At 70.8% G+C, this 57,671-nt stretch carries 45 protein-coding genes and 1 CRISPR repeat array (2 of these 46 cut by a window edge); of the genes, 26 read left to right on the forward strand and 19 right to left on the reverse strand.

Annotated features, from left to right (window positions below; all coding sequences use genetic code 11):
• Positions 1–39: the 3' portion of a hypothetical protein gene (locus ACFYT4_RS09610; RefSeq protein WP_389266967.1), read on the forward strand. Its footprint begins 639 nt before the window's first position; only the last 39 of its 678 coding nucleotides appear in the window; its start codon lies beyond the left edge, outside the window; it ends in the stop codon at positions 37–39.
• 283 nt (positions 40–322) lie between these two features.
• On the opposite strand, the gene ACFYT4_RS09615 is transcribed toward ACFYT4_RS09610, so the two are convergent.
• A complete protein-coding gene (locus ACFYT4_RS09615; protein ID WP_389266968.1) occupies positions 323–718 on the reverse strand; it encodes a MerR family transcriptional regulator in 396 nt (131 codons plus the stop codon).
• A gap of 59 nt (positions 719–777) precedes the next feature.
• Here ACFYT4_RS09615 and ACFYT4_RS09620 point away from each other — a divergent pair, with 59 nt between their 5' ends.
• Positions 778–1,686: an NAD(P)-dependent oxidoreductase gene (locus ACFYT4_RS09620; protein ID WP_389266969.1), complete on the forward strand. Its 909-nt coding sequence runs from the start codon at positions 778–780 to the stop codon at positions 1,684–1,686.
• 131 nt (positions 1,687–1,817) lie between these two features.
• Here ACFYT4_RS09620 and ACFYT4_RS09625 read toward each other — a convergent pair whose 3' ends face one another.
• A complete protein-coding gene (locus ACFYT4_RS09625) occupies positions 1,818–2,261 on the reverse strand; it encodes a hypothetical protein (RefSeq protein ID WP_389266970.1) in 444 nt (147 codons plus the stop codon).
• Between the two features lie 259 nt (positions 2,262–2,520).
• Here ACFYT4_RS09625 and ACFYT4_RS09630 point away from each other — a divergent pair, with 259 nt between their 5' ends.
• The 7 genes from ACFYT4_RS09630 (at position 2,521) to ACFYT4_RS09660 (ending at position 18,181) form a co-directional block, all read left to right on the forward strand.
• Positions 2,521–3,192: a DUF2867 domain-containing protein gene (locus ACFYT4_RS09630; RefSeq protein WP_389266971.1), complete on the forward strand. Its 672-nt coding sequence runs from the start codon at positions 2,521–2,523 to the stop codon at positions 3,190–3,192.
• Between the two features lie 497 nt (positions 3,193–3,689).
• The gene (locus ACFYT4_RS09635; RefSeq protein ID WP_389267114.1) at positions 3,690–5,180 is read left to right on the forward strand and encodes a VCBS repeat-containing protein; all 1,491 of its coding nucleotides are present in this window, start codon (positions 3,690–3,692) and stop codon (positions 5,178–5,180) included.
• A 60-nt stretch (positions 5,181–5,240) separates the two neighbouring features.
• Positions 5,241–8,921 (forward strand): LamG domain-containing protein, encoded by a 3,681-nt coding sequence (locus ACFYT4_RS09640; RefSeq protein ID WP_389266972.1) that lies wholly within the window; start codon positions 5,241–5,243, stop codon positions 8,919–8,921.
• A gap of 82 nt (positions 8,922–9,003) precedes the next feature.
• Positions 9,004–16,038 (forward strand): polymorphic toxin-type HINT domain-containing protein, encoded by a 7,035-nt coding sequence (locus tag ACFYT4_RS09645; protein ID WP_389266973.1) that lies wholly within the window; start codon positions 9,004–9,006, stop codon positions 16,036–16,038.
• Positions 16,038–16,544 (forward strand): SUKH-3 domain-containing protein, encoded by a 507-nt coding sequence (locus ACFYT4_RS09650; RefSeq protein ID WP_389266974.1) that lies wholly within the window; start codon positions 16,038–16,040, stop codon positions 16,542–16,544. The genes ACFYT4_RS09645 and ACFYT4_RS09650 overlap by 1 nt, the downstream gene beginning before the upstream one ends.
• Before the next feature lie 206 nt (positions 16,545–16,750).
• On the forward strand, positions 16,751–17,062 hold the full coding sequence (locus tag ACFYT4_RS09655; protein WP_389266975.1) for a hypothetical protein: 312 nt from the start codon (positions 16,751–16,753) through the stop codon (positions 17,060–17,062).
• Positions 17,063–17,554: 492 nt separating this feature from the next.
• Positions 17,555–18,181, forward strand: coding sequence for an alpha-ketoglutarate-dependent dioxygenase AlkB (locus ACFYT4_RS09660; RefSeq protein WP_389266976.1), 627 nt, complete (start codon positions 17,555–17,557; stop codon positions 18,179–18,181).
• Between the two features lie 41 nt (positions 18,182–18,222).
• Here ACFYT4_RS09660 and ACFYT4_RS09665 read toward each other — a convergent pair whose 3' ends face one another.
• The 3 genes from ACFYT4_RS09665 to ACFYT4_RS09675 all read right to left on the reverse strand — a co-directional run bounded on the left by ACFYT4_RS09665 (position 18,223) and on the right by ACFYT4_RS09675 (position 20,729).
• Entirely contained in the window at positions 18,223–19,356 is a 1,134-nt protein-coding gene (locus tag ACFYT4_RS09665) for a methyltransferase domain-containing protein (protein ID WP_389266977.1), read from the reverse strand.
• Between the two features lie 288 nt (positions 19,357–19,644).
• Positions 19,645–19,863 (reverse strand): DUF397 domain-containing protein, encoded by a 219-nt coding sequence (locus ACFYT4_RS09670; RefSeq protein WP_389266978.1) that lies wholly within the window; start codon positions 19,861–19,863, stop codon positions 19,645–19,647.
• A 2-nt stretch (positions 19,864–19,865) separates the two neighbouring features.
• The gene (locus tag ACFYT4_RS09675) at positions 19,866–20,729 is read right to left on the reverse strand and encodes a helix-turn-helix domain-containing protein (protein ID WP_389266979.1); all 864 of its coding nucleotides are present in this window, start codon (positions 20,727–20,729) and stop codon (positions 19,866–19,868) included.
• A gap of 263 nt (positions 20,730–20,992) precedes the next feature.
• On the opposite strand from ACFYT4_RS09675, the gene ACFYT4_RS09680 reads away from it, so the two are divergent.
• The 3 genes from ACFYT4_RS09680 (at position 20,993) to ACFYT4_RS09690 (ending at position 22,675) form a co-directional block, all read left to right on the forward strand.
• On the forward strand, positions 20,993–21,427 hold the full coding sequence (locus ACFYT4_RS09680) for an ATP-binding protein (protein WP_389266980.1): 435 nt from the start codon (positions 20,993–20,995) through the stop codon (positions 21,425–21,427).
• Positions 21,427–21,933, forward strand: a complete 507-nt coding sequence (locus ACFYT4_RS09685) for a hypothetical protein (protein ID WP_389266981.1) — start codon at positions 21,427–21,429, stop codon at positions 21,931–21,933. The genes ACFYT4_RS09680 and ACFYT4_RS09685 overlap by 1 nt, the downstream gene beginning before the upstream one ends.
• 133 nt (positions 21,934–22,066) lie before the next feature.
• Complete coding sequence (locus ACFYT4_RS09690; protein ID WP_389266982.1) at positions 22,067–22,675, forward strand: hypothetical protein; 609 nt, start codon at positions 22,067–22,069, stop codon at positions 22,673–22,675.
• A 93-nt stretch (positions 22,676–22,768) separates the two neighbouring features.
• On the opposite strand, the gene ACFYT4_RS09695 is transcribed toward ACFYT4_RS09690, so the two are convergent.
• Together ACFYT4_RS09695 and ACFYT4_RS09700 are read right to left on the reverse strand one after the other, a co-directional pair.
• Positions 22,769–23,617: an ABC transporter permease gene (locus tag ACFYT4_RS09695; RefSeq protein WP_389266983.1), complete on the reverse strand. Its 849-nt coding sequence runs from the start codon at positions 23,615–23,617 to the stop codon at positions 22,769–22,771.
• Positions 23,614–24,531 carry an ABC transporter ATP-binding protein gene (locus ACFYT4_RS09700; protein ID WP_389266984.1) on the reverse strand — a complete coding sequence of 306 codons (918 nt, stop codon included), beginning with the start codon at positions 24,529–24,531 and terminating at the stop codon, positions 23,614–23,616. Before ACFYT4_RS09700 ends, ACFYT4_RS09695 begins: the two co-directional genes overlap by 4 nt.
• 306 nt (positions 24,532–24,837) lie before the next feature.
• Between ACFYT4_RS09700 and ACFYT4_RS09705 the strand changes: the two genes are divergently transcribed.
• From ACFYT4_RS09705 to ACFYT4_RS09720, 4 genes are all read left to right on the forward strand, one after another.
• Positions 24,838–25,806 (forward strand): MarR family transcriptional regulator, encoded by a 969-nt coding sequence (locus ACFYT4_RS09705; RefSeq protein WP_389266985.1) that lies wholly within the window; start codon positions 24,838–24,840, stop codon positions 25,804–25,806.
• Between the two features lie 52 nt (positions 25,807–25,858).
• The gene (locus tag ACFYT4_RS09710) at positions 25,859–26,620 is read left to right on the forward strand and encodes a DUF6086 family protein (RefSeq protein WP_389266986.1); all 762 of its coding nucleotides are present in this window, start codon (positions 25,859–25,861) and stop codon (positions 26,618–26,620) included.
• 95 nt (positions 26,621–26,715) lie between these two features.
• On the forward strand, positions 26,716–28,056 hold the full coding sequence (locus ACFYT4_RS09715; protein ID WP_389266987.1) for a DUF1775 domain-containing protein: 1,341 nt from the start codon (positions 26,716–26,718) through the stop codon (positions 28,054–28,056).
• 290 nt (positions 28,057–28,346) lie between these two features.
• Positions 28,347–31,367, forward strand: coding sequence for a WD40 repeat domain-containing protein (locus tag ACFYT4_RS09720; RefSeq protein ID WP_389266989.1), 3,021 nt, complete (start codon positions 28,347–28,349; stop codon positions 31,365–31,367).
• 219 nt (positions 31,368–31,586) lie between these two features.
• On the opposite strand, the gene ACFYT4_RS09725 is transcribed toward ACFYT4_RS09720, so the two are convergent.
• Complete coding sequence (locus ACFYT4_RS09725) at positions 31,587–34,277, reverse strand: SpoIIE family protein phosphatase (RefSeq protein ID WP_389266991.1); 2,691 nt, start codon at positions 34,275–34,277, stop codon at positions 31,587–31,589.
• A gap of 187 nt (positions 34,278–34,464) precedes the next feature.
• Complete coding sequence (locus tag ACFYT4_RS09730) at positions 34,465–36,339, reverse strand: FAD-dependent oxidoreductase (protein WP_389266992.1); 1,875 nt, start codon at positions 36,337–36,339, stop codon at positions 34,465–34,467.
• Between the two features lie 242 nt (positions 36,340–36,581).
• On the opposite strand from ACFYT4_RS09730, the gene ACFYT4_RS09735 reads away from it, so the two are divergent.
• From ACFYT4_RS09735 to ACFYT4_RS09765, 7 genes are read left to right on the forward strand one after another with little or no spacing between them, the layout of a single operon-like run.
• Positions 36,582–37,718 (forward strand): SchA/CurD-like domain-containing protein, encoded by a 1,137-nt coding sequence (locus ACFYT4_RS09735; protein WP_389266993.1) that lies wholly within the window; start codon positions 36,582–36,584, stop codon positions 37,716–37,718.
• 58 nt (positions 37,719–37,776) lie between these two features.
• Entirely contained in the window at positions 37,777–38,205 is a 429-nt protein-coding gene (locus ACFYT4_RS09740) for a cupin domain-containing protein (RefSeq protein ID WP_389266994.1), read from the forward strand.
• On the forward strand, positions 38,202–39,467 hold the full coding sequence (locus ACFYT4_RS09745; RefSeq protein WP_389266995.1) for a beta-ketoacyl-[acyl-carrier-protein] synthase family protein: 1,266 nt from the start codon (positions 38,202–38,204) through the stop codon (positions 39,465–39,467). Before ACFYT4_RS09740 ends, ACFYT4_RS09745 begins: the two co-directional genes overlap by 4 nt.
• Positions 39,467–41,005 carry a beta-ketoacyl synthase N-terminal-like domain-containing protein gene (locus tag ACFYT4_RS09750; protein WP_389266997.1) on the forward strand — a complete coding sequence of 513 codons (1,539 nt, stop codon included), beginning with the start codon at positions 39,467–39,469 and terminating at the stop codon, positions 41,003–41,005. The genes ACFYT4_RS09745 and ACFYT4_RS09750 overlap by 1 nt, the downstream gene beginning before the upstream one ends.
• 47 nt (positions 41,006–41,052) lie before the next feature.
• Positions 41,053–41,313 carry an acyl carrier protein gene (locus ACFYT4_RS09755; protein WP_389266998.1) on the forward strand — a complete coding sequence of 87 codons (261 nt, stop codon included), beginning with the start codon at positions 41,053–41,055 and terminating at the stop codon, positions 41,311–41,313.
• Position 41,314: 1 nt separating this feature from the next.
• Complete coding sequence (locus tag ACFYT4_RS09760; RefSeq protein WP_389267000.1) at positions 41,315–41,773, forward strand: SRPBCC family protein; 459 nt, start codon at positions 41,315–41,317, stop codon at positions 41,771–41,773.
• Positions 41,770–42,132, forward strand: coding sequence for a TcmI family type II polyketide cyclase (locus ACFYT4_RS09765; protein ID WP_389267001.1), 363 nt, complete (start codon positions 41,770–41,772; stop codon positions 42,130–42,132). Before ACFYT4_RS09760 ends, ACFYT4_RS09765 begins: the two co-directional genes overlap by 4 nt.
• A gap of 133 nt (positions 42,133–42,265) precedes the next feature.
• Here ACFYT4_RS09765 and ACFYT4_RS09770 read toward each other — a convergent pair whose 3' ends face one another.
• Positions 42,266–43,324 (reverse strand): methyltransferase, encoded by a 1,059-nt coding sequence (locus ACFYT4_RS09770; RefSeq protein WP_389267002.1) that lies wholly within the window; start codon positions 43,322–43,324, stop codon positions 42,266–42,268.
• A complete protein-coding gene (locus ACFYT4_RS09775; RefSeq protein WP_389267003.1) occupies positions 43,325–44,566 on the reverse strand; it encodes a nitrous oxide reductase family maturation protein NosD in 1,242 nt (413 codons plus the stop codon).
• A gap of 229 nt (positions 44,567–44,795) precedes the next feature.
• On the opposite strand from ACFYT4_RS09775, the gene ACFYT4_RS09780 reads away from it, so the two are divergent.
• The gene (locus ACFYT4_RS09780; RefSeq protein ID WP_389267004.1) at positions 44,796–45,344 is read left to right on the forward strand and encodes a TetR/AcrR family transcriptional regulator; all 549 of its coding nucleotides are present in this window, start codon (positions 44,796–44,798) and stop codon (positions 45,342–45,344) included.
• A gap of 213 nt (positions 45,345–45,557) precedes the next feature.
• The gene (locus ACFYT4_RS09785; RefSeq protein WP_389267005.1) at positions 45,558–45,914 is read left to right on the forward strand and encodes a hypothetical protein; all 357 of its coding nucleotides are present in this window, start codon (positions 45,558–45,560) and stop codon (positions 45,912–45,914) included.
• Between the two features lie 30 nt (positions 45,915–45,944).
• On the opposite strand, the gene ACFYT4_RS09790 is transcribed toward ACFYT4_RS09785, so the two are convergent.
• The 7 genes from ACFYT4_RS09790 to ACFYT4_RS09820 form a co-directional block, all read right to left on the reverse strand.
• Positions 45,945–46,664, reverse strand: a complete 720-nt coding sequence (locus ACFYT4_RS09790; protein WP_389267006.1) for a 3-keto-5-aminohexanoate cleavage protein — start codon at positions 46,662–46,664, stop codon at positions 45,945–45,947.
• Between the two features lie 50 nt (positions 46,665–46,714).
• Entirely contained in the window at positions 46,715–47,380 is a 666-nt protein-coding gene (locus ACFYT4_RS09795; RefSeq protein WP_389267007.1) for an RraA family protein, read from the reverse strand.
• Positions 47,381–47,388: 8 nt separating this feature from the next.
• Positions 47,389–48,180, reverse strand: coding sequence for a carbon-nitrogen hydrolase family protein (locus ACFYT4_RS09800; RefSeq protein WP_389267008.1), 792 nt, complete (start codon positions 48,178–48,180; stop codon positions 47,389–47,391).
• A 277-nt stretch (positions 48,181–48,457) separates the two neighbouring features.
• A complete protein-coding gene (locus ACFYT4_RS09805; protein ID WP_389267009.1) occupies positions 48,458–49,561 on the reverse strand; it encodes an ABC transporter ATP-binding protein in 1,104 nt (367 codons plus the stop codon).
• The gene (locus ACFYT4_RS09810) at positions 49,561–50,634 is read right to left on the reverse strand and encodes a PotD/PotF family extracellular solute-binding protein (protein ID WP_389267010.1); all 1,074 of its coding nucleotides are present in this window, start codon (positions 50,632–50,634) and stop codon (positions 49,561–49,563) included. Before ACFYT4_RS09810 ends, ACFYT4_RS09805 begins: the two co-directional genes overlap by 1 nt.
• 92 nt (positions 50,635–50,726) lie before the next feature.
• Positions 50,727–51,524, reverse strand: a complete 798-nt coding sequence (locus ACFYT4_RS09815) for an ABC transporter permease (RefSeq protein ID WP_389267011.1) — start codon at positions 51,522–51,524, stop codon at positions 50,727–50,729.
• Complete coding sequence (locus ACFYT4_RS09820; RefSeq protein WP_389267012.1) at positions 51,521–52,444, reverse strand: ABC transporter permease; 924 nt, start codon at positions 52,442–52,444, stop codon at positions 51,521–51,523. The genes ACFYT4_RS09815 and ACFYT4_RS09820 overlap by 4 nt, the downstream gene beginning before the upstream one ends.
• A gap of 255 nt (positions 52,445–52,699) precedes the next feature.
• On the opposite strand from ACFYT4_RS09820, the gene ACFYT4_RS09825 reads away from it, so the two are divergent.
• The gene (locus tag ACFYT4_RS09825) at positions 52,700–53,185 is read left to right on the forward strand and encodes an Lrp/AsnC family transcriptional regulator (protein WP_389267013.1); all 486 of its coding nucleotides are present in this window, start codon (positions 52,700–52,702) and stop codon (positions 53,183–53,185) included.
• Between the two features lie 43 nt (positions 53,186–53,228).
• Here the strand turns inward: ACFYT4_RS09825 and ACFYT4_RS09830 are convergent, their stop codons facing one another.
• Positions 53,229–53,699 (reverse strand): Lrp/AsnC family transcriptional regulator, encoded by a 471-nt coding sequence (locus ACFYT4_RS09830; protein WP_389267014.1) that lies wholly within the window; start codon positions 53,697–53,699, stop codon positions 53,229–53,231.
• Between the two features lie 159 nt (positions 53,700–53,858).
• Positions 53,859–57,671: direct repeats of the CRISPR family, unit length 28 nt; unit sequence GTGCTCCCCGCGCGAGCGGGGGTGGACC (it continues 371 nt past the right edge of the window).

A 57,671-nucleotide genomic window follows, 5' to 3' on the forward strand; every position in this document is an offset into this window, starting at 1 on the left:
ACCCTTCAGGCAATGCGGGAGCTCGGCCTCGCCGAGTGACCCCGGCGGCGGGAGGCGGCCCCGGGCAGTGGTGGCTTCGGTCTCGGCCCGGGCCGGGCCGGGTGACGATACGGACCGGGTGGAAGCAACGGCCGCAACGGGTGCCCGAGCCGCCCGGCCGGTCGTCCCCCGGGACCGTACCCGGGCCGAGCCGCTGCCTGGATCCGTACGGAAGCAGGCAGCGGCACCGAAGGCCGGGCCACCCCTCTTGGGACCGCTGAATAGAACGTTCATTCCAGCGAGCGCCGCAGGCAAGCGGCGATGGCCGGTCATGAGGCCGGCCCTAGCCTGCCTTGGAGTAGTCCGCGTCCGGGCAGTCGGCGCCGGTCGGTGCCGTGGCGGTGATGATGGCGTCGAGTGCGTCGCGGGCGGAGAGCAGGTCGGCCACGGCCTCGTCGAGGCGTGCGCGTTCACGGTGCAGGTCGGGCAGCATGCCCGGACAGCCCGGTGCCAGCATCTGGCCGTCGTCGACCATGCAGGGCAGCAGTTCCGCGATGGTGGCGGTGTTGAGGCCGGCGCCGAGCAGCATGCGGATGCCCCGGACGGTCGCGATGTCCTCCTCCGCGAAGTTGCGGTACCCGCTCGGCTTCCGTTCCGGCTGGAGCAGGCCCTGCTCCTCGTAGTAGCGGAGCAGACGCTGACTGACCCCGGTCCGCCGGGAGAACTCCCCCATGCGCATGTGACGACCACCACGTTCAGTTGACTCTCACATCGATGTGAGACCTCAGTCTAATTCGTATGACGAAGCAGCAAGCAGCAGGTCAGCAGCACACACCCGTCACGGTCATCGGCCTTGGACCCATGGGCCTCGCCCTCGCCGAGACGCTGGTGGATCACGGCCACCCCACGACCGTCTGGAACCGCACCACGGAGAAGGCCGACGCTCTTGTCGCCAAGGGCGCGCGGCGGGCGGGGACCGTCGCCGATGCGGTGTCCGCGAGCCCCGTCGCGATCGTGTGTCTCAAGGACTACGAGACCATGTACGGGGTCTTCGGCTCCGCTGGGGACGCCTTGCAGGGCCGCGTCGTGGTGAACCTCAACTCCGGCACCCCGACGGAGGCGAACGCGGCGCTCGGCTGGGCGGCCGAGCGTGGTGTCGCATACCTCGACGGCGCGATCATGGTGCCGCCGCCGCTTGTCGGACACCCGGAATCCGTCTTCCTGTACAGCGGTTCGCAAGAGGTCTTCGACGAGCATCGGGCGACGCTGGCGAGCATGGGCGACCCCCGGTATCTCGGCTCCGACCCCGGCCTGGCGGTGCTGTACAACACGGCACTGCTCCAGATGATGTACGCGACCATGAACGGCTTCCTGCACGCCACCGCGCTGGTGGGCTCGGCGAACGTCTCAGCGGTCCCGTTCGCCGACCTCGCGCTCAACTGGTTCATGCCCACCGTCGTGGACGCGACCCTCGTCGCACAGGCGCCCAACCTCGACAAGGGCCACTACCCCGGCGACATGGGCACCATGGAGATGAACCTGAACGCGCTGGAGCACATCACCCGCACCAGTGCGGAGCAGGGCGTTCACTCCGACCAGCCGCGGCTCATGAAGGAGATCGCCGAGCGGGCGATCGCCGAGGGTTACGGCGGCCAGAACTACCTGGCCGTGTTCGAGATCTTCAAGAAGGCGACACCGGCCGTGTGACCCCTGCCGATCGTCGTGCACAGGCCCTTCCCCCGGCTCGGTCCGCAACCGCTCGATCTCGGCGGGGACTTCCCGGGGGCACCGGTAACCATCATGGCCGGTACCGGTCCGGCCGTGAACGTCACACCTGGTCAGTAGGCATAGAGCGAGCCCGGTTCGGCCGTGATTTCACCGCGCAGCAGGCTGAGGAACAGGTCCGCGAACCTCAGCAGCGACTTCGTGTCCAGGTCGTCGTTGAAGGACTCCTGCTCACCGCCGGTTCCGAACGCGTTCACGACACTCTTGGGGATCGCGGGAGCCCACCGCGTCAGCCGCTGTCGAACCAGTTCCGACAGGGCGAGAACGGTGGCGACACGGTCGGGATCGAGTCCCAGGTGTTCGTCCAGGCGAGGAGAGATGCACCCCATGAACCCGGCGGTTGCCTGAATCTCCCAGTCGTCCCGGGCTTCATCGAGCCATGCGGGGCGGTCGACGACATCGGCCGCTTCCTTGGACAGCAGGTAGATCCACACCTCCGCCTGGAAGTCACGCGACCAGAACCCGGACTCGCGGTACTCCATATAGGAACCACCCATGGGGCCAATAGACCACCTGTGTCACGAGCCCCGGGAGTCTTCGGGAGATATGGCCGAAGCCTTTCTTGGAACAGCCGAAACCAGAATCAACTGACCACGTTCGCTTGGGATACCGCTTCTCAAAGAGCAGCCCGCCCGGCACTGGCGACGGATGGCGGACTCCGCCGCGCCGCGCCGGGTCCGGAGCCCGTCTATACGGTGCCGTATAGACGGGTGTCGGCCTTGATCTATACGGCATCGTATAGATAGGGGCCTGACCGTGAGACTCCCCCTGACCGCGCACACCTCCCGCCCCTGGCGGATCCACGAGATCGCCGGCGACTTCCGGGTCGAGGACGTGTGGGAGATACCGACACCAGGTGGTCCCGACGACCTCGTCCACCTGGCGAACCAGTTCGCGAACGGCAACAACACCCATGTCTCCTCCCCGGTCTCGCGATTCCTCTTCGCGGTCCGCTGGAAGCTCGGGGAGCTGCTCGGCTGGGACAAGCCGGACGCCGGGCTCGGGTCCCGGGTGCCTTCGCTGCGGGACCGGCTGCCCGCGGACCTCCGCGAGAGGCTCCGGGGGCCGGACCTCCTCACGGTTCCGTTCGCCTCCGTCTATCTGACGCGTGACGAGTGGGTCGCGGAGAGCGCCAACCGCATCGTGCAGGCGGCCATGCGCATCGGCTGGGTTCCCGACGGAGCCGGCGGCTACCGTGGCCAGATGGCCGTCCTGGTCAAGCCCAACGGGACGCTCGGCTCCGTGTGCATGGCAGGCATCAAGCCCTTCCGGTATCTGGGGGTGTACCCGGCGCTGCTCCGGTCGATTGGCCGCGAATGGCAGGCAGACGCCGACAAGCGGGCCGCTGACAAGAAGGCCGCCGACGAGGGGTCTGTCGACAAGGGGTCCGCAGGTGGAAGAGCCGTCGGCGAAGGCACCGCCGGTTGACCGGACCGGGCGGGACGAATCGCCGGAGTGGCCGGTGGAAGCCGTAGACGTGACCCCGTCGGTGTCCCGCCTGCTCCCGTCCCGCCTGACTGTTGTTCCTCCCCGTCCGCCCAGGCCGCGTCAGCCGAGAGGCGTGGGAGCCCAGACCCCCGACCGGACGGACTCCGGTGTCCAGGCGGCGGAGCTTCGCGGAGGCGGAGCCTCGTCGCCGAGGCGTTCTCGGACATGGTGGGTCTCCGCTCCACTCATCGCCGGAGGGTGCGTTCCGAGGTCGGTTCGGGGCGGCGGCAGCCCCGGACCGCGCACGGCTGACGGACGATCAATCAGTTGTGAACGAAACGTAGGCGCGTGACGCCTGATCCGAAAGTATGTCCGAATTTCAGTCTTGCTGGGTGGTCACCCAAACCCTTAGATGATCCGTACATCGGTCCATATCGGGGGGCGACATCATGTCGAGACCGGCGAGTTGGCGTCGCGAAGCCACACGCTTGACCGCAGTGGTCGTGCTGGCGGCGGCCATGGGCCTATCCGGCGCCGTGTCGGCAGCGGCTGCCGGATGTCTGGGCGGAGTTGATGCGGACTTCAACGGTGATGGACTGCGTGACACGGCCATAGCCGACCCCGAGGCGACAGTCTCGGGCCAGCAGCGTGCGGGACTGATCCGTGTGGTGCTCGGCGGTGGCAAAGGTGTGGTCGAAGTCTCGCAGGACATGCCGAATGTGTCGGACGGCGCCGAGGCGGGCGACAGGTTCGGGTTCTCCTTCGCGGTCTACGACGCCGATCTGGATGGCTGCAGTGACCTGGCCGTGGGCATCCCTTACGAGGATGTGGACACCGGTGAGGACGCGGGCCTGGTGCACCTCGTCTACGGTTCGACCCTCGGCATCGGAGTGGGGAAGAAGGACGTGGGGTTCGGGCAGGGCGCTTCCCGCCTTCTGCATGAGGTTCCTGAGAATGGCGACCTCGTGGGCTACTCGGTGGCTACTACGGTCTCGGCCACCGGGCACCCGTACCTGATCATCGGCACACCTGGCGAGGATCTGCCGTCCGGGCCCGACACCGGGTTGGTGAACGCCGTTCAGTCGGCCGCGCTCGACGTCGCGACGATCACCCAGGACAGCCCCGGGGTCTGGGAGAGCGCCGAAGCCCACGACCGGTTCGGCTTCTCGGTTGCCGCAGCCGGCAACTGGTTCACCGTCGGCGTACCGGGTGAGTCGATCGGCCTGGCGAGGGGCGCGGGAGCCATCTCGGTCTTCAAGACCTCGATCGACATCAGCGGAATCCCCGCCCCGGCCTGGGGTTCGGGACAGGCCCGCAACGGCGTCGGGGACAGCTTTGCCGAGGCGGGAGACGGCTACGGCACATCCGTGGCAATGGCCGCACACCGTACGACGACAACGACACCACCTGGGGATGCGCTGATCGCGGTCGGCGTGCCCGGTGAGGATCTCGGCGCGCTCGCCGACGCGGGAGGCATCCAGATCGGGCAGGTGACCTGGGACAGCCGCGCGGTGTGGCACTCCTGGATCACCCAGGACTCGGCGGACATGGAGGCTGTCGCGGAGACAGGTGACCGCTTCGGCCAGAGCGTCGTCGCGGTGAACACCTCCCCGACGGTGGTCGGCACCGCGGCGACGATGCGCGTCGCGGCGGGCGCTCCGGGAGAGGACTCCGGCACGGGCGTGACGGATGTCGGCGGTGTGGGCCTGCTGCCCCTGCTGGGCGCACCCGGGGCAAGTGACGTCTGGCTGGAGGCGGGTGACGGCATCCCCGCGGAACCGGCAGATCATCTGCTGGCGGGACTGAATCTCGGAACCACCGGCAGTTCGGCTCTGCTGGTGGGGCTCCCGTATGCGAAGACCGGCGACCGCGCGGTTCATTCCTACGCGTGGACGACCGGTAGCGGCGGAAGCCCGACACAGACCTGGAAGCCCGGCCAAGGCGGCATCCCGGCGGACAACGTCGCCTTCGGCACCGCGATCCGGTAGCTCGTCCCCGAGGGGACCCGGCGGACGAACCCACACACCAACAGGGCGGGGAACACAGCAGTGTCGAAGGGGACGAGGCACCGTCGCGCCTGGACGGCGACAAGTGTCATCGGCGCGGTCATCGCGCTCCTGGTCACAGGGGCGCACTACGGCGACGGCGACGGCGATGGCGGGGAGCGGGTTCGGAGCCCGCGGATCGCGGAGGCCGCACAGGCCCGTCTGAAGGCGGCGGTCGCCAACGGGCTGCTGACCGAGGCCGCGGCCCAGGCCGCAGCGTCGGAGGCCGGCCAGCCGGTGGAGGTCACCGGCCTGCGCGAGGAACGTCGCACCGTGGTGGCGAACGGCGACGGTACCTTCACCGCGAAGGAGTTCCTCGAACCCGTCCGCTCCTTCCGCAACGCCGAGTGGAAGCCGATCGACACCAACCTGGCCAAGTCCCCGGACGGGAAGTGGCGGCCCCTGGCCACCGCGGTGAATCTGGAGGTGTCGGGCGGGGGGACGGGTCCCTTCGCCGCAGTGGAGAGGGCCGGCCGCGAGTTCGCCCTGACCTGGCCGGGCGGTCCGCTTCCCGTTCCTGCCGTGAGCGGTGACACGGCGACGTATGCCGACGTCATGCCGGGTGTGGACCTGGTGGTACGCGCCGAGGCGGAAGGTTTCGGGCACTTCATCGTCATCAAGACGTCGGACGCCGCCGCAAACCCCGAGGTGGCCCGCATCGAACTGGGACTGCGTACGGACGCGCTCGCCGTGCAGGAAACACCCTCGGGGGATCTGCAGGCAGTCGACACCCAGTCCCGGGGCGTGGTCTTCGAGGCCGCGGAGCCCGTCATGTGGGACACACCCGCAGCCTTACCACCGCGAGTCCGGCCCGAGGCCGCCGCGCCCGGCGGCTCCCTGCTGTCGCCCGACCCCGCCGCCGCCGTCGCCCCGGTCGGGATGACGGTCGGCACCGACAGCCTCACGCTCACTCCCGATCCGCGACTCCTGGCAGCCCCCGCAGCGTTCCCTATCGTCATCGACCCGACGGTGACGAGCCCCAGCTCGGCCTGGACCTCGGTCATCAAGGGCATGCCGACCGAACAGAACTGGAAGTTCACCACTCCGGCGGGCATGGGCAAGTGCCCCACCGACTACAGCGCCGCGTCCTGCCAGGGCATCGACACCCGCCGGTTGATGTACACGATCCCTCTGACGGCCTACCGGACGAACATGACGATCCTGGAGGCCACGTTTTCGACCCGAGTGGCCCATATCTACAGCGCCACGCCCACTGCCGAGCCCGTGCGGCTGTTCCGGGTCGGGGGCAAGGACTTCGGCGTCACCTCCGCCAGCAACTGGAGCAATACCAGCGCGCTGTGGGACACGCCCCTGTCGACCGTCGACAAGGCGATCTCACCCACATCGTGCAGCAGCCCGGCGAACCTCCATTTCGAGTCGGCGGCGGCCGGGGCGCTGGCCCAGGACGTGCAGGCCGCGGTCAGGGCCGGCTGGTCGCGGATGACGTTCGGGCTGCGCGCGGCCGACGAGAGCCGGTTCGCCGAGTGGAAGCGCATGTGTGGCAACGCGTACCTCTCGGTGACGTACAACCGCCCACCGGCCACGCTGACGGCGGCCAAGCTGTCGAGCAACCCCGGCGGCGCGTGCAACACCACTGCCGCGGGGGTGCGGGTCAACCGGCTGCCCAAACTGTATGCCCAGCCCACCGACCCGGATCACAGTACTCGCGAGGCCGAGCCGGTGAAGGTCGAGTACAAGATCTTCTGGAACGACGGGGGCGGCATCGCCCAGACGTACTCGTACACCACGGGGATGCGCTCGCCGGGTGCGACGTTCCAGCATCAGGTGACGGCGCCCAGGGGGAAGGCCATCCAGGAGAACGCCGTGGTCGGCTGGGCTGCTCGGGTCAGTGACGGGGTGGTGTGGAGCGCCTGGAGTCCGACCTGCCGTTTCGTGGTCGACAAGAACGTCCCGGGCGCTCCCTTGGTGAACTCCCCGCAGTTCCCCTCCGAGAAGGACGGGGCCGGAGTGGGCAGCACGGGCGACTTCACCTTCTCGCCGAACACCGAGGACGGATTCGACGACGCCGTCGTCAAGTACGTGTACGACTTCGACACCGACGACCAGCCGGCCGCCACCGTGCAACCGGTACGCGCGGGAGACCCGGTGACCGTCCGCTGGACGCCGCAGCTCCGCGTCGGGCACAAGCTGTTCGTCACGGCCTACGACAGCGCCAACAACCCCAGTACTCCGGTCACCTATCTGTTCACCGCCGTCGAAGGACAGCCGGCCGCAGGCCAGTGGAGCCTGTCCGACGGAGCCCAGGCAGCCGTGGCCCGCGACGAGTCCGGGAACCATCCGGCGCGGATCGGGCCCGCGATCCGGCGCGACACCGCGGGGAACGGGACGGAGGCCGACCGGGTGATGGATCTGAACGGGACCCCGGACTCCTACCTGGAAACGGACGCGCCGGTCGTCGGTACGGACAGCGGCTTCTCGGTCAGCGCATGGGTCAAGCCGGATGTGCTGGACCGGGACATGACCGTCGTCAGCCAGAACGGAACCGGTGAGCCCGGCTTCCGGCTCGGCTATCGAGCGAGCGGGAAGACCTGGGAGTTCGCACTGGCGACGGCCGATGTCCAGGCGATGGGCGAGACCACGCTCGTCGCGACCGGGACCCGCACCTGCCCGGGTGTCACGGCCCCGCAGGTGGTCTGCGCAGGCGAATGGCGTCATATAGCGGGGGTCTACGACCCGGGCGCCACCAAGCCGCTCAGGCTCTACATCGACGGCGAACTCCAGGCCGAGGCCGCCCAGCCCTCCCCGTGGCACGCGCACGGCACGTTTCAGATGGGACGGGTCCGGGCCAAGACCGGCTACCACGGTCACTGGGACGGGCAACTCGCCGACGTCCGTGCCTACAACCGGGTGACGCCCGCCGACGAGGTCTCCAAGATGGTGGTCGGCAAGCTGAGTCGCCTCGGGTACTGGCCGCTCGACACGGTCGGCGGCACCTCCTTCCCCGCACTCGGCGGTGGGCAGGCCCTGGTCATGGGAGGTGGCGCCGAGTACTACCGGGAGACAGATCTGGACGTGCTCGTCGGGAACTTCCTGATGATCACTCAGAACGCGGCGGGCCAGCAGATCGGCGGCGGGCGCATGCTGCTGAAGGACAGCGGCTACGCGGCCACCGCGACCGCTCCGCTGCCCGGGACCGGGAGCTTCTCCGTCACCGCACGGGTCCGGCTCTCCAGCGATACGGCCACCACCCGCCAAGCCGTACTCGCCCTCCCCGGGGACACCACCAACCGCTTCGTGGTGCGCTTCACCGCCTCCGAAGGAGGGCTGCCCGGCCACTGGGAACTGGTCGTCCCCAGGGAAGCCGGCTCGGAGACCCCGGCCGCGGTGGCCCGCGCCTACGCGGACGGCAGCCCGCACGAGGGACACGGACAGTTCGTCACCGTGACCTATGACGCGCTGACACAGCGGCTGAGCCTCTACGTGGACGGGGCCGCGGCCGAACCCCGACCCGGCGCCTCCCCACCGGTGTCCGGGCATGTCGACGGGGTCGCGATGACCTGGCCGGCGACAGGCGGCCTCCAGGTCGGCAGGGCCCGCACGGGAGCGGGCAGCTGGGGGGACTACCTCTCAGGTGACGTGGACGACGTCCGGATCTACAACGGCGTCCTCGACAGGAGCACGATCGAGCGGCTTCGGGACAACCACGCCAAGCCCGCGCTCTAGCAGCATCACCCGGCCGCCGCCCCCGGCGGCCGGGACCCCAGGGATGTTCCCCGTCCTCACTTCGCTTCCTCCGGGAGTCTCCATGTCTGCCCGAACCACCCGTCCGGGTCTCTTACGCGGCCGCAGAGCGTTCGCCGTGGTCGCTCTGACACTGTCGACCGTCCTCATGGCGACGACCGTGCAGGCGGCGGCCGTCCCGGAAGCGGCGAAGCCGTTCTCGGCCGACAAGCCCACGTTCGACGCCCCCGCGAAGGGCCGGCCGTCAGCGGCGAAGCCCCGGCCCGTCGACACCACGAAGAAGGCGGCGGTTGCCGCCCTCGATCCGGCGCGCTGGCCGGGAGCGGGCAGCGCGACCGCCGAGGTGACGGCCAAGGGCGGGAAGGCCGAACCGGGCGGACTCCCCGTCACCCTGGCCGCACCCGCCGCTGAGGCTCGTGCTGCCCTGAAGACAAAGAAGGCCCCCGCCGCCAAGCAGGCCCCCGCGGCGACGAAGGTGCGCGTCGAGGTCATGGACCGCGACCGCGCGTTCGCCCTCGGTACGACCGCGCTCCTGAAAGTCAGCCACGCCGACGCCACGGCCGGGACGGCCCGGACCCGGCTCAGCGTCGACTACACGAGCTTCGCCGAGGGCCACGGCGGCGACTTCGGCGCCCGGCTGACCCTCTACCGGCTGCCCGCCTGTGCCCTGACCGCCACACCCGGATCCAGGGCATGCCCGCAGCGGCCCGTCCGACTCCCGTCGGTGAACAACACCGAGACCAAGACCCTCTCCGCCGATGTTCCGGTCACGCGCGCGGCCTCGGCTCCGCTCCTGGCCGTGGCGTCCACGGCCACCTCGTCCCAGGGCAGCTACAGCGCCACCCCGCTCGCTCCCTCGGCCTCCTGGAACGTCTCACCGTCCTCTGGCGGCTTCTCCTGGTCGTATCCCATGCGGCTGGTACCCACCCCCGGCGGCCAGGTGCCGTCGGTCGGGCTCTCCTACTCGTCGCAGAGTGCCGACGGCAAGACCGCCATCACCAACAACCAGGGCTCCTGGGTGGGTGAGTCGTTCTCGTACGAACCCGGCTTCATCGAGCGCCAGTACAAGCCGTGCGCCGACGACGGGCACCCGAACTCGGGCGAGATGTGCTGGGCCCACGACAATGCCACGATCATGCTCAACGGTTCGTCCGGGCAGCTGATCAAGGACAACACCACCGGTGCCTGGCACATGACCGGCGACAACGGATGGAAGATCGAGAAGCTCACCGGCGCGGTCAACGGCGATGACAACGGAGAGCACTGGAAGGTCACCGCCGACGGCAGCGAGTACTACTTCGGCCTCAACCGCCGTCCCGGCTGGCGAGCCGACAACCCCGACACCACCGCGAAGACCGACCCGGACCCGGAGACCCGCTCCGCCTGGACCGTCCCCGTCACCGGCGACGACAGCGGGGACGCGTGCTACAAACCGGTGTTCGCGGACGCCTGGTGTCAGCAGGCCTGGCGGTGGAACCTGGACTACGTCAAGGACGTCCACAGCAACACCATCTCCTACCTCTATGGCAAGGAACTCAACGCCTACGCCCGCGGCGGCAGGACCGATGTGGCCGGCACCACCTACACCCGCGGTGGCTACCTCCAGCGCATCGAGTACGGGCAGAAGCACAACGCGGTGTTCACCGAGGCCGCTCCGGCGCGCGTCCTGTTCACCACGGACGAACGGTGCGAGGTCACCGCGGTCTTCGACTGCGCCCCGTCGAAATGGACCTCCGCCAACACCGCGCGCTGGCCCGACACCCCCTTCGACCGCTACTGCGCGGTCGGAGCCAGGTGCACGCTGACCCAGGCGTCACCGTCCTTCTTCACCCGCAAGAAGCTGACCGCCGTCACCACGCAGATGCGCACCGGTCCGACCACGACCACCCCGACCGGCACCAGCACCCCGTACGCCGATGTCGACGCCTGGCACCTCAAGCACCTGTTCACCGACAACGGCGACGACTCCAAGACACTGTGGCTGTCCGAGATCCAGCACGAGGGCAAGGGCAACGGCGGCAGCATCAGACTGCCCTCCGTACAGCTGATCGGCCGGACGCTGGCCAACCGAGTCGACGCGATCGGCAACAATCTCTCGCCGATCAAGCGGTTCCGGCTGTACACGGTGCTCAGTGAGTCCGGCGCGCAGCTGGATGTCTCGTACCAGCCGGCCGACTGCGCCGCCGGATTACTTCCGAGCCCCGGCAATTCGGTCAAACGCTGCTATCCAGTGGTCTGGGCCCCGCCAGGACACCTGGACCCCATCACGGACTGGTTCCACAAATACGTGGTCGCCTCGGTGCAGCAGTCCGACCGCACCGGTCTGAGCGACCCGATGGTCACCCGGTACGAGTACCTCGGCGACGCCGCCTGGCGGAAGGCCAAGCCCGACGGAATCACCCAGCCGAGGTTCCTGACCTGGAGCCAGTGGCAGGGCTACGGCAAGGCCAGGGTCACCTCCGGCGACGGCCAGAACCAGCCCTCACGGGTCGACTACACCTATCTCCAGGGCATGCACGGCGACCCCAAACCCGGCGGCGGAGTCCGCACGGAGTCCGTCGTCGACTCCAGCGGCGTCAGCCACACCGGTCTGGAGGAGTACGCCGGCTTCGAACTGGAGACGGCCGCGTACAGCGGCGGCGCCATCGTCTCGAAGACGATCTCCACCCCCTGGCAACGGACCACCGCCACCCAGACCCGCACCTGGGACGGCACCCAGGTCGTCAACAAGGCGACCGTCGTACGCACCGAGACGACCCGCGGCTTCACGGCCCTGTCCAACGGCACCTGGCGCGAGTCCAGGACGATCACCGGATTCGCCACCGCCCCCGGCGTCGTCGGGCGCACCGAACTGGTCAACGACCTGGGCGACGTCTCCACCACGGACGACGACCGGTGCACCCGCACCTGGTACGCCGACAATCCGGCCCTCAATCTGCTCAGTCTGTCCGAGCGGAGTGAGACCGTCTCCGTGGCGTGCGGTGTCACCCCCGACAGGAAGACCCAGGTCCTGACCGACCAGCGCACCAGTTACGACGGCCATGCCCTGGGGGTCGCGCCCACCCGGGGGCTCGCCACCAGGACGGAGCGGCTGAAGGCCCACGACGGCACCACGGCCACGTACCAGATCACCGGCACCACCACGTACGACGGCTACGGGCGGCCCCTCGCCCAGACGGACACCCCGGCGGGGGCGACCACCACCCTCGCCTACACCGAGTCCAACGGACTGATCTCCAAGGTCACGTCCAGGAACCAGCTCACCCACCTGACCACCACCGAGTACGAGCCCGCGTGGGGCCAGGCCAAAGCGCAGATCGACCCCAACAGCCGCCGCACCGACCTGGAGTTCGACGCGCTGGGCCGGCTCACCTCCGTCTGGCTGCCCGACCGGCACAAGGGCGCGGTCAGCCCGAGCCTGAAGTACGGCTACTTCATCCGGCAGGACGACGTCTCCGCCATCAAGACGGAGAAGATCGGGAGTACTGGTATCTACGGCGTAGCCGAGTACCAGCTCTTCGACGCACTGCTGCGCCCGCGCCAGCACCAGACCGAAGGCCCCCACGGCACGCGGATGGTGGCGGACACCTGGTACAACGGCCTCGGCAAGGTCGCCAAGACGAACGCCACCTACAACGCGCTCGGCGCGCCGTCGGACAAGCTCATGGCCGTGTCGGACGGTGACGTCGGCGCGCAGACCCGGAATCTCCACGACGGCCTGGGGCGTCCCACCGCCGAGATCTTCGCCATCTCCGGACATGAGCAGTGGCGCACCACCACCTCGTACGACTCGACGAGCGAGGGCGACCGGGTCCACACCGACCCGCCCCAGGGCGGCGTCCCGACCACCGCCATCAGCAACCCGGCCGGCCGGCTGACCGAGCTGCGCCACTTCGACGGACCTTCACCGGTCACGACCGGACCGCTCGGCGAGCACACCGCGACCAAGTACACCTACCGGCCCGCCGGTGAGGTGGCGACGGTCAAGGACGCGCAGAACAACGTCTGGTCGTACGAGTACGACCAGCTCGGCCGCAGGACCAAGACCGTCGACCCCGACGCGGGCACGTCCACCACCACCTACGACGACGCCGACCGCCCGGTCACCGAGACCGACGGCCGCGGCGACAAGATCACCACGACCTACGACGTGCTCAGCCGCCCCCAGGCCACCTACTCCGGTGAGGGCACCACCGGCACCAAGCTCACCGAGACGCTCTACGACAAGGCCGGAGTGCTGGGACACCCGTACGCGTCCCTCCGCTACGTCAACGCCACGGAGTACTTCGGCTCGTTCATCACGCAGATCGATATGCTCTACCGCCCCACTGTGACGGCGATCTCCGTGCCCGCCTCGGAGGGGCCGGGCCTCAAGGGCCTGTACGCCTTCACCACCAACTACAACAGGGACGGCACCGTCGCCTCCCAGGGCATGCCGGGTGTCGGCGGCCTGCCGACCGAGGCTTTGATCACCCATTACGACGAGTTGCAGCGCCCCGTCAGCATGTCCGGCGACACATCCAACTACGTCACCAACACGGTCTGGACACCCACGAGCCAGCTGTCCACCCTCACACTGAACGGTGGCGCCAAGCAGTCCGAGCAGCACTTCTTCTACGAGAAGGGCACGGACCGCGTCACCCGTCAGCTCGTCACCGTCGACGGCCTGGGCAGGGCCGCGAAGGACGTCAAGACCTCGTACGACCAGGCCGGTAACGTCCTCTCGATCGCCGACACGGCGGACACCGCTTCCACGGCCGTCACGGACGTGCAGTGCTTCGCCTACGACGGACAGAAGCGGCTGTCCGAGGTCTGGACCCCGGCGGCCACCGCGGCCACGGCGGCCGGGTCCGGCACGGTCGGCATGGCGACGCCCGAGTACAACGGCAGCAAACCCAGCGCCTGCGCCGCCGCACCCGGCGCGAGCCCCCTCGGCGGACCGGCTCCGTACTGGACGTCGTACACCATCGACAAGATCGGCAACCGCACGAAGGAAGTCCGCCACGACACCGGCCTCGCCGCCGCCAAGAACGTCACCCGCACCTATGCCTACGCGGACGCGAACGAGAACGGCATCCCCAAGGAGCCCGGCGACGGCGGCCCCCACGCGGTCACCAAGGTCACCGAGCAGACCCAGACCGGCCCCCAGGTTTCGAAGTACGCCTACGACAACGCCGGAAACACCACCCGGCGGACCACTGGTGGTGACACCCAGAGCCTCACCTGGAACGCCGAGGGCAAGGTCGCCAAGATCACCGAGCCGGACGACCCCACCACCCCGAACGAGAACGAGGCCACCGAGACCACCTTCCTGTACGACGCGAACGGCAACCGCCTCAGGCGCAAGGACCCCACCGGCACCACGATCTACCTCCCCGGCACCGAACTCCGTCTCCCGACCGGCGCCACCACCCCGCAGGGCACGCGTTACTACACCCACGCCGGAAAGACCGTCGCCGTACGCACCTCCGGCAACAAGGTCAGCTACCTCGCCTCGGACCACCACGGCACAGGCGACCTGGCGATCGACTCCACCACCGGCGCTGTCACCCAGCGCCGCCTGGATCCGTACGGCAACCCGCGCACCGGCAACACCGGGGTCTGGCCGGGCCACAAGGGCTTCGTCGGCGGAACGATCGACGAATCCACCGGTCTGACGAACCTGGGTGCGCGTCAATACGACCCCGCCCTGGGCAAATTCATCTCCGTCGACCCGGTCATCGACGTCACCAACCCGCAGCAGATGAACGCGTACGCGTACGCCAACAACACGCCGGTGACGCTGGCCGACCCGTCGGGCCTGTACGCCGGGTTCTGCGTGACCCTGGAATGCGCCATCGGCACGACCCAGGACGAGAAGAAGAACTCGACGCCGACGGGAAAGGCGGCGAACAAGGCAAGCAAGGATGTCGCCCGGGCATCGGCCTCCCACAACAAGGCCAGGCAGAAGGTCGTCAACGCCGGCAAGAAGCTCGCCAAGATCCTCATGGACGAGCTCGGCGTCACCGCCGCACTGGACTGCATATCCAGCGGCGACGCCGCCGCCTGCGGCGAAACCCTCCTCAACATCGCGGGGAGCTTCGCCGGCGGCCTGGCAGGAAAGCTGCTCGCGAAATACGGAGCCCCCTGGAAATGGAACGACGCCGCGAAGCTGGCCAAGCGCGTGGGCGGCCTCCTCGACGACCTGGTCACCGGAGTCAAGGAAGTCTGGGACACCTCCAAGACGCTCAACAAAGCCAGAGACAAGCTGGCCGCGGCCGAGGCCAAGTACAAGAAGACGGCGAAGCAAGCGGAGGCAGGCTGCGCGACCAAACACAGCTTCCTTCCCGGCACCCGGGTCCTCCTCGCCGACGGCTCCACCAAACCGATCGAGAAAGTCAGAACCGGCGACAGGATCATCACGACCGATCCCGGAACCGGGAAGGAGGTCGTCCGCGAAGTCGTCGGCACGATCGTCACCGAGGACGACAAGGAATTCGTCGAACTCACCATGACCGACGACGGCAGGACCTCGTCCCTGATCTCCACCACGACCCACCCGTTCTGGGTCGAGTCCGAACAGGACTGGATCGACGCCGGCGACCTCAAGCCGGGCACGCGCCTCACGACCCCCGACGGCGCAACGGCGGTGCTGGACGACACCCGCTCCTTCGAAAAGCGCCAGCGCACACACGACCTCACGATCGCGAACCTGCACGCGTATTATGTGCTGGCGGGGGCCACACCGGTCCTGGTCCACAACTGCGGTGAGGTATCCCTCGAAGCACAGGCCGATGCGGGCGAGATTCGGGGAAGCGACTTCGCCGCCGAATATGAATCTCGGAGCGGCCATGTCTACCGATCGGACAACAAGGAGCCTGTCACCGCTCCGGATGAAATGGCGGAGATCTTCGAGCAGCAGGCCCACCCGATGAACGGTGGATGTGCGGAGACGCAGTGCCTGAGCAAGGCGTATGCAAGAGAAGGTGAACCGGGTATCCGAGGCGGGAACATGACTACGGTGCATGTGAGCGATACGCCCAAGGGTGACCACGGTGCTCCTGCCACCCCGTGCAAGGCGTGCCGCCGAGTGATGGACAGCTTGGGGGTGAATTACTAGTGAGCGGCGAACCGGCGGATTTCACCTCCCGATTGAACCCGGCAACGGTTTCCGCCCTGCGGCAGGCTGGCTGGTACCCCGGGCGACACCTCGACGTGTCCTCCGACATCCAGTCTCTGGAGACACAGGGGTACATCCCGAGCCCATTGGCAACCGCCTTCCTCGAATCGTTCCGAGGTCTGAAGATTGGGCCGGCCCGTGAGGACGGCCCCAACTTCATCAACGGCGAACCGTTCTTCGTCGATGCCGTGGGAGCTGGCGGCAGGCATCAGGACGAATCCTCGGCGATCGGCTCAGCCCTCGGCGGTTCGTGGTTTCCCGTCGGCTGGTGGCTCAGCTATTCGCATGTCTTCATGCGGCCGGACGGGGCTGTGGCCGCTTACGCGAACGGCCTGATCTGGAGCATCGGAAGCACACCCTACGAGGGCTTGGACCTTATGGTGAGCGCGGATCGCCCGTTGATCTGCGTTCATGCGCCCGAGGGGATGAAGCCGTGGCCCAAGTAGGGCTCAGGTGCCCGTCGGGAAGTGCGGATGAGCCATCAGCCAGAACAAAGTCCGAGGAGTGGCTCTCAGAAGGCAGCGCCCAGAACGTTCTTCTGATTCCACGGGGCATAGCCTAGAAGTGTGAATTCAAAAGCCCCACCGGCAAAATCCAGGGCCTACTTGCCTACTATCGGAGCATCGGCCGTCTCTAGAAAGGTCAGTGCAGGATGTCAGTTCGGCGCGAGGTCGAGGACCTGCTTGGCGCGGGACCACTCCCCTCAGAGGATGCTTCCGAAGAGGAAATCGCTGAGGCTCAGCAGCTTCTTGAAGTCATCAATGCGCCGGTCTCAGATGAAGAGGCGCAGGCGCTGGTGGCGTGCTTTGGTTCCGACGACTGTTACGGCCTTTCATGGACCTTGCTCCATCTGATCGAAACGGCATCAGGTGCTCAGAATGCGAGGTATTCACGGAACATGGAAAACCCGTGGGTTCAATTGCTTACCGCCCGTGTCGAAGCCGCGCGAATACAGCGGGAGTAGCGTGTAGTTGCCTCGGCGCCGTGACGCCGGTTCATCTGCCGTGGCGCAGTGGTAGCTCTTAGGGTCCCTTTGTGCTTTGAGGCAGTAGTTGACGACAATATCAGCGCACAAGGCCGGTGCAGGGTGGCGATTCATCTCAGTCGCCCTTGGTCGTCTCGGTGATCGCCGGACCAAGCCGTCGCCGTGGGCGTGGGCCTTCTTGCGCTTCGGCGGTCATCGAGGCGGCCTCTTCCGGGTGTAGAGCCCATGCGGGCGGGGGCGTGTAGCTGCCTGCGGGGCCGTCGAGACTGACGACGGCGTGGAAGTGGACCAGTCCGCCTGCTGTACTCGGCGACCTTGACGTACGAGACCCGGATGACCTTGTGCAGCAGGCGCTGTGGGATTCCGGCGGCGAGGGTGCGGCGCAGGCGGAGTACGAAGCGCGCCCACAGAGCATGGTGCTGACCGCGCGAGTCGCGAACGTCGGCGACCCGCCGTGGTTACTCTTCCCGCATGGCTGAGGGATCCGGACAACTGTCCTTCGACACGGACACGGACGCGGCGCACCTCGCGGTTCCGGGGCTGCGTTACGTCCCCGACTGGCTCGACCCCGCCGCCTGCCGGGAGCTGCTGTCGCACATCGACGGAGCGGAGTGGTCGACGGAGCTCAGGCGGCGGGTCCAGCACTACGGCCACCGGTACGACTACGGCCGACGCAGCGTCACCTCGGATTCCCGCACTCCGGACCCGGCCCCGCCGCTGCCACCGTGGGCGCTCGACCTGGCCGAACGCCTGGTCCGCGAGGGCCTCATGGAGCAGGCGGCCGATCAGGCCATCATCAACGAGTACCAACCCGGTCAGGGCATCAGCCCGCATGTCGACTGCGTCCCGTGCTTCGGTCCGGTCGTCGCCGCGATCTCCCTCGGCTCCGGCTGTGTCATGGACTTCACCCGCCCCGAGGACGGTACGAAGGCCGCAGTGAGTCTCGCTCCCGGCAGCCTGTGCGTGATGACGGGCCCGGCCCGGTACGAGCGGCGCCACGGCATCGCCGCCCGCAAGAGCGACCCGGGCCCGGTGGCCCGTATTCCCCGGGGCCGGCGGGTGTCGGTGACGTTCCGTACGGTCCTCGACCCTGCCTGACCTGTCGGCGCAGGCACACGTGGGGCGGACCGGCGCTGCTCTCAGAGTCCGGCAGAGGGCCAGCGCGGGCCCGATTCCGGATCGAGGGCCCAGGCGTACTGGTGGCCCGTCGACTCAACGGTCAGGCCGTAGTCGTACAGGTCCGGTTCTCCCGCGTCGAGCCACATGTCCCACGCCTGCTCCAGCTCGTTGGCCAGCCGGCGGGGGCCGCCTTGATGCGCCACGGTCGTGCCGTCGCTCTGCGCGGAGAGCGACGCCCATGACGAAGCGCCGTCATGAAACCAGGCGTTGAGCCCGTCCGCGTCGGCCGACGTGGTGATCCGCACATCCGGAAGTGCCACACGCAGGGCGAAGATCAGATGCCAGTCGTTCCGCAGGGGCGCCAGCTCCCGTCCCCAGGGCCGCAGGGAGTCGGACCGCCGGTCACCGCGCACCTCACCGAAGCTGTCAAAGCCTCGGCCCGCGCCGCGAGCGGGCATGAACTGCGCCAGGCCCTGCACCCAGCCGCTCGCCGAGCGGCCGTCCTCGGAGACGGTGAGCGCCACATGCCCGAGCCGACCCCAGGGTGTGACGATCCGGCCCCCGGGCCGCGTCTGCTCCACCCATGCCCAGGGGACGCGATCCACCGCATAGGTCGAGATCACCCGGTCGTACGGCGCGCCCGGCGACCACCCCGCGGTGCCGTCACCCACCTCCACCGCCACCTCGGCTGCCACCGCTTCCAGCCGCTTCCCGGCCGCCGAAGCCAACGCGGAGTCCACCTCCACGCTGGTCACCCGGCCCGGCCCGGCCCGGTACGCCAGGAGCGCGGCGTTCCAGCCGGTGCCCGCCCCCAGTTCCAGGGTTCGCTGTCCGGGCTCCAGCAGGAGCGAGTCGAGCATGTCCACCACCACGCCCTGACACGACAGGCTGGACGAGGCCCGGCCGTCGGTGACCTGGGTGACGGCGGCGGCGTCCGGATCGGCGTAGACCTCGTCCGCCCACCGGGAGGCGTCCACCGTACGATCCAGTGGGACATAGGCGTGGCCGTCCCAGCGCCACAGCCTGTCCGGCGCGAACAGATGCCGGGGCAGGGCGTCGACGGCTTCCCGGATCCACGGTGAACGGGCAGGCCAAGTGCCGTGCCGTTCCATCGCTTCCGCAAGTCGTCGACGCCGGTCGGTGAAGGAGCGCACCACTACTTCTTCTTGTGCTTGCCGGCGGAGGGCGGGGGAGTCGGCACCTGCCCGTCCGAGTTACCGGGAGGCGGCTTCCCCTTCGACAGGTCCTCCGGCGGCTTTTCGTGGTCGCCCATGCTCGTCCCCTTCTGGGCGGATTGGCCCGCCCCCATGGTTACGTGCAGTGAGGCATCGAGGATAGGCGGTATTCGGACGGTAGCGGCTGAGGCGACCTCCGCGCGTGTGCGGGGCATGCGCGGGGCGCGCCGGCTCGTTGGCCGGGCGGCGCGCCCCCCGCGCGGGGTTTCAGGTGGAGGTGGGTTCGCTCGCGAAGGCGATGAACCGGGTCCAGGCGTGGGTGGTGACGTGGAGGGCGGGGCCCTGTTTGTGCTTGGAGTCGCGTATGCCGATGTGGGGGGCGAGGTTCGCGACTTCGACGCAGGTTCCGCCGGCGTCGCTGCTGTACGAGGACTTTCTCCACGTGGGTTCGCCTGATATATCGAGTGTGTTCCGGTGAGTGCGCATGGCTAGATCTCCCTTGCGAGTTGGTGCAGGAATCCGGCAGTCGCCGAAGGGCCAAGGGCTTCGCTGCGCATAGCGTCGAACCTCTGGTTGTACTTCCAGACGTCAAGTTGCTTGTCGGTGACCGTGATTGTTTCCGCCACGTCCGACTGAACAATCGGGTCCACGCGAGCGTCGAAGTTCAGGATGAGGAAGTTGATGTCGGAGCGATAGGCCGCAACGCTCATAGGGAGAATCTGGACGGTCACATTGTCCAGGGCGCAAAGCCGTTCGATCTCTTCGTACTGGCCCTTCATGATCTCCGGGCCGCCGATCATCCGCCTCAGCGCCGCCTCGTCCAGAATGACGCGGAGTGCCAAGGGATTCTCCGCGCGGGTCAGCAACTCCTTGCGCTGCATTCGCAGACGCACGTTGTTCTCGACGAAGGCCGTGGTTGTCTCATTGACCGGCTTGGCGGTCATGAACTGAGCCCGGGCGTACGCCTCGGACTGAAGCAGTCCGAAGACGAGCATCGGATGCCAGCCCCGAATCTCCGATGCGTCGGCTTCCAGGCCCATGTACATCGGCATTCCGGACGGCATGATGTGCCGGAACGGAACCCACGGATTACGGCTCAGCGAGTCCCGTTGTAGGGACACCAGGAACTCGCGGTCGTCGATGTCCTCGATCCCGTAGCGATCGAGCAGCTTCTCCAGGTCTTCCACCTTGGGAAGGTTGTTGTGCCCGGTCTCGACCCGGCCGAGCTTGGTGTCACTGAAACCCAGCCCCGCCACCGCCTCCTGAATCGTCAGACCCACGCCTTCGCGCAGGCGTCGAAGCTCCTTGCCCAGTTCCCGTCGACGGTACGTCGGTCCCCTCCGTGCTGCCACCTGTCCGCCCTTCCTGATGCTCTGTTGGTCTGCGGCGTGTGCCTGTGTGCCGTCGTGGGCACCCAGTCACCCCTCTGGCGATCCATGCCGGTGCTGTGGCATGTGCCAATTTCTCCGTTGCTCCGGATTGAGTTGCAGGTTAACTCAACGATGCCTCACGGTAGTTGGGAACAGCCAAGCCGGACGGCGATGCACATACCCGGACCTACTGTCACCCGTAGGCCAGCCGCGCCCTGTCCGAAGAACCGTGGAGGGCCGGGCAGATGCCGATGACAGTCACGAGACCGGAAACCGAATCCGTCGCCGGGTTCGACGTGAGCCTCGGGCGGGACGGGAAGCAGGGGGAGCCGTTGACGGACGGGGACCGGTTGTGGCCCGCGCTCATGCGGCGGGTGGTGCGGGCGCATATGAGCCTGTGGGGGCTCGGTGCCCTGGCCGGCACCGCCGAGTTGCTGATGTCGGAGCTGGTCACCAACGCGCTGGAGCACGGTCACGGCACCGTGGGCGTACGGGTGTGGCGCACCGAGACGCAGTTGTGTGCCGAGGTGCTCAGCGCCGGCCCCAGGACGGCCCGCGTTCGGGAGGCCGGGCCGTACGACGAGAGCGGCAGGGGGCTTCAGCTGGTCGCCGCGCTCGCGGACGGGTGGGGCGTCAGCGCGGACGGAGTCTGGTGTGCGCTGGCCATCGGGGGCACGTGATGCACGCCCATGACCGCGGTGGATCCGCCGGACCGGTCGCCCCCGACATGGGGGAGCTGGCCGTCCTGGTACGGGCCCTGATGGGCGCCGACGCCCGGCGGGCGGTGGTCGTGCCGCTGGGGGGCGGGCTTTTCGACGTGGTCGTGAGCGCGGCCGGGGAGGCCGGGCACGCCGTCGCGGACGCGATCGACGTACGGCATCCGCAGGGGTGCGGGCCGGTGATCGCGGACCCGGAGCGGCCCTGGCTGTACTGGCTGGTGCCGCCCGGGACGACCGGGCGATGGGCGGAGCATCCGTACGCCGTGTGTGTCGGCGCTCCCGCCACGATCGCCCTGCCGCCGCTGGACCGGCGAGGCCCCGGCGCAGGCCCGTACTGGCTGCGGCCCTGCCGGAGCGGCTGCCTGGTCGGGCCGGTGACGCTCCGTCAAGCTCTCGAGGTGCACCGGCCGTTGCCCGCACCCCATCAGGCTGTGGGGCACCTCCTCCTGGGGCCCTGGGCCTCCTGAAGCCGGTCGCCCGGGTGCTGTCGGGACCCCCGCCGGCCCGCACCCGGGCGGCCTCCCCTCCCTCCCCTCCGTACCACCGTGAAAGGCCCCCGTGACACACCCCTGTCCCCAGCCGCCGGTCAGTGTTCCCTGGATGGCCGCCTGGTCCGGCGAGACCGTCATCGAGGCGTCCGTCGTCCGCCGTCCCGGGCGGCGCGGCGGGATCGCGTACGCCGAGGAACTGCCCACCGACCGGGGCGAGTCCGGTGCCCTGCTGCACCGGGGCCGCAGGCCCGCGCCCCACGGCGGACGCGGGCGCCCGCTGTTCGCCGGTGTGCATCCGAACCGGCAGCGCAGGGCGATGAAGATGCTGCTGTGCCATCTGTGCGGGCAGCCCGCGTCCCACACCCCCGAGCACGGGGTGCTGTGGCTCCTGGGCGGAGGGCCCGGGGGCCGCGAACCCGGGTGGCCGGAGGGAGCCGTCACCACGTATCCGCCCGTGTGCCTGCCCTGTGCGACGCAGGCGATCCGGCAGTGTCCCCATCTGTTCGCCCGGGGACACACCGCGATCCGGGTGCGCTACCCGCGTTCGTACGGCTATCACGGCCGCCTCTACACCCCGGACCTCACCCGGCCCGGGTCCCCGACGCTCCTGGTCGTCGAGGAGACCGTGGACGTGCCGTTCGACGACCCGCGGCTGCCGTGGCTGCTGGCCGCCCAGCTCGTCGTACGGCTCACGGGCTGCACCCCCGTCGAGCTGTGACGGCCCACCTGCGCACGGCCCACCTGCGCACGGGTCACGGCGCGTCGGCGGGCGGCCGACCGGTCGGCCGGAGGGGCCCCGCCGAGGACGCGTTCAGCCGACGCGGTGCAGGGCCTTCTCCCGGCGTTCGGCGACACTCGAACCCGACTCGCGGCGGGCCATCCGGCGCAGGACCACCGGGGCGACGAGCAGACCGAGCACCGCCCAGGCCCCCAGCACGCCGACGGTCTCCAGATGGCGCCAGGAGTCGCCGATCTCGACACCGACGGCGGACTCGGGGAGCAGGGCGGAGCGCATGCCGAGGCCCAGCCAGTAGATGGGGGAGACCTGGGCGATCCCTTGCAGCCACTCCGGGAGCGAGGTGAGCGGATAGAAGATGCCCGAGACCGCGATCAGACCCATGACCGGCAGCTGGATCAGGCCCTGGGCACGGGCGGTCGGGAACACCGAGCCCAGGACCGCGCCGATGGGCAGGGTCGCCAGCATCCCCAGGACCAGTACCCAGGCGAGGGTGGGCCAGGACCCCGGGCTGCCCGCGGAGAGACCGTCGATGAGGAGCAGTCCGGGAATCAGCAGGATCGCGAGGTCGGCGAGCAGCCCGCCACCGACCGAGACGACCTTGCCGGTGAGGTAGCCGAGCATGCCGTTCGGCGTGGCCTTGGCGCGCAGCAGGGTGCCGTCCTCGCGGTCGGCGGTGAGCACCTGGCTCATGCTGACCATGCCCATCGCGACGTTCATGCCGAGAGCGCTCGGCAGGACCAGGGTGCCGAGCAGGAAGCCGCTGGATCCGAACTCCCGGTCCCGCAGGAAGAAGAGGACGACCAGCAACAGCACCGGCCACAGGAAGTGGGAGAGCAGATCGGCGCCGTTGGTGAAGGACTGGCGCAGTTCGATCAGGCCGCGCGTCCACCCCGCGCGTACCGCCGCGGTCGTCGGATTCACCGGGCCGCCTCCTTCTGCGTCTTCCGTACGGGGGTCTCGCTCTCGCGGACCAGCGCCATGTAGGTGTCCTCCAGGGAGGCCCGGCGGACCTCCAGTTCGGCGATCTCCTCGCCGTAGCGGCCGAACAGCGCGCGCACGAAGGCGGTCGAGTCGGGCGTCGACTCGGTGAAGCGCCGGCCCTCCCGCGTCCAGCGCACCTCGTCCTCGCCCGCGATGCGCCGGGCCAGTTCGGCCGCCGAGCCGTCCGCGACGATCCGGCCGCCCGCCAGGATCATGATGCGGTCGGCGAGTTTGTCCGCCTCGTCCAGATCGTGGGTGGTCAGCAGGATCGTGGTCTCGTGGTCCTCCGCGAGACGGTGGACCAGTTCGTGGAACTCGTACCGCGCCTCCGGGTCGAAGCCCGCCGTGGGCTCGTCGAGGAACAGCAGCTCGGGGCGGCCGACGATTCCGATCGCCACGTCGAGCCTGCGCCGCTGCCCGCCCGACAGCGTTTTGATCTTCTTGTCCGCGTGCGGGGTCAGACCGACCGCCGCGACGAGTTCGTCGGTGTGCCACGGGCGGCGGATCGCGGCGGTGGAGTAGGGGGCGTAGTACGTGCCGAGGTGGGCGAGCAGTTCACGGACCCGCCACTTGCCGTGATCCCGCCAGGACTGGAGGACGACCCCCAGCCGGGCGCGCCACCGCTCGTCGCCGTGCGCGGGGTCCGTGCCGAGCACCTCGATCCGGCCCGCCGAGCGCATCCGGAAGCCCTCCAGGATCTCGATCGTGGTGGTCTTGCCCGCGCCGTTCGGTCCCAGCAGTGCCAGGACTTCACCCTGACGCGCCCGGAAGCTCACATCGTGCAGGACGTCGGCCGTGCCGTAACGCATCCGGAGCCCGTCGACTTCGAGTACGACGCCGTCGTTCGCCGTCATCCGTTCACCCCCGTGTGGTCGGTGGTCATATCTCTTTCAGGGCTACGAAAGCTACGTTGCCTTTCTGGATTCGTCAATCAATGAGGAAGGTATTTGCCCTATATAAAGCGGAAATTGAGGGGGAGAATTGCAATGAGTGTGACGGTGAATGCAAAGCTGGTTGTGGACCTTGTTGCAATGAGATGACGGTGAACGCATACTGGGGGCCGGTCGGCCGCGGCCGGCGGATTGCGGCGAGCGGGACCGGAGTGCGGGATCGGCGAGCGGTTCTTCCGGTGGGATCGACGAGCGAGAGGGCGGGCACCGATGCCGGGAGGCAGGCTGACGCACGACGACCGGCGGCGGATCGCGTCCGCGCTGTCCGAAGGGCTCGGATACGCCGAGATCGCCCGGCGGCTGGGCCGGCCGACGTCCACCGTCAGCCGGGAGGTCGCCCGCAACGGCGGGCCCGGGGAGTACGGCGCCGATCCCGCCCACCGGGCCACCGGCCGGCGCGCCCGCCGGGGCCGGACGGGCCCGCACCCGGTCGAGGCGGGCCGGGACGGGGGCCGAACGGACGGGCGTGAACCCGGCACGGTGGACGGATTCGCCGAGCAGTTCGCCACGACCATGGTCCACATCGGGCTTCCCCGGATGGCCGCCAGAGTGCTCGCCTGCCTCTTCATCACCGAATCCGGCAGCCTCACCGCCGCCGAGCTGGTCCGCCGCCTCCAGGTCAGCCCCGCGTCCGTGTCCAAGGCCATCGGCTATCTGGAAGAACTGGCACTGGTCCGCCGGGAACGGGAACCCGGGCGCCGGCGCGAGCGCTACGTGGTCGATGACGACCCCTGGGCCCGGGTGTGGACGGCCAGTGCCCGGTCGCACGCGACCCTCGCGGAGACCAGCAGCCAGGGAGCCGCGATCTTCCCCCCGGACAGGCCGGTCGGGGCCCGGCTGGCCCGGATGAGCCGGTTCTTCGGCACTCTCAGCGAGGACATGGCGGGCGGCTCCGGCGCCCCGGCCACCGAGGACGCGCTGACCGTGCTCGCCGCGCTGGTCCACGCGGGCGTCCCCCTGGGGGCGGACCGCCTGGCCGCCGCGCTCGGCTGGGCCCCGGACCGGGTGACCGCCGCGCTCGACGACGCGGAACGGCATCCCGGGATCGCCGACCCCGTGGCCCTCCACCGGGTCGCGCCCGGTCTCTTCACCGTCGTCGCCGGGCCCGAACGGCTCACGGCGGCCCAGCGCGAGGCCCTCGGCGGCGGAAACCTGTTGAAGCCGCACCGGACGTCGTGAGGATCACGGAGCCGGGGCCGCGACCGCCGTCCCGCGACGGGGGAGGGCCGCCATGAGCCAGTACTACGAACTCGGTGACACCACGCTCTGGAATCCGTCCAACGGCGCTTCCCGGCTGTTCATCCGTCAGGTGGAGGTCTTCGAGGCCGAGCTGGGGACGCCGTCCGGTATCCACCGGTCGGAGGCGGCCGACGAGTACCGCATCGACCCGGCCGGGTTCGAACTCTTCGTCAACGCCCTGGTGACCCGGCACCGCAGGACCTCCCACGGCGTCATCCTGGCCCTGTCGGCGGTTTCTAGGGGGTCGTCGCCACCGCGCTGGCGCTCGCGGAACGCGCGGGCATCGAGGTCTGCTGGACACCGCCGCCTCCGGCACCGGGCGAAGGGCTCGGGGACGTACAGGTCCCCGCTCATCCCGCGGCGCCCACGGGCGCCGACGACGACGCCTGGGCGGACCGGCTGCGCGGAAAGGCGCGGGAGATGGACCGGTTCATGGCCCGCTGACGGCGGAGCGCGGGGTTCCCGGCGGTCGCGGAGGCGGCCGAAGACTCCGTGGGCACCCACCACGAGGCACGCGTGGACCTCGGGACGCGCGCGGCGGCCGTCCCCGGGTCGCCGGGACCCTGGAGACCGGCGGGATCCGCCGGGGCCGTGGCACCTGCGGACGCGGCGGGCCGGGCGAGTCCCGCCGTGCGGGCGGGGCGTGTTCTGCCGTGCGGGCGGGGACGACGGACACGGGCCCTTCGGGGCCGGACCCGAGGTGCCGGACCGGCGGAGAAGCGGGAAGTCGCCCGCGTGGCGCTCCCCGTCGTGAATGATGGCCCCGGCATGACATGCACTCGGCAGCAATGGCCGTCACGGACAGACGTCTCACACGCTCGGTGGAGTGTGCGAGGGGTCCGGGCCGGTGTGTTCGCCGCGGCGAGCGCGGGCCCGGCCGTGGCCGGTCACCATGTGGCCTCGGGCGAGCCGGTCGCCTGGCGCGCCGGCGCACTGGCGCTGGGGCTCGCCTTCGCCGGGGCGCTGCCCTGGGTCCGGGGACCGCGACCGCTCGCCGCCGTCCTGGGCGGGGCGGTCGCCGTCCAGCTCGTCCTCCATCACCTGCTCGCCCGGTCCGGCACCGGCGGGCACACCGCGCACACCGCCGGCCAGGGGGGCGCTCCGAGCGCGGTCGTGATGCTCGGCGCCCACACCCTCGCGGCCGTCGGGGTCGCGGTCCTCCTCCACCGGGCGGAGCGCCGGTCCGGCGCGCTGCCGCAGCTCCTGGCGCGGATCGCCGCCACCGTCCGTACCGCGGTGGCCCGCCTGTCCGGCGCGTGGCCCGTGCAGCGCCGGCCCGGCGCCGCCCGCCCCCGGACCCGTTCGCGGGCGGGCGCGGGGAAGCGTCCGTACACCGTCCTCGCGCATGTCGTCGTACGCCGTGGTCCTCCGGGTCCCGGGCACGTTCCGCTGTTGCCCATGACCCGCCCGTCCCCAAGGAGAACCATGAGGAAGTCCCGCCGGACCCCGGCCGTCCGTCACACCGCGCTCGCCCTCGCCGCGGCCCTCGGCGCGGTCCTCGCCGCCGCCGGACCGGCCGCCGCGCACGCCGGGGTGACCGCGTCCGACGACCGCGCCCTGGCCAAGAACGTGACCCTGACCTTCACTTCGGAGGCGGAGTCGGAGACCGCGGGCATAGCGAAGCTCCAGATCGTGCTGCCCGAGGGGATCTCCCCGGGCGCGGTCAGCCTGAAGAAGGGGCCGCAGGGCTGGAAGTTCGCCCAGTCGCAGGGCGGTTACACCATCGCGGGCAAGCCGCTCGCGACCGGAACGGACGCCGTCCACAGCGTCACCGTGAAGCAGCTCCCCGACGCCAAGTCGCTGGTCTTCAAGATCGTCGAGACCTACGGGGACGGCGAGGTCGCCCGCTGGATCGAGCTGCCCGAGGGCGGCAAGAAGCTCGACAACCCGGCTCCCGTCCTCAAGCTGAAGGCCAAGTCGCCCGGCGCGAAGCCGGAACCTCTCGCCCCCGGCCCCGCCGCGAGCGGGCCCCCGGCGGGGACCCCGGCCCCGGGCCCGAGCCCCGTGGCGACCCCGGCCCCGGCTCCAGGCGCGGCCTCCGGGAGCCCGGCCACGGTCGTGGAGCAGGTGAGCCAGGGAGACGAGGGCGGTCTGAGCACCACGCTGATCGTGGCCGTCGTGGTGGTGGTCCTCGCGGCGGGGGCGGGAATCCTCTGGGCGCGGAAGCGGCGTGGAGGTTCGGTGTCCTGACCCCACGCGCGGGCGTCCGTCCGGCAGGGGGCGCCGCCGGTGCCCACGGTGTCTCCGGCGACGCCCGGCCCCCCGGGATCAGGGGGTTGTCGCCGGGCACGGCCGTCGGTTGTTCCCGCGAGCACCTCGCAGACGCACACCGGCGGGCGGCGGCCGATCCGTCCCTCCGGCGAGCTTTGTCGCGACGTGATACTCCGCGTGATGAGGGGGGTGTCGGTGCCCCGGGCTAAGGTCCCGGGGCCATGGAACTATCAGGCCGTACCGTTGTGTTGTTCGGACGATTTCGCACGATGCGCAGGAAGGACGCCGTCGAGCGTCTGAAGGCCCTCGGGGCCAAGATCGGGACCAGGGTCACGGAGCGTACGGATCTGATCGTTCTCGCGTACGGCGAGAGAGGGCCCGTCCCGCGCACCGACACGATGCTGCGCACCCCGTACCTCGACGAGGACGCGCTGGCCGGCATGCTGGAGCGGGCCGAAGGGGTTCCCGGGGAGACCGGGAAGGACCCGGACCCGCCGTTCCCGTCGGCCGGCGACATCGCCTCGGCGAAGGACGCCGAAGACCTGCGGGCCCTGCTGGAGGGGGCCGACTGGTCGGCGTTCGTCCCGGCGCGGGACGTGGTGCCGCTGCGGGAGCGCCTGGCCGGGCTGGAGACGGAGGCCGGGGTGACCGACGTCCACCGGACGGCCACCCGGCTGCTGCTGGAGCGGGTCGACGACGAGCAGTCCCCGATCCAGCTCCTGCACGGGGAGAGCCATGACGTGGAGATCGCCGGGCACGCGATGAGCCCGGACGGGCGCTGGCTGGTCACCGGGAGCTGGGTCGGCGACGACTGGGACGAGGGCGGGGTGTTCCAGGTATGGGAGGTCGCCACCGGGCGGTGCGTCGGGGCCATCCCGAAGGTGCTGGGCGGCGTCGGCTGGCCCGACTACCGCCGTACGATCCAGTGGTCCGCGGACTCCACCCGGTTCGCCGCCGCGTACTGCACCAACCAGATCGGTGTGTGGGACCCCTGGCGGTCCGCCGCCACGCCCCTGGCCTCCATCAGCGTGTCGGACGGCAACTCGCGGCCGTCGCCCTTCGCGCTCTCGCCGGACGGCCACCGCGTCTACACCCACTGCGGCACCAACGGCGACGGTGGGCTCCAGGGCTGCCTCGTCCCCGTCCTGCGGGGCGGCCTGGACTGGCTGCCCAACCACGTCGACGCGGACCACCCGTATCTGATGGCACGCGAGTTGTCCGACGAGGTGAGCGAGAAGTTCGGCCAGGACCGGGACGCGGACCCGGACGACCATCAGGTGGGGGAGTGGATCGAGGACCCCAGGTGGTCGGCGGACGGGACGCGGCTGTTCGGGAGCAACGGGCTGTGTGTGGACGCGGCGACGCGTGAGGTGGTCTGGTACGAGCCCGCGCGTTTCTCCCGGCCCAGCCCCGACGGGTCCCTGGTCGCGGCCGTGACCGACGAGGGAATGGTGGTCCGGGACGCGACGGACGGCTCCGTACTCCACGGCCCGTACGACCTGGGCGGCGGTGAGCCGTGGGCCCTGCGCTGGGCCCTGGGCCCCCGGCGGCTCGCGGTTCTGACGGGTCTGACGGACGGTACGGCTCACGCCGTGCACGTCCTCGACGACGGGCGGCTCGTCGGGAGCGTCGCCGTACCGCACAGCGCACGGCAGGACGACGACAAGTGGGCGGGTGACGTGGAGGCGTGGGCGTGGTCGCCGGACGGGGAGCGGGCCGCCTGCCTGACGGACGACAACACGCTGGAGGTGTGGTCCCTGGCCGATCCGGCCCGGCCCGAACGGCTGACCGCCGTGCCCTCCGAGGGCGCGGATGCCGTGCACTGGGGCGTGGACGACACCCTGGTGCTGGTGTCCGGCACCCGGGTCCGGTTCGTCCCGGCCGGGGGCGGCGCGGCGCTGGGCGACGTCACGCTCCTGCGTACTCCGTCCGGGCCCCGACCGGTGCCCGACGAGGAACTCAGCTTGTTCGGGCGCCAGATCTTCGTGCTGGACGCGGACACCTGGGCGATGACAGTGGACACCGAGACGGTCGTCGCGCCGCCGGGACGCGAGGAAGACCTCGATGCCGCCCTCGCCTGGTCGGTGGGCCGGCGGCACTCCTGGCCGCTGCGCTGGGGTGACGTGGAGGTGGTGCCGAACGCCCTGGCCGCCGCCGAGGACTCCCCGCACGGCTCGGTGGGCCGCTTCATGCTGGAGTTGTCACGCGAGGCCCTGGAGGAGCACCTCCGCCAGGCGGCGGCCGAGGAGTCCGCGGAGTGGCCGCCGCCCAGCACGGCTCCGGTGGAGGAGCTGTTCGAGGTCGCGCGGGACGCCGTGCGCGGACTCGACGCGGAACGCTGGGGGTTCGCCGTCGGGCCACGTCTGCGGGAGGCCGCGCGGCTGCGGGCCGGGCTGGCCGGCGGGGCGAGCGCCGCCCTCGAACTGGCCGAGGAGGCACCGTCGTTCCTGCACCGGATGGCCGCCCACGCCGATGTCGCCGTCGTCCTCGCCCGTACGGGAGACCAGGACGCGGCCCGTACCGCCTTCGCCCGGGCCGAGGAACTGCTCCCCGAGGTGGAGAGCCGTTCCGGCGACTGGCAGGAGGCACTGAACCCGGACGTGATGGCCGCGTTCGCCGCGGCCTGTGACGCGATGGGCGACCGGACGCGCGCGGACGCGTGGTTCCTGCGGGCCCGGGAGGCCATCAACGCCGAGCACAACCCGTGGCTGGATCACGCCGAGATCCTCCGCGCGGTCGTGGCGTGCGGACGGGAGGACGTGGCCCGCGACATCCTGGCGGACACCGGCCGGCACCCGTCCCACGGCTCCGAGCGGGAGGAGGTGCTGGTGGGGTTCGTCCGCCGGGGGTGGATCGACCTGGCCCGTGACTACCAGGCGCTGCCCGGCTGGAAGGTGCCGTACGAGGTGCTGGAGGCCCTCGCCGACGCCGGGCGGCCCGACCTGCTGAAGGGGTGGGGCGACCACAACTGGTCTATCGAGGAGGAGGTCCACGAGCGGGCCCGCCGGATCGCCGCCGAAGGGCTTCCGGTCCGGCCGCCGACCCCGACGGACGCGGACGTCGCCGGGCTCGCCGAGGCGTACGCCGAGATCCAGAAGACCGCCTTCAGCCGGCGCCGGCGTCCCACCGAGCTCCTGGCGGTCCGGGCCGCCGCCTGCGGACATCTGTCGGCCGCCGTCGACCTGCTGCGCAGGATCCCGAAGACCGACGACTTCAACGACCGCCCGTCGGCGGCGTTCCAAGCGCTGCGGCTCGCCCTCACCGGCAGCCGCGTGGAGGGCGTGGGCTGACACGGCCCGGGTGGTCGGGGGCCCGGCGCCGTTTTCCGTCTGACGGGGGAGCGGACCGGGCCCTCCGCCGAGGTCCGGGGGCCCTGGAGGCGGCGGGCCGTACCGCCGTGCTCTCTTCGGGGCGTTCCGCGTCTCGCCGGCGTTCGGGGCCCGGGTTCCGGGGCCGAGCCCCGGCGGGTGGCGCGGCCCGGTACGGGTGCCGGACACCCCGGCACCCCGTCAGAACTCCATCGGCGGCGACACCCCGGCCAGCGGCTGCTCCGTCCAGATCACCTTGCCGTCCGGTGTGTAGCGCGTACCCCACCGTTCCGCGAACTGGGCCACCAGGAACAGGCCCCGGCCGCCCTCGTCCGTGATCGCCGCCTGGCGAAGATGGGGCGATGTGCTGCTGTGGTCGGAGACCTCGCAGATCAGCGTGCGGTCGCGGATGAGACGTACCCGGATGGGACCGATGGCGTACCGGATCGCGTTGGTCACCAGCTCGCTGAGGATCAGTTCGGTCGTGAACGCCTCGTCCTCAAGGTCCCACTCCTTCAGCTTGTGGGCCACGGACGACCGTACCTCGCCCACCGCCGACGGATCGGACGGCACCGTCCACTCGGCGACCTGCGCGGAGCCGAGGACCCGGGTACGGCCGACGAGGAGCGCGATGTCGTCGCGGGGGTTCTGCGGGAGCAGGGCGTGCAGCACCGCCTCGCACGTCTCCTCGGGGGAGCGCTCGGGGTGGCCGGAAAGGGTGTCCCGCAGCAGGGTCAGACCCTCGTCGATGTCCCGGTCCCGGTCCTCGACCAGACCGTCCGTGTACAGCACCAGACTGCTGTCCTCGGGGAGCCGCAGCTCCAGGGTCTCGAAGGGCAGCCCGCCGAGGCCCAGCGGCGGGCCGCCGGGGACGTCCGCGAAGGCCGCCGTGCCGTCGGGGCCGACCACCAGGGGCTGGAGGTGCCCGGCACGGGCCATGGTGCAGACACCGGTTGCCGGATCGTAGATCGCGTACAGGCAGGTCGCCCCGGTGACCCCGGCGCCCTCCCCGGACTCGTCCTGGTCGAGCCGGGCCACCAGTTCGTCCAGATGCCACAGCAGCTCGTCGGGCGGCAGATCCAGGGTGGAGAAGTTGTGCACGGCCGTGCGCAGCCGGCCCATGGTCGCCGCCGCGTGCAGACCGTGGCCCACGACATCGCCGACGACCAGCGCCACCCGCGCGCCCGGCAGCGGGATGATGTCGAACCAGTCGCCGCCGACACCGCCGAGCCCGCCCAGCCCCGCCTGCGCGGGACGGTAGCGGTGGGCGACCTCCAGCGCCGTCTGCTCCGGCAGACCGCGCGGCAGCAGACTGCGCTGGAGCGTGACGGCCATGGTGTGCTCCCGCGAGTAGCGGCGGGCGTTGTCGACACTGACCGCCGCGCGGGCGACCAGCTCCTCCGCAAGGGAACGATCCTCCTCCTCGAACGGCTCAGGCTGCTCCGAACGCCAGAACATCGCCACGCCCAGAATCGCCCCGCGCGCCCGCAGCGGCACCGCGATCATCGAGTGGAACCCGGCTTCGATGAGCTTGCGGGACCGGGCGGGGGCCTGCTGCTCCCAGCCGTTGTACAGGCCGAGGTTCTGCTCCAGGATCGCCTCGCCCTTGCTGAGGCCCGCCCCCATCCGGGTGGTCGGCAGAAACCGGATCGTCGTGCCCAGCCGGAACAGGGCGGTGTCGTCCCGCAGGCCGGAGTAGGCCGTACGGCGCATGTCGGCGCCCGCGCCCGTCGACGTCGGCTCCTCCCCGCGCAGTACCGCCTCCACCAGATCGACGGTCGCGTAGTCGGCGAACCGGCCGATGGCGAACTCGGCCAGCTCCTCGCAGGTGCGCACCACGTCCAGCGTGGTGCCGATCTCCGTACCGGCGTCGTACAGCAGCTTCAGCCGGCCCCGGGCCACATCCGCCCGGCCGCTGAGCGCCTGGAGTTCCGTGGTGTCCCGGAAGGTGGCCACCGTGCCGGGCGGGCCGCCGTCCTGGTCGGTCGAGCGCTGGTTGACGGCCAGGAGCCGCTTGCCGACCCGGTACACCTCGTCGCTGGCGATCCGGCCCGACGACAGCAGCCGGGCGGTGAGCGGGTCGAGACCCAGCTCGTCGACCGGACGGCCCTCCACCTCGGGGGGCAGGCCGAGCAGGCGCCGCGCCTCGTCGTTGGCGAGCAGCAGCCGCCCGTCACCGCCGACGATCAGCACACCCTCGCGTACGGCGTGCAGCACCGCGTCGTGGTGCTCGTACATCCGGGTCATCTCTTCGGGCCCCAGGCCGTGCGTCTGCCGCCGCAGCCTGCGGGTGACCAGCGCGGTGCCGACCGTGGCGAGCAGCAGCACGCCGCCGGCGACGCCGAGGAGCAGCGGGAACTGTTCCTCCACGACCCCGCTGACGTTCGCCAGGGTGACGCCGGCGGAGACCGCGCCGATGATCCGGCCGTCGGCGGCGCGCACCGGCACCACCGCCTGGACGAGCGGGCCGAGCGTGCCCACGATCCGCTCGGTGACGACCTTCCCCTGGAGCGCGGGCTGGAGGTCCCCGACGAACGGTTTGCCGATCCGGTTGGGCTTGGGGTGGGTGTAGCGGATCCCCTCGGTGTCGACGACGACGATGAAGTCGACGTGCGAGAGCCTGCGGGCGATCTCCGCGCGCGGCTGGAGGACGGCGGTCGGATCGGGGCTCTGGAGCGCCGCCGCCGTGCCGGGGGCACTGGCGAACGTCTCGGCCACGGAGACCGAACGGTGGACCGCCTCGCGCTCGCTGTCCGAGCGGGACTGGAGCACGAGAGCGATCATGCCCGCGGCGACGAGCAGCACCACGATCGCCACCTGGAGCAGAAAGACCTGACCCGCGACACTGCGCATCTGCAGGAAGGAGCGCGGGCGACCGTAGCGTGCGGCCATGTCCTCTTTCTACACCTCCCGCCATACGTGGGCTATCCGCGCACGGTAGAGCCCGGAAGCCGCACGCGCGGCCCGTTCTCCGTCACTGCCGGCGTGATGTTCACCGCGCGCGCCGGTCCGGTCTGTCTGCCCCGTGGGAGAGGAGTCAACTCCTGTGGAATTCGGCCATTGGTGTTCGGAGGGTGGCTCAGACCGGCGCGGCGTCCCCGCGACCTGCCACCTCCGGCTCCCTGTCCACAAGCTGAGCATCCTCGCCCAAGGGCTGGGACGCCACCAGGGAGACCGGCTCCACGGCGGGCGGCCGGGGCTGCCCGGCCGACAGCTGAGATCCCTCGGTCAGCAGTTGAGACTCCTCGGTCAGCATCCGGGCCTCCTGCTCCGGCGTACGGGTGTCCAGGCTCAGCACCAGCGTCAGCGCCTCCGCCACCGCCGCCTCCGGCGCGGGCACCGGTCCCGGCGAGCGCCAGGCCACGAACCCGTCCGGGCGCACCATCAGCACGCCACCGGACTCCAGCCCGTGCGCCGCGGCCCAGTCGGCACCCTCCTCCGGCACCAGATCGGCTCCCGGGCCCCGGCCGATCTCGTACACCTCGACCGGTACGGAGAGCCGGGCCGCCGCGTGCCGGACGATGTTCCGCCAGACGGCTCCCTCGCCGCAGAGCACGACGACGGACCGCTCGTACAGATCCAGCGTCGAGATCCGCTCGCCCGCCCGGGTCACCCACATGTGCGGTGCGCGCGTGCCCGGTTCGGCCGTCAGCCGCAGCTCCTGCGGTACGACGGGACGCTCCGGGTCGGCGCCGGCGACCGCGCCGCGCGGATAGCCGTACCCCATCGCCACCGTCAGGACCGCGCCCCGGCGGGCGCCCGGATTGGCCGGCGGGGCGTAGCCGGGGTGAGCGTGCTCCGCCGAACGGGCCGACGCCCGCTCACCCGTCGCACGCGCCACCGGAAGCCGCTCCTCGCCATAGGTCTCCAGCAGACCGGGACCGGCCCAGCCCTGGAGCACCGCCGCCAGCTTCCACGCCAGATTGTGGGCGTCCTGGATACCGGTGTTGGAGCCGAACGCGCCCGTCGGGGACATCTCGTGGGCCGAGTCGCCCGCGAGGAACACCCGGCCGGCGGAGTACGCCTTCGCCACCCGCTCCGCCGCGTGCCACGGCGCCCGGCCCGTGATCTCCACATCGAGATCCGGCACCCCGACGGCCCGCCGGATGTGCTCACGGCAGCGGTCGTCCGTGAAGTCCTCCAGCGGCTCGCCGTGCTCAGGGTGCCAGGGCGCGTGGAAGACCCACCGCTCCTTGTTGTCCACGGGCAGCAGGGCGCCGTCCGCGTCCGGCCGGGTGAGATAGCAGACGATGAACCGCCGGTCCCCGACCACATCGGCGAGCCGATGGGACGTGAACGTGATGCTCACATTGTGGAACAGCTCGCCATGACCGCTCTGGCCGATACCGAGGCGCTCCCGCACGGGGCTGCGCGGGCCGTCGGCGGCGACCAGATAGTCCGCGCGTACGGGGAAGCGCTCACCGGTCACCCGGTTCTCCACCAGTGCGGTGACACCGGCGGAGTCCTGCTCGAAGGAGAGCAGCTCGTGCGAGAAGCGCAGATCGCCGCCGTACCGGCGCGCATGCGCCTCCAGCACCGGCTCGATGTCGTTCTGGCTGCACAGACACCAGCCGCTGGGACTCAGCCGGGCGTGGTCGCCGCCCGGATCGATTTTCCGGAACAGCCACTGCTCGTCGTCCCCGGTCAGTGAACTCGCCTGCAGAATCCCGTGGTTGCCGGCCAGGACGGCCGATGCCTCACGGATCTCCCGTTCCACCCCGGCGACCCGGAACACCTCCATCGTGCGGAGGTTCATCCCCCGGCCCCGGGGGTGGGCGGAGGTGCCCGCGTGCTTCTCGACGAGCAGGTGCGGAACGCCATGGCGGCTCAGGAACAACGAGGTCGACAGGCCCACGAGGGACCCGCCCGCGACGAGGACCGGTACGCGGTGGGGTAGGGAGTCGGTGAACGGTGCGGTTGCCGCGTCTGCGGCGCTCTTCAGGGGCTGTTGCATGGGTTCTCTGTGCCCGGTGCCACAGCGGTTCCCCCGCCCATTCACCCGCATGGTGCCCATCTCTCGCGCCACCCGTGGTAGCGGATCACGATCGGATCACGGGAGCGCCCCGGCCATGAGGGGCGATCGTGCGCATCCGCGGGGCGCTGAACCACGCCACGGGAGCGAACCCATGTTGATGACCGACTTGCGTTGGGCCGTGTCCATGACGGCGGCGCGGTCGCGAAGGAGTGTGAACACGGATGACAACCCTGTCGGAACGCATATCGCAATCGGCCTTCGACGGCTCCAGACTCCGGGTCGTGCTGCTTCTGGACCTCTTCGACGGGGCCCAGAAGCAGTTCCTGGAGGCGTACGAGCACATGCGCAACAGTGTGGCCTCGGTCCCCGGCCACATCAGCGACCAGCTCTGCCAGTCGATCGAGAACCCGTCGCAGTGGCTCATCACCAGCGAATGGGAGAGCGCACCGCCCTTCCTCGCCTGGGTCAACAGCGAGGCGCACGTGGAGACGGTCCAGCCGCTCCACAGCTGCGTCAAGGACACCCGGTCGCTGCGGTTCAGCGTGCTGCGCGAGACGGGCCAGGCGTTCAGCGTCTCGCCCGAGCAGCAGGTCAGGACCGGGCTCCAGCCGGTGCCGCGCGTCGGGGACGGAGTCGTACGCCACGCCCTCACCTTCACCGTCAAGCCGGGCAGCGAGAAGGCCGTCGCGAAGATCCTCGCCGGATACACCTCGCCGGCGGCCCGCGTCGACGACAGCACCCGGCTCCGGCGGACCTCGCTCTTCATGCACGGCAACCGCGTCGTGCGGGCGATCGAGGTGCAGGGCGACCTGATGGCCGCGCTGCGGCACGTCTCACGGCAGCCCGAGGTACGGGCCGTGGAAGAGGCCATCAACCCCTATCTGGAGCAGGACCGGGACCTGGACGACCCCAACTCCGCCCGGCTCTTCTTCACCCGCGCCGCGCTTCCCGCGGTGCACCACGTGTCGTCGGAAGGCCCGACGCCCGGCGAGGTGAACCGGCACGCCCTGTTCTACCGGGCCAAGGAGGACTGCGGTCTCGCCGTCGCCCGGATGCTCGCCCAGCAGGACGAGGCCGCGGCGGAGAACCGCAGCCCGATCGTGAGCAGCACCGTCTTCCAGCGGGACGACATCGTTGTCCGGCTGATCGACGTCACCGGTCCGCTCGACGACCGCCCCGTGCTCGCGCTCGGCATCCAGGGCCCCCGCAAGGCCGCCACCCTCGCCAGGCTGCTCGTCGACGGCGACGAACTGCCGGACGTGCCTCAGGCCCGGGAGGGCGACGCGCGGATCAAGCGCTACGTCACCCGCGCCGACATGCAACTCGTCACCGACCGCTACGCACCACCCGAGTCCTGACCCGCACGCGCTCTCGTACCCGCGTCAGGTACGGGACCCGCAGATGGAGGAATCCAGCATGACCACGCACACTCCACGCATCGTGGACCTCAGCGAGACCCAGCCCAACACCCGGCGCGGCGGCGACCTGCGCGCCATGCTCACCCCGACGGCGGTGGGCGCCACCACCGGCTTCATGGGCCTCGCCATCGTGCAGCCCGGAGAACGGATCGGCGAGCACTACCACCCGTACTCCGAGGAGTTCGTGTACGTGGTGAGCGGACTGCTGGAGGTGGACCTCGACGGCGAGACGCGCAAGATGCGTCCCGACCAGGGTCTGCTGATCCCGGTGAACATGCGGCACCGGTTCCGCAACGTCGGCAACGTCGAGGCCCGTATGGTCTTCCATCTCGGTCCGCTCGCGCCCCGCCCCGAACTCGGCCACGTCGACACGGAGGAGACGGACGCGCAGGGCAGCCCCCCGGAACGGACTGGGGCCGTTTCGTGAGGCGGCGGGTGGCGGTCACCGGGGTCGGCATCGTCGCCCCCGGCGGCGTCGGCGCCCCGGCGTTCTGGGACCTCCTGGAGAACGGCCGGACGGCGACGCGGGGCATCACGCTCTTCGATCCCGCGGGCTTCCGCTCCCGGATCGCCGCCGAGGTCGACTTCGACCCGGCGGAGCACGGCCTCGACGCGGAGCAGGTGGCGCGCTCGGACCGGTACATCCAGTTCGCGCTGGTCGCCGCCCGGGAGGCAATACGGGACGCGGGGCTCGACCCCGCCCGGGAGGACCCGTGGCGCGTCGGGGTGTCCCTGGGCACCGCCGTCGGAGGCACCACACGGCTGGAGCACGACTACGTCGCCGTCTCCTCGTCCGGCGACCGCTGGGCCGTGGACCACCGCCCGGCGGGACCCCATCTCCACCGCGCCTTCTCGCCCAGCACCCTCGCCTCCGCGGTCGCCGAACAGGTGGGCGCCCGCGGCCCGGTGCAGACCGTCTCCACGGGCTGCACCTCCGGGCTCGACGCCGTCGGATACGCCTTCCACGCCATCGAGGAGGGCCGGGCCGACGTCTGTGTCGCCGGGGCGTCGGACTCGCCGATATCGCCGATCACCGTGGCCTGTTTCGACGCCATCAAGGCGACCTCGCCCAACAACGACGACCCGGAGCACGCCTCCCGGCCGTTCGACGCCGACCGGGACGGGTTCGTCATGGGCGAGGGCGGGGCGGTCCTCGTCCTGGAGGAGCTGGAACACGCACGCGCCCGGGGCGCCACCGTGTACTGCGAGATCAGCGGCTACGCCACCTTCGGCAACGCCTACCACATGACCGGGCTCACGCCCGAGGGACTGGAGATGGCCCGCGCCATCGACACCGCCCTCGGCCACGCCCGGATCGACAGCACCGCGATCGACTACGTCAACGCGCACGGCTCGGGCACCAAGCAGAACGACCGGCACGAGACCGCCGCGGTGAAGAGATCCCTGGGCGACCACGCTTTCAAGACGCCCATGAGTTCCATCAAATCCATGGTGGGGCACTCGCTCGGCGCGATCGGCGCGATCGAACTCGTCGCCTGCGTCCTGGCGATGGACCGTCAGGTGGTGCCCCCGACGGCCAACTACGAGACCCCCGACCCCGAGTGCGACCTGGACTACGTCCCGCGTACGGCTCGGCCGCGGAAGCTGCGCAATGTGCTCTCCGTCGGCAGCGGGTTCGGCGGATTCCAGTCCGCGGTCGTCATGACCCGGCCCAGTGGGAGGACATGATGGGCAGCTCCCGTCAGGAACCGTCCGGCAGACCCGGCAAGAACACCCCCTCCGGCGCGAAGACCTCCGCCGGCAGGGGCGGCACGTCCCGCAAGGGCCCCGGCCCCGGGACGAACACCCGCACCGGCAAGGGCGCCGGCCCCGCGAAGGGCGGCGTCCCCGGCGGGAAAGCCGGCACCCGGAAGGCGGCCGCACGCCCCGCCGAAGCCCGCGGCACCGGCGGAAGGGCCGCCGGCGGGGGACACGCCTCCCTCGGCCGGGCCGCGCGCTCCGGGACCCCCGGACGCCGTGCGGCAACCGGCGGCGCGGCCCGCCGTACCGTCATCACCGGGATCGGCGTCGTCGCCCCCAACGGCATCGGTGCCGACGCCTTCTGGAAGTCGACACAGGAGGGCATCAGCGTTCTCGACCGGGTCTCCCGGGAGGGCTGCGAACACCTGCCGCTCCGCGTCGGCGGGGAGGTGCGCGACCTCGATCCCGGCACGGTCGTCGAGGAGCGCTTCCTCGTCCAGACCGACCGGTTCACCCACTTCGCCATGGCCGCGGCCGACCTCGCCCTCGCCGACGCCCGCCTCGGCCGGGGCGACTACGAGGACTCGCCCTTCGGCGTGGGGGTCGTGACCGCCGCCGGATCGGGCGGCGGCGAGTTCGGCCAGCGCGAACTCCAGCAGCTGTGGGGCCGCGGCTCCCGCTTCGTCGGCCCGTACCAGTCCATCGCCTGGTTCTACGCGGCCAGCACCGGACAGATCTCCATCCGGGGCGGCTTCAAGGGCCCCTGCGGGGTGGTGTGCAGCGACGAGGCCGGCGGGCTGGACGCCTTCGCCCACGCGGCCGGGGCCATCGCCCGCGGGACCGACGCGGTCGTCGTCGGCTCCGCGGAGGCGCCTCTCGCGCCCTACTCGGTCGTCTGCCAGCTCGGCTACGAGGACCTGAGCACCTGCGACGACCCGGCCCGCGCCTACCGGCCCTTCACCTCGGAGGCGTGCGGCTTCGTACCCGCCGAGGGCGGCGCGATGCTCGTGGCCGAGGAGGAGTCCGCGGCGCTGCGGCGCGGGGTACGCCCCCGGGCGTACGTGGCCGGGCACGCCGCCACCTTTACCGGTCCTTCCCGGTGGCCCGAGTCCCGGGAAGGACTGGCCAGGTCGATCCGGGGCGCGCTGGAGGGCGCCGGATGCGCGCCCCAGGACATCGACGTGGTCTTCGCCGACGCCCTCGGCGTACCGGAGGCCGACCGCGCGGAGGCGCTGGCCATCACCGACGCCCTCGGCGCACACGGCAGGCGGGTGCCGGTCACGGCCCCCAAGACCGGCATCGGCCGCGCGTACTGCGGTGGACCCGTGCTCGATGTGGCCGCGGCGGTCATGGCCATGGAGCACGGCCTCGTACCGCCGACCCCGAATGTGTTCGACGTCTGCCACGACATCGACGTCGTGACCGGCCGGGCCCGCCGCATACCGCTGCGCACGGCGCTGGTGCTCAGCCGCGGGCTCATGGGGTCGAACGCCGCGCTGGTGCTGCGCAGTGCGGCCCCCGCGTGACCCGGCCGACCGGCCGGCCCGCCTCCCACCGAGAAGGAGTACGTCCCATGGACAACACCCTGACCGCCGTCGAACTGGCCGACCTGATGCGGAGGAACGCCGGCATCGCCGTCGATCCGGCCGCGTTCGCGGACCACCCCGACACCCCCTTCGAGGAGTACGGCCTGGACTCACTGGGCCTCCTCGGCATCGTGGCCACGCTGGAGAACCAGTACGGCCGGCCCATGCCCCAGGACGCGGAGCGCTGCAAGACGCCCCGTGAGTTCCTGGACCTCGTCAACAACACCCTGACCAAGAGCGGAGCCTGAAGTGCCCGGACACACCGAGAACGAGATCACCGTCGCCGCGCCCCTGGACCTCGTCTGGGAGATCACCAACGACCTGGAGAACTGGACCGAGCTGTTCAGCGAGTACGCGTCGGTCGAGATCCTGGACCGCAAGGGCGACACGACGACCTTCCGGCTGACCATGCACCCCGACGAGAACGGCACGGTGTGGAGCTGGGTCTCGGAGCGCACCCCCGACCGCGAGAACCGCAAGGTACGCGCCCGCCGCGTCGAGACCGGTCCCTTCCAGCACATGGACATCCACTGGGAGTACTCCGAGGTACCCGGCGGGACACGGCTCCACTGGCGCCAGGACTTCGCGATGAAACCGGACGCGCCCGTCGACGACGAGTGGATGACCGACAACATCAACCGGAACTCGAAAATCCAGATGGCGCTCATCCGGGACAAGATCGAGGCGCGCGCGGGGGTCTCCCGATGAGTGCCCGGCAGGTCGCGGCCCCTGATCGGGCGACGGCCCATCAGGCGCTGATCGTGGCCCGTATGGCGCCCGGTTCGGCGTCCGGCATCGCGGAGCTGTTCGCGCGGTCCGACCGCGGCGAGCTGCCTCATCTCGTCGGCGTCAGACGCCGCAGCCTGTTCCAGTTCGGCGATGTGTATCTGCATCTGATCGAGTCGGACCGGCCGCCGGGGCCCGCGATCGCGAAGGTGACGGAACACCCCGAGTTCCGGGATCTGAGCGATCGGCTGACCGCCTTCATCAGTCCGTACGACCCCGCCACCTGGCGGAGCCCGAAGGACGCGATGGCCCGGCAGTTCTACACCTGGGAACGCGACTGACCGCCCGGTCGTCCGCCGGGCAGGCGAGTGGCGGACGGCCGGGCGGAGCGCGCGGACGCCCCGGAGTCCCGATGCGGGACTCCGGGGCGCCGCTGGTGTATCCCGGCGCGAGCGCCGGCGCGCCCGCCCGCGCTCATCGCGGCACGACGGACTCGAAGGCGTGGAGATAGGCGTTGACGGGGCGGATCTCCCCGACGGGAAGTCCCGCCTTCGCCATCCGCTCCGCCATGCTGTCGCGGGTGTGCTTCGCCCCGCCCACGTTCAGCAGGAGCAGCAGATCCATCGCGGTGGTGAACTTCATCGACGGGGTGTCGTCGACGAGGTTCTCGATCACGACCACCCGCGCGCCGGGCCGGGCCGCCGCGACGATGTTGCGCAGGGTGCTGAGGGTGCTGTGGTCGTCCCACTCCAGGATGTTCTTGACGATGTAGAGATCCGCCGAGACGGGGATCTCCCGGCGGCAGTCCCCGGGAACGATGTCGGCCCGGCCCGCCAGCGGCCCGCCGTCCCGCAGCCGCGGGTCCGCCTTCGCCACCACGTCCGGCAGATCGAGCAGGGTGCCCCGCACCGTCGGGTGCTTCTCCAGCAGGCTCGCCAGCACATGGCCCTGGCCGCCGCCGATGTCGGCGACCGACGAGACGCCCGTGAGATCGAGCAATTGGGCCACATCCTCGGCGGACTGCTTGCTGGAGGTGGTCATGGCCCGGTTGAACACCTGCGCCGACTCGTGCGCGTCCTGGTGCAGATACTCGAAGAAGTCCTTGCCGTACAGCTCCTGGAAGACGTTGTCCCCGGAGCGCACCGCGTCGTCGAGACGCGGCCAGGCGGCCCAGGTCCACGGCTCGGTGCACCACAGGGCGATGTAGCGCAGGCTCCCCGGGTCGTCCTCGCGCAGCATCCGGGACATCTCGGTGTGGGCGAACGTGCCGTCCGGACGCTCCTTGAAGATGCCGTAGCAGGACAGCGTGCGCAGCAGCCGGCGCAGCGGCTGGGGCTCGGCGGTCACGGCGGCGGCGAGCTTCTCGGCGCCGGCGGGTGTGTCACCGAGCGCGTCGGCGACGCCCAGCCGGGCGGCGGCCCGTACGGCGGCGGCGCACGCGGCGCCGAAGACCAGCTCCCGCAGCCGCATCGCCGGGGGAGGCGCGGTGTCGACGGACACGGTCTGGGTGGGTCTGGTGCTCAGCGTGGTCATTCAGCACATCCCTGACGGCTCGGAGGACTGGCAGACGTTGCCGGCGAACGAGTTGCCGGCGCCGGGGCCGCGGTGGACCAGATCGGCCTTGCTGTTGCCGATGACCTCGTTGTTCTCGATGACGTTGTTCTCGTTGGTCGCGCCGACGAAGCTCTCGGACAGGACGATGCCGCCGGACATGGGCGCCGTGCCCGCGTTGCCCAGGACCCGGTTGTCGCGGATGACCGTGGCGTCGGAGCCGGTGAGCACGATCCCGGAGCCCTGGATGGCGGGCAGCCTGGGGGAGGCGGGGCAGAGCTTGTTGTTCTCGCGGATCGTGTTGCCGCGGATGGTCATCGCCCCGGCCGCCGGCTTCGACTCGTCGCTGACGACGAAGATCCCGGCGCAGTTCCCGGAGATGTCGTTGGCGCGGGCCGTGAGATTGCGGACCCGCTTGATGTTGATGCCGACACGGTTGCCCGTCAGGTCGTTGTCCGAGACACGGGTGCCGAGGGTGTCGGTGGCCCCGCCCTCCTCGCCGACGGTGTTGGCGAGGAAGACACCGGCGTCGCGGTTGTCGCGCGCGATGTTGTCGCGGATCACGGCACGGGTCGACTTCTCCTGGCCGAGTCCGAAGGTGCCGTTCTTCTCGGCCGTCACCTGCCGGACGGAGAGCCGGTCGGTCCGGGACGCCCACAGGCCGGCGGCGGCGAAGCCCGTCAGCTTCAGGGAGCGCACCGATACGCCCCGTACCTCCGCGGCCTTCGTACCCGTCACACAGATGCCGTGGCCCGCCGTCGCGCAGGCGTGGGCGGCACGCCGGTCGGTGGCGGGCGGTGGCATCAGCACGGTGGAGGGGCCCGCGCCGCGCAGGGTCACGTCCGAGGTGGTGATCCGGACGCTCTCGCGATAGGTGCCGGGGTGGACGACGACGGTGTCACCCGGCCGGGCTGCGTCGATCGCCTGCTGGATGGACTGGCCGGGGTGGACGGAGTACCGGGTCGCCCAGTCGTGGGTGGCGGGTGCGGCCCGGCCTGAGACGGCTCGCGGTGCGGCCCGGTCGGAGGTGTCCGCGGCCGGGCCGCCACGGGCGGAGGGCGCTCCGGGCGCGGAAGGGGCTCCGGGAGGTGCTTGGGCGGGGGTGGCTTGAGTGGGGGCGGCTGCGCCGAGCCCCGTGACCAGGACGACCGCGACACCGGCGAGGCAGCCGAGCTGCCGTCTGCGCCGGGCCGGAGGTCTGTCGTTTCTGTGGCGTTTCGTCATGGGCCGAAGTTATGGGCGTTCCTGACGTGCCGCCACATGGAGTGAGCAGATGGATACACGCAGTGCTGCGACCGGGTTCATTTCGGCCCCGGGCCGACGTCGGGGCGCTCCGGGCCGGGGCTGGGCGGGCGGCGTGGCGCGGCTCGCGCGGCCCGGCGGCGGAGAGGTCCCAGCGATTAAGGAATGATCGTTCTTGACTGAACGTTCCTCAACTGCGTAGGCTGAGGTCATGGCCCGCCCACGCAGCTTTGACGAAGCGGAAGTGATCCGGGCGGCGGCGGAGTTGTTCGCCTCCCGGACCTACGACGGCACATCCATCGACGATCTGGTCGCCCACCTCGGGGTGCACCGCAACAGCCTGTACAAGACGTTCGGCAGCAAACGGGGGCTCTATCTCGCGGCACTGCGCTGGTCCCTGGAGCACGACATCGCCCCGCTGGCCGAGCGGGTCGCCGCCGGCGACGGCCCCCTCGACGCGCTGCGGGAGAGCCTCACCGCACCGGACGGCGGCGCGGGCCTCGACCTCCTGCTGCTGGCCGCGGCCGAACGCGCGCCCGCGGACGCCGAGGTCGCCTCCCTGGTGACCGAGGGCTTCGCCGCACTGGACCGGGCCACCGCCGCCCCCGCCCGGGCGGACAGTCCCGCCCAGGGGGACGCGCTGGCCACGGCGCTCACCGCGGCGATCCTCGGACTCCGGCTGCGGGCCCGCTCCGGTACGGGCGCCACGGCACTGGACACGGCGGGCGCGGCCCTGGCCCACCGCCTCGACCGGCCCTGAGCCACCCGCCCGACGGTACGCGCGAACCACCCCGAAGCCACCCCGACGGTACGCGCGAACCACCGCGAGTCGGCTCCGAACGCACCGCGCGGCGCCGGAAGCACAGCCCACGGAAGCACAGAAGCACAGGAGTACGGCAGCCCGGCCGCCGGATCCGCCGGGAACGAACGCGGCACCATCCAACACCGCGAAGGCACCGAAGGAGGACCCGCCATGGCGCAGGTCAGCATCGACGGCGACAACCTGATCGTCGAGATCGAGGGACTCGGCAAACTCTGGGCCCTCAAGAGCCGGCTCGCCATCCCGCTCGCCCATGTCCGCGGCGCGACCATCGACCCGGGGATCGTCAGGGAGCCGAAGGGGCTGCGGTCGCCCGGCACCCACTTCCCCGGCCTCATCGTCGCCGGCACCTATCGCACCGACGGCGGAAAGGTCTTCTGGGACGTCCGCGACCCGGCCAAGGCCGTCGTCATCGAGCTGACCGACGAGCGCTACACCCGTCTGGTCGTCCAGGTCGCGGACCCGCGCGCGACGGTGGCGCTCATCGAGCGCTCCTGCCCGGTGAACTGAGCACCCTCACGCGCGGGGCGTCCTTCCGACTCAGCCGCCGGCCAGCGCGCGGGCCGCGCGCACCAGGGCGGCGTTGTCGGAGGCGTCCGAACCGTCCGGGAGATCCGTACCGTCCTCGAACCCGATCCGGGTCTCATGGCCGTCCTCGACCGCGGCACGCACCAGCGGCCAGACCGTCGGACCGTCACCGTGGTACAGGATCGGGCTGGTCACGCCCGCCTCCCGGATGCGGGCGGCCATGGCACGCGCCGCCGCCACGGCCTCCTCGGGGTCCTCCTCGACCGGCTCGATGAGGATACGGACGTTCTCGTGCAGGGTCGGCGAGGCCAGCAGCGCCGGGACGTCGTCCATCGTCCACACCGCGCTCTCCAGCACCATCCCGCGCTCCACGACCAGCGACGCGGTCTCGGCCGCGCCCTCCTCGCTGAAGGCGACGGAGGCGAAGTCCGGGAGCACCTCCCAGGACTTGACCAGGGCGTAGCGCTCCTCGGGGCCGGAGCAGGTCCACAGGCCCGTGGTCGTACCGACGACCGCGTCCGGCGCGACGGCGCGGATCGCCGACAGCACCTCGGCGAGGGCGTCGGGGCGGATGGTCTGCCCGCCGTCCGGGGTGCGGACATGGAAGTGGACGACGTCCGCACCGGCGGAGATCACCGCGAGGGTGTCGGCGGCGATCTCCTCGGCGGTGACCGGGACGGTGGGGTGCTCGGCCTGGGAGCGCCCGCCGTTGACGGCGGCTTTCAGAAACACGATGGTCCTTTCGGGGTGTTACAGGGGTTCGGCACCGAGCGGTGCCGTGTTCAGCGGAGCCGGTGGAGCGATTCGGTGGCTCCGGTCAGCGAGCCCAGGGGCTTGCCGTCCCACAGCTCCGCCACCAGCGCGGGCTCCTCCGCGTCATCGGCGAGCGCCTCGTCGATGACGGCCGCGAGCCGCTCCGCCGGGGCGATGATCAGCCCGTTGGCGTCGCCGAGCACCAGGTCGCCCGCGCTCACGGGCACACCGCCGCAGGAGACCGGGGCGCACAGGGAGCCGTCCGCGATCCCGTGCAGCTTGGTGGTCAGCGGCGTACGCCCGTAGGCGAACACCGGCAGCCCCACCTCCCTGAGCGCGTCGATGTCGGTGCACAGACCGTCCACCACCGCGCCCGCGGCGCCGCGCGAGGCCAGCGCGTTGACGACGACCTCGCCGAGCGGCGCGTGGCGGCGGTCGCCGCCGCAGTCGACGACGACCACGTCGCCGGGGCCGACGATGCCCGCGGCGTGGTGGAGCATGGTGGAGTCCGTGGCGGTGATACGGACCGTCACGGCACGGCCGACCAGCTTGGCCGTCCCCGCCATCCGCTGGAGCAGCGGATCGCAGAAACCCTCCTCCAGGTAGTGGCCGAGGGTCGGGAAGTCCACCGTCCGCAGCTTCTCGGCGAGTTCCGCGTCCAGCGGGGCGGGCAGTTCACGAATGTCGAGCGGCATGGTGCGGGTTACCTCGGTCCGATGATGATGCGGCGGTTGCGGAGCACGGGCAGGATCGTGCGGGCCCGGTCGATCCGGTCCTTGTCGGCGTCGACGACGAGCATCGCCCGCTCCTCCTCGCCGAGCGCCGCGCGTACGACGCCCAGCGGATCGACGGCCATGCTCATCCCGATGCAGTCGGGTGTGGTGAGCGACGAGGCCACCACCCAGCAGGTGTTCTCGATCGCCCGGGTCCGCAGCAGCGTCGTCCAGTGGTCCTCCTTGAGCGGGCCCTTGACCCAGGCGGCCGACACCGACAGCAGATCGGCGCCCATCTCGATGAGGGACCGGGTGAACTCCGGGAAGCGGACGTCGTAGCAGTTGACCAGGCCGACGTTGAAGTCGCCGATCCGGACCACGACCGGTCCGGTGTCACCGCGCTGGACGCGGCGCGACTCCTTGTAGTTGAAGGCGTCGTACAGATGCATCTTGCGGTACAGGCCGAGGACCTCGCCGCCCGCGTCGACGGCGGCGATGGTGTTGTACGGCAGGGCCGTGCCGCTGTCCTCGTAGCCCGCCGCGATGATCGCGACGCCGTGGGAGGAGGCGATCCGGGTGAGGCCCTCCAGGAACGGCGGCCAGTGGGACTCGGCGAGTTCGCGGAGGGGGGTGTCGGTGACGTCGGACGGGATCATCGACTCCTCGGGGAAGACGATGAGTTCGGCGCCCGCCTCGGCTGCCTCCCGGGTCATCTCCTCGATGACCACGAGATTGGCCGCGGCGTCGGCGGTCGGGGCGAATTGGGCTGAGGCGACCTTCACGGCCGGGTCTCCTTGCTGGAGTGGGACGAGGTGTACGGGGTTCGGGTGCGGCCTGCACGGCTCGGGCGGCCGGGCGCGCGGTGCCGCCGGGCGGGGGGTCCCTGCCGGGGGCGCCGCCCCCGGGACCCCCGCGCTGGCGCGACCGCGGGCGCCTGCCCCGCGGTGGTGGTGTGCGGGCCCGGTCCGGTGGTCCCGGCCGGGTGTGCCGCGTACGGCGCCGCGACCGGTGCCTGTGCCGCCGGGTCCGGCGGCGTATCGGGGCGTGGCCGGAGCGGGGTCATTCGGCCAGGACCCGTGAACGCTCGGGATCCCAGCCGGCGTGCACCGGGTCGCCCACGGTGAGGCCGCTGCGGTCGGCGCCACGGGACTCGGCGACAAAGTCGGACCCGTCGGCGAGGGTGAGGTGATAGCGGGTGGCGTTGCCCAGGTACACGATCTGCTGGAGCGTGCCGCCGAGGACGACCGGGCGGTCCGCCAGTTCCTCCGCCGTACGCGCCAGCCGGACGTTCTCCGGGCGTACCGCCAGATGCACCACGGATCCGTCGGCCAGACCGTGACCGCCGGGCACCGCCACGCTCCCCAGCCCCTCCACCCCGATCCGGTCGCCGTCGAGCGGCCCGGTGAGGAAGTTGGAGGTGCCGATGAAGTCGGCCACGAACCGGGTCGCCGGACGCTCGTAGATCGCCTCCGGGCTGTCGACCTGGAGCACCCGGCCGCCGTCCATGATCGCGATGCGGTCGGACATGGTCAGCGCCTCCTCCTGGTCGTGCGTGACCGTCACGAACGTGACCCCGACCTCGCGCTGGATCTTCTTCAGCTCCAGCTGCATCTCGGCCCGCAGCTTCTGGTCGAGCGCGCCCAGCGGCTCGTCGAGCAGCAGCAGCGAGGGGCCGCCGATCAGCGCCCGCGCGATGGCGACGCGCTGGCGCTGCCCGCCGGAGAGCTGGGCGATGGACCGGTCCCCGTACCCCTCCAGCCGTACGAGCGCGAGCGCGTCACGCACGGCGCTCTCGATCTCCGCCCTGGGACGGGACTTGCGCACCTTCAGTTCAAAGGCCACGTTGTCGCGCACATTGAGATGCGGGAAGAGGGCGTAGCTCTGGAAGAGCATGTTCAGGTCCCGCTTGTGCGGCGGCACCCCCGTCGCCGGGACGCCGCCCAGCTCCACGGTGCCCTCCGTCGGCACCTCGAAGCCGGTGATCATCCGCATCAGGGTCGTCTTGCCGCAGCCGGACGGGCCGAGGATCGAGAAGAACTCGTTCCGCCGGATGTCCAGCGTGACGCCCTGCACGGCGTGCGTACGGCCGAACGCCTTGCCGACTCCGGTCAGCCGCACCGCCGGGGTCCCGGTGGCGGGCGGCGCTTCGATGGTCGCGGTCATCAGGACGCCTTCACCTTGGTCCAGCCCTGCTGGAAGTACTTCATCGCGGTGCCCGGGTCGAGCAGGAAGTCCGCGTTCTTGATGGCGTCGTCGGAGGCGTACACCGCCGGGTTCTCCAGCGCCTTCTTGTCCTTGATGAACTCACGGGCCTTGGCGTTCGTGCTGGCGCTGCCGCCGTCGTCCGTCGCCATCGCGGCGACCTCGGGACGCAGCAGGAAGTTGATGAACTCGTACGCCGAGTCCGTGTTCTTCGCGCCCTTCGGGATGGAGAGCCCGTCCGTCCAGATGGAGCCGCCCTCCTCGGGGATGACGTAGTGGACGTTCGGGTTGGCCGCGACGACCTTCGCCATCGCCGTACCGCTCCACGCCTCCGCCGCGCACGCCTGCCCGGTCGACAGGAGCTGCGGGTAGTTGGTGGAGTTGTAGCCCGCCAGCATCTTCTTCTGCTTCTGGAGCGCCTCGGTGGCGGCCTTGATCTCGCCCTCGTCGGTGCTGGTGGCGCGGGAGCCGGTGACCTGGAGGCCCGCGATGTAGGCCGCCAGCATGTTGTCCAGCATGTAGACCTTGCCCTTGTACTTCTCGTCGAAGAGCGTCTTCCAGCTGGTCGCGGACGGAATGCACTTGTCGTTGTACGCGAACCCGGTGGTGCCCCAGATCCACGGAACGCTGTACTTGTTGCCCTTGTCGTACGACGGGTTGCGGAACTTCGCCGCGAGGTTGTCCAGGCCCTTGATCCGGGAGTGGTCCAGCGGCTGGATCAGCTCCTGGCCGATGAGCTGCTGGACGCTGTACTGGCTCGGCTCGACCAGGTCGTACCCCGCCGACCCCGAGCTGAGCTTGGAGGTCATCGTCTCGTTGCTGTCGAAGGTGTCGAGGGTGACCTTGATGCCGGTCTCCTTCTCGAACTTCTTCACCACGCTGTCCGGGATCTCCCCGGCCCAGGCGTAGATGTTCAGCTCCTTGCCGCCGCCTCCGCTCGCGGAGTCCGAGCCGCCGCATCCGGTGGCGACCAGGGCGGTGACGGTGGCGATGGAGACGGCGAGGACGGTACGGGAGACGCTTCTTGCGCGCATGAGGGCGATGCCTTTCGTACGGAGGAGAGCTGAGGGAATCCGTGGAAACGCGGAGGTGATCGGAGGGTGTTCGAGGAGGGGCGGCGAAGGGGTCAGGAGCGTTCGCCGCCGAGCAGGACACGGCGCATCTGCCGCAGCCCCACACCGAGGATGATCAGCAGGGTGAACAGCACGAGCAGCGTGCCCAGCGCGTTGATCTCGGGCGTCAGACCGCCCTTGAGCATCGAGTACACGCGCAGCGGGAGCGTGGTGCTGCCGATGCCGTTGGTGAACGTCGACATCACGATGTTGCCGAAGGAGATGGTGAAGCAGAGCAGCCAGGCCGCCAGCAGGGGCTGCCGCAGCAGCGGCAGGGTCACCCGCCGGAACGCCTGCCAGGCGTTGCACCCGAGGTCGGTGGCGGCCTCCTCCAGCGAGGAGTCCAGTGCGTTGTACGCGCCGAGGACGATCAGCGCCGCGTACGGCAGGGTCACCACCAGATGCCCGAGGACCAGCGTGGTCAGCCCCAGATCCGCGTGCATCGCGCCGAAGACCGACAGCAGGGCCACGCCCAGCACGATCTCCGGAATGATCAGCGGCAGGAACAGACCGCCGGAGAACACCGCCTTCCACTTCGACCGCAGCCGGGACATGCCCATCGCGGCCAGCAGTCCGCAGGCGGTGGCGAGGGTCGCCGAGATCAGGGCGACCTGCGCGCTGACCCCCAGCGCGGAGAGCAACTCGGTGTTGTCGGCCAGCGTTCCGTACCAGCGGGTGCTGAAGCCGGCCCACTTGTAGGTGACCTCGGAGTCGTTGAACGACAGCACGACCACGACGACGATCGGGATGTACAGGAAGGCGATGACGCCACGGGCCAGCCAGGCGGTCAGGGTGTCGAGGGCGTTCTTCATGCGGACTTCCTCCTCAGCCGCCGGGCGGCCAGTCCGAACACCGCCATCGAGGCCACCATCAGCAGCAGCAGGACCACGGAGGCCGCCGCTCCCATCGGCTGGTTACGGAACTCGGTGTAGAGGGTCACGATGAGATTGCCGACCAGCTGGTCGCGTCCGCCGCCGAGCAGCACGGGGATGACGAACACGCCGAGGGTCGGGATGAAGGTGAGCAGCGCGGCCGCGAGCATGCCGGGCCGGGAGATGGGCAGCAGCACCCGGGTGTGCACCCGCCACCAGCCGCAGCCCAGGTCCCGGGCGGCCTCGCCGAGGGAGTTGTCCACGCCGCGCAGTGAGGCGTAGATCGGGAAGATCGCGGTCGGCAGGAACGCGTAGACCAGGCCGATGAACGACGCTCCCTGGCTCGGGATCCACTGGGTGTTCCCGTCGGTGAGCCCGATGGCGTCGGTCAGGCTGTTGACCGGCCCGCCGGGGCTCAGCAGGTTGATCCACGCGAACGTCCGGACCAGGAAGTCCGTCCAGAACGGCACGATGATCAGCAGGAGCAGCAGCATCTGGCGCTGCGGTGGCCGCCCGGCGAGGTAGTAGGAGACCACATAGCCGAGGACCAGGCAGACGAGGGTGTTCAGGGCCGCCATGCCGAGGCTGTAACCGAAGACCTTGAGGTAGATCGGGTCCAGCAGGTCCTGGTAGTTCGCCAGCGTGTAGCCGCCCTGGATGCCGCCGTACGCGTCGGCCGAGGCGAAGCTGTTCCGTACCACCAGCAGCAGCGGTACGAGCACCAGGCCGATCACCGTGATCCCGGCGGGCGCGAGCAGCGCCGTCGTCACGGCGGCACGCCGGACACGCGACTCCTGGGCGGGCCCCTGACCGGGCCGCGCGGACGCCGGCGTCCTCTCGGTGGTGGCGGTGACCGTCACCGCGACGTCCGCCGGGACGACCGATCGGGTGGAGGGGTGGTCTGCATACGCTGATCTCCTTGTCCGGGGGCGGGGGTTTCGGTGGAGAACAGCGTGTGGGAACAAGCCACTGGCCGAAAAGATAAACATGGAACGAATACCGTGGAAACAGCTTCGTATTTCCACGCATCTCGCAGAGGTCCATCACTGCAACAGCGAATCTTGACAGCCACGAGATGATGAGTGCCAACAGCACCTACCGTTCGGAGGCCCCCGGTGATCGACGACCTGGACCGGCAGATCATCGACCAGCTACGGGTGGACGGACGCCGCTCCTTCGCCGAGATCGGCCGTACCGTGGGCCTCTCCGAGGCATCCGTACGCGCCCGCTACCAGCGGCTCCAGCGCAAGGGCGTCCTCCAGGTCGTCGGCATGACCGACGCGGTCCGCATGGGCGAGATGGAGGTCCACCTCGCGGTGCGGGTCCACCACATCCCCGTGGCCCTGGTCGCCCGCGAGCTGTCCCGTATGCCGGAGGTGCGGTACGTGGCCTCGTGCGTCGGCCCCTACGACCTGATCGTGGACGTACGCTGCCGTGACCTGGAACACCTCGCCGAACTCCTCACCGAACGCGTCCGCCGCGTCAACGGCGTCGCCCACGCGGAGGCGCTGACCGTCCTGGAGGTCATCAAGGACTCGTACCTGTGGGCGGGCTTCCGCGAGGTGCCGGTCCGGCCGGGGGAACGGATCATTCCGACGTAATCCGGCGCAAGTCGTCAGGGTGGGTCGGGTCGGGTGAGTCGGGCTACTCCTGGGCGACGCCCTGCCCCACCGCGCTGGCCAGACCGCTCCACGAGTAGTCCTTGAACAGCTCCAGCAGCAGAAGCACCTGCACCCGCGACACCCCCGGCAGCATCCGGATGTCGTCCAGCAACTGCACCAGCTGCGCCTGATCCCGGCAGGTCCCCTCCAGGAAGATGTCCTGACTCCCCGCGCAGAGTGCCACATGGTTGATCATCGGCATCCCGGAGAGCGTCTTGGCCACCGCTCGCGGGGTCAGATCCCGCACCCGGATCATCAGCCGCACGGACTGATGCCCCAGCGCCAGCGGATCGCACAGCGCCACGATCCGCAGCACCCCGCTCTCCTGCAACCGCCCCACCCGCTGCCGCACGGTCGCCTCGGAAACCCCCAGCTCACGAGCGAGCACGGTATACGGCGTCCGGCCGTCGCGGGTCAGGGTCCGCACGATCCTGCGGTCTATGTCGTCGAGCACCCCCCAACCTTGACATACCAGTCAAACATCCTGATTACCCCACCCCTACCCACCCGAGAATCCGGGCCCGGCGCCGGGTGTCTGACATCATGAGTCGCGATGAGACGCCGCCTGGGTCAAGAAACGGCAAAGTGCCTCTGAAGTCGCAGGTCAGGAAGAGTGCTCCCCGCGCGAGCGGGGGTGGACCGTCCGGATGGGCGCTGGCCGACGTGAACAAGCTGTGCTCCCCGCGCGAGCGGGGGTGGACCGCCCCGGGAGAAGTCCGTCTACATCTGCCTCGCGTGCTCCCCGCGCGAGCGGGGGTGGACCACCTGTAAAACGTATTGCGATAGCCATGCAATAGTGCTCCCCGCGCGAGCGGGGGTGGACCGACCAGCGACGCCCTCACCGGCATCGCCAACGCGTGCTCCCCGCGCGAGCGGGGGTGGACCGCAGAACACTCACAACCGCAACCTCCGTGAGCGGTGCTCCCCGCGCGAGCGGGGGTGGACCGCCGGAGTTCTGGTCCGCCAAGCTCCTGGTCGCGTGCTCCCCGCGCGAGCGGGGGTGGACCGCCTTGCTGCTGTGGGTGCGGCGGCAGTGCGGGGTGCTCCCCGCGCGAGCGGGGGTGGACCGGCCGCAGCCGCAGGGAAGCTGGCCGACCCGCGGTGCTCCCCGCGCGAGCGGGGGTGGACCGGCAGAGCCCGAGCTCACCCTGCTGCGCATCACGTGCTCCCCGCGCGAGCGGGGGTGGACCGACCAGTAGCACCCCCAAGCCCCCGGCCCTGAGGTGCTCCCCGCGCGAGCGGGGGTGGACCGCCCAGTCGGACCGGGCGGGCCAGGTCGTGCTGGTGCTCCCCGCGCGAGCGGGGGTGGACCGGCCAGGAGTACCGGGATGATGGCCTGGTAGAGGTGCTCCCCGCGCGAGCGGGGGTGGACCGGTCCGCAGCCTCTCGGTGTTCTCACGCCGCGCGTGCTCCCCGCGCGAGCGGGGGTGGACCGTCACGGACGCTGCGGGCGAGTCCGGGTGGCAGGTGCTCCCCGCGCGAGCGGGGGTGGACCGTTGTTCCTGTTCAGGACACCTTCGATGACCTCGTGCTCCCCGCGCGAGCGGGGGTGGACCGCGCTGGCGTCTGGCCGGCACCGATCCGCAGGGGTGCTCCCCGCGCGAGCGGGGGTGGACCGCTGGAACGGACCCTGTGGCGGGACCTTTGGCGGTGCTCCCCGCGCGAGCGGGGGTGGACCGTTCGCCAGCGAACGTCGGCAGCGCGAGCCCTCGTGCTCCCCGCGCGAGCGGGGGTGGACCGGTCGACGGTGGGCAGGTGGGCGATGCGGTTGAGTGCTCCCCGCGCGAGCGGGGGTGGACCGGTCGACGGTGGGCAGGTGGGCGATGCGGTTGAGTGCTCCCCGCGCGAGCGGGGGTGGACCGGAGTAGCGGAGGGGGACGGTGGTGCCGTCGGTGTGCTCCCCGCGCGAGCGGGGGTGGACCTTTGAGGGTAATTCAGGCCCCTTTCTCACCGAAGTGCTCCCCGCGCGAGCGGGGGTGGACCGTAGGCACGGCATCTTGATGTTTTCGCAGGTCAGTGCTCCCCGCGCGAGCGGGGGTGGACCGCCGCAATTCGAGCTGGTACATGGATTGATCCCGTGCTCCCCGCGCGAGCGGGGGTGGACCGCCGGAGGACACCCGGTGACCGACACCCTGATCGTGCTCCCCGCGCGAGCGGGGGTGGACCGATCTCCCGGGGTGCCGTCCGCGCGGCCAACGTGTGCTCCCCGCGCGAGCGGGGGTGGACCGCCTGTTCGTGCAGGTCAAGCCCCTGTTATTACGTGCTCCCCGCGCGAGCGGGGGTGGACCGGCCACATGGACGGCCTGGCAGGGGTCTACGACGTGCTCCCCGCGCGAGCGGGGGTGGACCGGGCAGCCAGTCGGTGGCCGTCACGATCAGCGGGTGCTCCCCGCGCGAGCGGGGGTGGACCGGCCCGGGACATCTACCGTGACCACCGCAAGCCGTGCTCCCCGCGCGAGCGGGGGTGGACCGCACTCCTCGATGCAGCAGCTCAGGAGAACATGGTGCTCCCCGCGCGAGCGGGGGTGGACCGAGGATCAGCGCCGCTGCGCCCACGCCCACGTTGTGCTCCCCGCGCGAGCGGGGGTGGACCGACCGCTCCCCGGTGGCGGGTGCTGCGAGGTGGTGCTCCCCGCGCGAGCGGGGGTGGACCGCGATGGTCTCGATGGTCGCTTTGGCTACCCGTGTGCTCCCCGCGCGAGCGGGGGTGGACCGCGCAAATGACGCGCGCAGTTACGCCAAAAAGGGTGCTCCCCGCGCGAGCGGGGGTGGACCGCGCTGAAAGCGGCAAATCCGCTGTACGAGCCTGTGCTCCCCGCGCGAGCGGGGGTGGACCGTCCGTCTTCCTGGACCCGGCCTGGGATCGCAGGTGCTCCCCGCGCGAGCGGGGGTGGACCGGCCCTCGCCGCCCAGATCATCAACACCCCGAAGTGCTCCCCGCGCGAGCGGGGGTGGACCGGCCGGCTCCCGGCCGCGCGGCCGGTCTCAGGCGTGCTCCCCGCGCGAGCGGGGGTGGACCGTACGTCGCCATCCGGCTTTCTGATGGCTCGTCGTGCTCCCCGCGCGAGCGGGGGTGGACCGCTGACTCAGGAGCAGGTCGCTCTCACTACGGGGTGCTCCCCGCGCGAGCGGGGGTGGACCGGACCCCGCGCCCCCTGCCGACCCGCCCAAGGCGTGCTCCCCGCGCGAGCGGGGGTGGACCGGCGGTGGCGTCGACCCCGGGCGCCGAGGCAGTGTGCTCCCCGCGCGAGCGGGGGTGGACCGGTGACATGCGGCTCGCCTCGGAGCGGTCCCTCGTGCTCCCCGCGCGAGCGGGGGTGGACCGTGGTGCGCCAAGGTCCGCGATGCGACCGCCGGGTGCTCCCCGCGCGAGCGGGGGTGGACCGGGCATCGTGCGGTCCGCTGTCGCCGACCGTAGTGCTCCCCGCGCGAGCGGGGGTGGACCGCCGTCGCCAGCGCCGCGGCCAGCGGTGACGAAGTGCTCCCCGCGCGAGCGGGGGTGGACCGGCGCTCGACGTGCTCGACGAGTGGCTGAGCATGTGCTCCCCGCGCGAGCGGGGGTGGACCGTCGCGCTCCATCTTCCGGATCCAAATGTTCTTGTGCTCCCCGCGCGAGCGGGGGTGGACCGCTTCGGGGGTGCCGACGAGCACGGGGCCATGAGTGCTCCCCGCGCGAGCGGGGGTGGACCGACTTTCGGGCGTAACGAGGTTGCCCAACTCGGGTGCTCCCCGCGCGAGCGGGGGTGGACCGACCGGCGCTCTTCCGCTGAGCTACACAGGCGGGTGCTCCCCGCGCGAGCGGGGGTGGACCGATGTGGTCGGCGGCCGGGCGGTAGCCGTCGGGGTGCTCCCCGCGCGAGCGGGGGTGGACGGGGTGGACCGAGCTACGACAAGGATGCGAACCAGATCCCGGAGTGCTCCCCGCGCGAGCGGGGGTGGACCGATCGACGACAGCGCCCACAGCCACCCCAAGCTGTGCTCCCCGCGCGAGCGGGGGTGGACCAGACCTCATCGCCAACACCACCGACCCCGGAGTGTGCTCCCCGCGCGAGCGGGGGTGGACCGCACACGCACTACGGGAGCGCCCCGTACGCCCTGTGCTCCCCGCGCGAGCGGGGGTGGACCGTCGATGTCCGCCTGGGTGTTGAGCTGCGCCTGGTGCTCCTCGCGCGAGCGGGGGTGGACCGTCGATGTCCGCCTGGGTGTTGAGCTGCGCCTGGTGCTCCTCGCGCGAGCGGGGGTGGACCGTGAGTTGGAGCGCGATGACCCGCCCGAGAGTGGTGCTCCCCGCGCGAGCGGGGGTGGACCGGGGCTGCTGCGGCAGGTGCTGGCGATGGGCCCGTGCTCCCCGCGCGAGCGGGGGTGGACCGCCACGCGCGGCACGCGGAACCCCCCGCACGCCGTGCTCCCCGCGCGAGCGGGGGTG

The sequence above is a fragment of the Streptomyces sp. NPDC004609 genome, assembly GCF_042873655.1.
Taxonomy (GTDB): Bacteria; Actinomycetota; Actinomycetes; order Streptomycetales; family Streptomycetaceae; genus Streptomyces.

What these genes read in the sequence shown, in the direction of transcription:
- ACFYT4_RS09725 (WP_389266991.1), bottom strand. Translation starts at nt 34,277, where the DNA reads ATGGCCGCACGCTACGGTCGCCCGCGCTCCTTCCTGCAGATGCGCAGT.
- ACFYT4_RS09805 (WP_389267009.1), bottom strand. Translation starts at nt 49,561, where the DNA reads ATGACCGCGACCATCGAAGCGCCGCCCGCCACCGGGACCCCGGCGGTG.
- ACFYT4_RS09615 (WP_389266968.1), bottom strand. Translation starts at nt 718, where the DNA reads ATGCGCATGGGGGAGTTCTCCCGGCGGACCGGGGTCAGTCAGCGTCTG.
- ACFYT4_RS09780 (WP_389267004.1), top strand. Translation starts at nt 44,796, where the DNA reads ATGGCCCGCCCACGCAGCTTTGACGAAGCGGAAGTGATCCGGGCGGCG.
- ACFYT4_RS09690 (WP_389266982.1), top strand. Translation starts at nt 22,067, where the DNA reads ATGGCCGCCTGGTCCGGCGAGACCGTCATCGAGGCGTCCGTCGTCCGC.
- ACFYT4_RS09705 (WP_389266985.1), top strand. Translation starts at nt 24,838, where the DNA reads ATGCCGGGAGGCAGGCTGACGCACGACGACCGGCGGCGGATCGCGTCC.
- ACFYT4_RS09625 (WP_389266970.1), bottom strand. Translation starts at nt 2,261, where the DNA reads ATGGGTGGTTCCTATATGGAGTACCGCGAGTCCGGGTTCTGGTCGCGT.
- ACFYT4_RS09735 (WP_389266993.1), top strand. Translation starts at nt 36,582, where the DNA reads ATGACAACCCTGTCGGAACGCATATCGCAATCGGCCTTCGACGGCTCC.
- ACFYT4_RS09710 (WP_389266986.1), top strand. Translation starts at nt 25,859, where the DNA reads ATGAGCCAGTACTACGAACTCGGTGACACCACGCTCTGGAATCCGTCC.
- ACFYT4_RS09810 (WP_389267010.1), bottom strand. Translation starts at nt 50,634, where the DNA reads ATGCGCGCAAGAAGCGTCTCCCGTACCGTCCTCGCCGTCTCCATCGCC.
- ACFYT4_RS09795 (WP_389267007.1), bottom strand. Translation starts at nt 47,380, where the DNA reads ATGCCGCTCGACATTCGTGAACTGCCCGCCCCGCTGGACGCGGAACTC.
- ACFYT4_RS09770 (WP_389267002.1), bottom strand. Translation starts at nt 43,324, where the DNA reads ATGACCACGCTGAGCACCAGACCCACCCAGACCGTGTCCGTCGACACC.
- ACFYT4_RS09755 (WP_389266998.1), top strand. Translation starts at nt 41,053, where the DNA reads ATGGACAACACCCTGACCGCCGTCGAACTGGCCGACCTGATGCGGAGG.
- ACFYT4_RS09815 (WP_389267011.1), bottom strand. Translation starts at nt 51,524, where the DNA reads ATGAAGAACGCCCTCGACACCCTGACCGCCTGGCTGGCCCGTGGCGTC.
- ACFYT4_RS09765 (WP_389267001.1), top strand. Translation starts at nt 41,770, where the DNA reads ATGAGTGCCCGGCAGGTCGCGGCCCCTGATCGGGCGACGGCCCATCAG.
- ACFYT4_RS09740 (WP_389266994.1), top strand. Translation starts at nt 37,777, where the DNA reads ATGACCACGCACACTCCACGCATCGTGGACCTCAGCGAGACCCAGCCC.
- ACFYT4_RS09785 (WP_389267005.1), top strand. Translation starts at nt 45,558, where the DNA reads ATGGCGCAGGTCAGCATCGACGGCGACAACCTGATCGTCGAGATCGAG.
- ACFYT4_RS09670 (WP_389266978.1), bottom strand. Translation starts at nt 19,863, where the DNA reads ATGCGCACTCACCGGAACACACTCGATATATCAGGCGAACCCACGTGG.
- ACFYT4_RS09775 (WP_389267003.1), bottom strand. Translation starts at nt 44,566, where the DNA reads ATGACGAAACGCCACAGAAACGACAGACCTCCGGCCCGGCGCAGACGG.
- ACFYT4_RS09655 (WP_389266975.1), top strand. Translation starts at nt 16,751, where the DNA reads ATGTCAGTTCGGCGCGAGGTCGAGGACCTGCTTGGCGCGGGACCACTC.
- ACFYT4_RS09750 (WP_389266997.1), top strand. Translation starts at nt 39,467, where the DNA reads ATGGGCAGCTCCCGTCAGGAACCGTCCGGCAGACCCGGCAAGAACACC.
- ACFYT4_RS09730 (WP_389266992.1), bottom strand. Translation starts at nt 36,339, where the DNA reads ATGCAACAGCCCCTGAAGAGCGCCGCAGACGCGGCAACCGCACCGTTC.
- ACFYT4_RS09660 (WP_389266976.1), top strand. Translation starts at nt 17,555, where the DNA reads ATGGCTGAGGGATCCGGACAACTGTCCTTCGACACGGACACGGACGCG.
- ACFYT4_RS09700 (WP_389266984.1), bottom strand. Translation starts at nt 24,531, where the DNA reads ATGACGGCGAACGACGGCGTCGTACTCGAAGTCGACGGGCTCCGGATG.
- ACFYT4_RS09685 (WP_389266981.1), top strand. Translation starts at nt 21,427, where the DNA reads ATGCACGCCCATGACCGCGGTGGATCCGCCGGACCGGTCGCCCCCGAC.
- ACFYT4_RS09680 (WP_389266980.1), top strand. Translation starts at nt 20,993, where the DNA reads ATGCCGATGACAGTCACGAGACCGGAAACCGAATCCGTCGCCGGGTTC.
- ACFYT4_RS09645 (WP_389266973.1), top strand. Translation starts at nt 9,004, where the DNA reads ATGTCTGCCCGAACCACCCGTCCGGGTCTCTTACGCGGCCGCAGAGCG.
- ACFYT4_RS09720 (WP_389266989.1), top strand. Translation starts at nt 28,347, where the DNA reads ATGCGCAGGAAGGACGCCGTCGAGCGTCTGAAGGCCCTCGGGGCCAAG.
- ACFYT4_RS09620 (WP_389266969.1), top strand. Translation starts at nt 778, where the DNA reads ATGACGAAGCAGCAAGCAGCAGGTCAGCAGCACACACCCGTCACGGTC.